This window comes from Erwinia sp. S43 (assembly GCF_016624745.1).
Classification (GTDB): Bacteria; Pseudomonadota; Gammaproteobacteria; order Enterobacterales; family Enterobacteriaceae; genus Erwinia; species Erwinia coffeiphila.
Genome location: NZ_JACVTX010000028.1, coordinates 1 through 57188, shown reverse-complemented (window position 1 = coordinate 57188; position 57188 = coordinate 1). Strand labels below are relative to the sequence as shown.

The window sequence follows — 57188 nt, the reverse complement described above, 5'->3', positions numbered from 1 at the left end:
GATCATGATCCCCTCCCGGCCATTCACCACAGAAAACGTCAGACGGACAAACCTCTGCGCCCTGCGATGGTTGAACTGCCCCTGTTATCGATATCGGCCCGATACGGCGGTCAGCCGGATGAGGCGATAAGAAAGCGCTGACTGGCGCCTCTTATCAGTGTAGGAGATCTGCACAAAATTTTTCCAGCACTCTGTACGACATCCGCGATAAACGGAGGAAAATTCATGTTGATCCTGTTCGCAAAGACCGCAGGCTGCCACAACATCCTTTAACAAATTTCGCTATACTAAATCGTATCCCGCATGTATCAGAACTTACGCGAAAAGGAGTATTCATCATGGCTTACAAACATATTCTGATTGCTGTTGACCTGTCGCCTGAGAGTAAACTGCTGGTTGATAAAGCAGTATCGATGGCTCGTCCTTATGATGCAAAAGTCTCATTGATCCACGTTGATGTGAATTATTCCGACCTCTACACCGGTTTGATCGACGTTAATCTGGGTGATATGCAGAAACGGATTTCGGAAGAAACCCACACCGCGCTGACCGAGCTGTCTAACAGCGCCGGTTATCCGATTGCTGAAACCCTTAGCGGTAGCGGCGATCTCGGCCAGGTGCTGGTTGATGCGATTAAGCAGTATCAGGTGGATTTAGTGGTCTGTGGCCACCATCAGGACTTCTGGAGCAAACTGATGTCTTCCGCCCGCCAGCTGATCAATACCGTGCACATTGATATGCTGATTGTGCCGCTGAACGACGAAGACGAAGACTAAGCTCGTTGTCTTGCACAGGCCGGGTTCGCCCGGCCTTTTTATTGCCGCCGTGCTTCAATCCAGTCCTGAACTTCCACCACGAACGTCTGCGGCGCCTTGCGGTACATCTTGAGCGCTAAATCCAGAATAGAGTGCTGCGCCAGCGACTCTTCCATGCGCTGCTGCGCCATCTCCATCACCGAACGCACCCCGCAAATCCCTGAGCAGGCCCACTCCGGCGGCGTTTCATCAAAAATGACCGTGCGCTGGCGGATCTCGCGGCAGGCAAACACCTGTTTTTCGCCGTCAATGGCGTTCACCACGTCGAGCAGCGTAATGTTGGCGGCAGGCAGCGCCAGCTGAAAACCGCCGCCCTTGCCTTCACTGCTGCGCACCAGCCCCGCTTTTGACAGGCGGGTAAAGATCTTGGCCAGATAGTCGTAGGGCACATTTTGCAGATCGGCAATCTCCCGCACGCTCATTTCACGCGCGTCCCCGCTGCTATCAACCATAAACATCAGGCTGTGAATGCCGTACTCAACGCCAGAACTATAGAAAGCCATGTACTTATCTCAACCCTGTTAACTCGCGCTAGTGTAGCGTTTTCAGCGCCAGCTTGCGCACAAATCACCTTTGCTTTTTCAAACTCCGACAAATATAATCCGAGTTAATAACCGTAACAAGAGTGACAGTAAAATGCGTAAACAGATTCTGATCGTCGGTGCAGGTTTCTCGGGTATGTGGTCAGCGCTAAGCGCCGCACGGCTGGCAGAAGGCAATGCCGATATCGACATCACCGTGATCGCCCCACAGCCGGAGCTGCGCGTGCGACCGCGTTTTTATGAAAGCGCCGTGCGTTCGCTGGTTGCCCCTTTGCAGCCGCTGTTCGACGTCACCGGGGTGAATTTCCTGCGCGGCACGGTCAGCCAGATCGATGCGGCGGCTCGCCGGGTTAGCTGGCGTGACGAATCCGGCACAGTGCAGCAGCAGCGCTATGACCGCCTGATTCTGGCCAGCGGCAGCCACGTTAATCGTTCACAGGTAGCGGGCGTAGCAGAGCACGCGTTCGACCTTGACCAGCTGGAAAGCGCCGAAGTCCTGGAGCAGCACCTTAACGGCCTGGCTCAGCGCCCGGACAGCCCAACACGCAACACCGTGGTGGTCTGCGGCGGTGGCTTTACCGGTATTGAGATGGCGACCGAACTTCCGGCACGCCTGCGGGAGATCCTCGGCACCCAGGCAAAAACCCGCGTGGTGGTCATTGAACGCGGCCCTCAGCCAGCCGCGCGATTCAGCGAGGAGCTTCGCAATGTGATTATCGAGGCTTCCACCGAGCTGGGCGTGGAGTGGAAGGTCAATGCGGAAGTGGAGCAGGTGACGGCGGAGGGCGTGACGCTGAAAGACGGGCAGACTATTGCTGCGCAGACCGTTATCTGGACAGTTGGCGTCCAGGCCAACGATCTGACGGCGCAGATTGACGCACCGCGCGATCGCCAGGGCCGCCTGCATGTTAACGCTCAGCTACAGGTCATAGGTTATGAAGAGATTTATGCCACCGGCGACGTGGCGTATGCCGCCACCGACGACAGCGGCAACCACGCGCTGATGACCTGCCAGCACGCGATTCAGCTCGGTAAATTTGCCGGTAACAACGCGGCGGCGAGCCTGCTGGATATCGCACCGCTGCCTTATCGTCAGGAAAACTACGTCACCTGCCTCGATCTGGGTGCGTGGGGCGCGGTCTACAGTGAAGGCTGGGATCAGCAGGTTAAGCTGACGCGGGCGGAAGCGAAAAAGCTGAAAGTGTCGATCGTCAGCGAACTGATCTATCCACCGGCCGCCGATAAGGCCACCGCGTTCAGGATCGCCGACCCGCTCGCGCCGTTTGTGTGATCGCAGCCTAACCACACGGGCTAAAGGCAAAAAAAAGCACAGCCCGGGTGCTAATCCCCAGGCTGTGCCCAACATTACGATCGCGCCGTTACGCTGTTAACGGCGCATAAATATCAAAGCGATGGCCTTTGGTTGTCACCGCGTTCGGCGTGGCCACATCGGCCAGCGGCGGCGCATAGTCCGGGCGCTTTACGACGATCCGTTTGGTCGCCAGCTGACGCGCCGGTTGCAGCAGCCCGTCGGCATCGAGGTCCGGCCCGACCAGCGACTGAAACACCCGCATCTCTTTCTTCACCAGCGCGCTTTTCTGCTTGTGTGGAAACATCGGGTCAAGGTACACCACCTGCGGGCGCGGCGTGATATCCGTCAGCGCCGTCAGGCTGGAGGCGTGCAGCAGCGTCAGCCGCTCGCGCAGCCACGGGCCAATCTCCACATCGGCATAGCCGCGTGCCAGGCCGTCATCCAGCAGTGCTGCCACTACCGGATTACGCTCCAGCATTCTCACGCGGCAGCCCACGGACGCCAGCACAAACGCATCACGCCCCAGCCCCGCCGTGGCATCGACCACATCCGGCAGATAGCTACTTTTAATGCCGACGGCTTTTGCCACCGCCTCACCGCGACCGCCGCCGAACTTGCGGCGATGCGCCATCGCACCACCGACGAAATCCACGAAAATGCCGCCGAGTTTCGGCTCGTCGCGCTTGCGCAGTTCAAGGTGCGTGGCGGTCATCACCAGCGCCATTACGGCACTGTCGTCATGCGTCAGCTGCCAGCGATCGGCCAGAATAGATAAGGCACCGTTTCCGGTGCCCGTTTCATCCAGTAAACAGATGTTCAAAACCGCTTATCCCTTGATGCCGTAGTGTTTCAGCATCGCGTCCAGCTGCGGCTCGCGGCCACGGAAGCGTTTAAACAGCTCCATTGGCTCTTCGGAACCGCCGCGCGTCAGGATGTTATCGAGGAACGACTGCCCGGTTTCGCGGTTGAAGATCCCTTCCTGTTCAAAGCGAGAGTACGCATCCGCCGCCAGTACATCCGCCCACAGATAGCTGTAGTAGCCTGCGGCATAGCCACCGGCAAAGACGTGGCTGAAGGCGTGCGGGAAGCGGCCCCACGATGGACCCGGCACTACGGCGACCAGCGCTTTCACTTCTTTCAGCGTTTCCAGGATCTGCGCACCTTTCGCCGGGTCGAACTCGGTATGCAGACGGAAGTCGAACAGGCCGAACTCCAGCTGGCGCAGGATAAACAGCGCGGCCTGGTAGTTTTTCGCGGCCAGCATTTTTTCCAGCAGTTCCTGCGGCAGCGGCTCACCGGTTTCATAATGACCGGAGATAAACGACAGCGCTTCCGGCTCCCAGCACCAGTTTTCCATAAACTGGCTCGGCAGCTCGACCGCATCCCACGGCACACCGCTGATGCCGGATACGCCCGGGGTTTCAATGCGGGTCAGCATATGGTGCAGGCCGTGACCGAACTCATGGAACAGGGTGGTCACTTCGTTGTGGGTGAACAGTGCAGGCTTGCCGCCGAGCGGGCGGTTGAAGTTACAGGTCAGATAGGCCACCGGCTTTTGCAGGCTGCCGTCGGCTTTGCGCATCTGGCCAACGCAGTCATCCATCCAGGCACCGCCGCGCTTGTGCTCACGCGCGTAAAGGTCCAGATAGAAGCTGCCGCGCAGCTCGCCGCTTTCGTCAAACAGGTCGAAGAAACGCACGTCGGGGTGATACACATCGACATCGTTGCGTTCACTGGCGGTGATGCCGTAAATGCGTTTCACCACTTCAAACAGGCCACTCAGCGCACGCTGCTCCGGGAAGTACGGGCGAAGCTGCTCGTCGCTGATCGAGTACAGGTGCTGTTTCTGCTTTTCACCGTAGTAAGTCAGATCCCACGGCTGCAGTTCGTCCACGCCGAACTCTTTTTTCGCAAAAGCGCGCAGCTCGGCCAGCTCCTGCTCCGCCTGCGGACGCGCACGTTTCGCCAGATCGGTCAGGAAGTCGATCACCTGCGCCGGGTTTTCCGCCATCTTGGTCGCCAGTGATTTATGCGCGAAGGAGTCAAAGCCCAGCAGCTGGGCCAGCTCGTGGCGCAGGGCCAGCTCTTCGGCCATCACTTCGCTGTTGTCCCACTTCCCGGCGTTTGGACCCTGGTCGGACGCACGAGTCGAGTAGGCGCGGTACAGTTCTTCACGCAGCGCCTGGTTGTCGCAGTAGGTCATCACCGGCAGATAGCTTGGGATGTCCAGTGTCAGCAGCCAGCCCTGCTGTTCTTTCGCTTCCGCCTGCGCTTTCGCGGCGGCCAGCGCGCTTTCCGGCATGCCGGACAGCTCGCTTTCATCGCTAATCAGCTTGCTCCAGCCCATGGTCGCATCCAGCACGTTGTTGCTGTAGGTCGAACCCAGCTCGGAGAGGCGTGCGGCGATTTCACCGTAGCGCTGCTGCTTCTCTTTCGACAGGCCGATACCGGACAGCTCGAAATCACGCAGTGCGTTATCGACCGCTTTTTTCTGTGCCAGATCGAGCGCGGCGTAGTGGCTGCCCTCTTTCAGATCGCGATATGCCTGATAAAGCCCTTCATGCTGGCCCGCCCAGGTGCTGTATTCCGACAGCAGCGGCAGAGTTTGTTCGTAGGCCTGGCGCAGCTCCGGGCTGTTTTTTACCGAATTCAGGTGGCTGACCGGGGAGAACAGGCGGCTTAAACGATCGTCGACTTCTGCCAGCGGCTGTACCAGGTTATCCCAGCTGTAAGGCGCACCTTGGGCAACAGCTTTCTCAACCGCCGCACGGCAATCATCCAGTGCCTGGGTCACGGCGGGAACCACATGTTCAGGCTTGATGGCGGAAAACGGAGGAAGAGTAAACGAAGAAAGTAACGGGTTGGTCATAGCGCAGTAGTCCTTTAATCGGTGTAAGGAGCGCGTTTTTACGCACGATTTCTTTAACATGAGGCTAAGTGTAGCGAAAATCAATGGTTGCCAGCGTAACATCTCCCCTTCATCGGCTATCGGAGCGGCTTCTCACCGCACGTTCGGCTTTGCTGGTGCCGGGTCGGCATTGCATACTCTTTCGCTTTGTTACGCCGTATTACTCATTTAAACAGGGAGTGAAATGATGTGGTTTTTGCTGGCGCTGTCTTTGCTGTTCTTGTCATTTAGTCTGCGCAGCTCACTGGTATTGTTATTTATTGCTCTGGCAATGGCGATTATCGATCAAACGCTGCTGCCGCCGGGCATTATTGCTCTTGGCATTATGTTCTGCATCGCCATTTGCTGGGGATATCGCCAGCGGCAAACGCCGTTTGCGCTACCGGGCGAGATCCTGCTGGTCGCTGGCGCAATCGCGCTGGGGCTGCATATGATCCCAGGCTTTAATAATCAAATCGCGGCTTCAGGCGTGCAGGCCGGGCCGCAGAGCCTACCGTTCACTTTCTATTTTAATCTTGATAAAGCGCTGATCCCCTTCCTGCTGCTGGGCTGCATGCCAACGCTTATCGCCCGTCCGTCACAGCAGCCGCAGAATCCGCTGTGGTGGCTGATATTGCTGCTGTCGATGCCTCTGCTGCTGTTGGTAGCAACCGTTATCGGCGCGCTGCGGGTGGAGCCTCATATTCCAACCTGGATTGGCTCGTTTATGCTCGCCAACCTGTTTTTCGTCTGTCTGGCGGAGGAAGCCCTGTTCCGTGGCTATATTCAGCAGCGCCTGAGCCAGTTCCTGGGCGATAAGCGCGCGCTGTTGATTGCCTCGGTATTATTTGGCCTGGCACACTTTTCTGGTGGACTGATGCTGGTATTTTTCGCCACGCTGACGGGCGTGATTTACGGCCTGGCCTGGCTGTGGAGCGGACGTCTTTGGGTGGCTACGCTGGTGCATTTTTCCTTTAATATGCTGCACCTGCTGTTCTTCACCTATCCTGTATGGCAACGCCTGCCGACCTGATATAATCGGCGCAATTCGTTCTCATGCTTTTTCCTGCATCCGTTGCTGTGCGCCGTTCTGTAGGGTAATCCGTGGGGTAATAATTGTAGAAAATTGATTCACCATCAATTAAAGCCGCATAAAATCAACAGGATAAATAATGCTCAGCTATCGCCACAGTTTTCACGCCGGCAACCACGCCGATGTACTTAAGCACACCGTACAAAGCCTGATTATCAGTTCGCTGAACGAGAAAGATAAACCCTATCTTTACCTCGACACCCACGCGGGCGCTGGTCGGTATCTGCTGAGCGGTGAGCATGCGGAGCGTACCGGCGAATATCTGGAAGGCATCGCCCGCATCTGGCAGCAGGACGATCTCCCTGCCGAGCTTGAGCCGTATATTAAAGCGGTCAAGGATCTGAATCCTAACGGCAAGCTGCGCTACTACCCGGGTTCTCCGCTGATTGCGCGCTACCTGCTGCGTGAATACGACAAGCTACAGCTGACCGAACTGCACTCCAGCGATTTCCCGCTGCTGCGCGGTGAGTTCCTGAAAGACAGCCGCGCGCGCACCGATCGTGCCGATGGCTATCAGCAGTTGAAAGCCAAGCTGCCGCCGCTGTCCCGCCGTGGTTTTGTGCTGATCGACCCACCTTACGAGCTGAAAAGCGACTATCAGGCCGTCGTGAAGGGTATCGAAGAGGGTTATAAGCGCTTCAGTACCGGCGTTTACGCGCTGTGGTATCCGGTGGTGTTGCGTCAGCAGATTAAGCGCATGTGTAAAGAGCTGGAAGCTACCGGCATTCGCCGTATTCTGCAGATCGAGCTGGGCGTGCGCCCGGACAGCGACCGTTTCGGCATGACTGCGTCGGGGATGATTGTGGTTAACCCGCCGTGGAAGCTGGAGCAGCAGATGAAGAATGTGCTGCCATGGCTGGAGAAAGTGCTGGTGCCGTCCGGGACCGGGCATTCTAAGGTTGAGTGGATCGTTCCGGAGTAATTTTTTGCGGGTTCGCTGCGTGGGTCGTGCGGGGAGTTCGGTATTCAGTGCGGATTCGCTGCTTGAGCCGTGCGGGAGCACGGTATTCAGTGCAGGTGGCTGCGTGAGTCGTGCGGGAGCACGGTATTCAGTGCAGGTGGCTGCGTGGGTCGTGCGGGAGCACGGCCTCTGCGGCGACGACGGGCGGTCCTCGCGCCGCGCTTTGCGCGGTGCCCTCGTCTCCGGCATCTGACCGACGGACCGTTTGAGAGCGGGCTTCCTGCCCGCGCTCAAACTGACGCCAGCGTCCCTGCTGTCGTCTCCTGGTCAGTTGCCTCCACCTCAGCGCTGCGGATTGCCACTTTGCCGCCGCAGAGGCCGTTCTCCTTCAGTTTTCGTGCTCGCTTTTCGTTAAGTCAGGGCTCGCTCTTCATTCGATAAGTCTGTTTTTCTTTCTCAACACTCAACTGCTAGCAGGTACGCAGGTACGCAGGTACGCAGGTACGCAGGTACGCAGGTACGCAGGTAAAATCACAGCTCCCCCTCCTTCTTCCTCGCAATCATAACAAAATGATTTATCTAACTTTTGTGTGGATTTACTTCAGGCAATCCGGTTTTTTATGTAAGGCACTTTGCTATATCCGCAGCGCTTAACGGAAAGAGAAAACCAGAACTTACCCGTAAAGCGAGGATAGAAAGCAATGCCGGACCAGGGACCTTAGCGGCCTATCTGCAACATTTAACGCCAGGCCGAATTATCCCTTGCAGGCAATACAGAAGTCACAGCGCTGACGGGGCATGGCCACGGCTGGCAATTCGCAGCGCTGAGCGGATAGAGAAAACCAGAGCTTATCCGCAAAACGAGGATGGACAGCAATACCGGGCCGGGGACCTTAGCGGCTTATCTACAACATTAAACGCCGGGCCGGATTATCCCTTGCAGGCAATACAGAAGTCACAGCGCTGACGGGGCGTGGCCACGGCTGGCAATTCGCAGCGCTGAGCGGAGAGAGGAAGCCAGGATGTGCCCGCAGGACGCGGGCACAAGGCTCGGCCGGCACAGGGACGTGACGTCCGAGCCGGTCCGACCGGCTGACGAACGAAGCGAAGGCACCACGCAACGCGTGGCGCGAGGACCGCCAGCCGTGGCCGCGCCCCGTCAGAGCAGGCACCAAAGCACCAGACTGCACAGCCCCCTTATAACGCAGGCACCCTGCTCCCTGACAACACAACCCCGATCTGTCAGACAACAAACACCGCAAAATCATGCGCCATCTCCGTCGCCGGAAACACCGCCCGACACTCATCCAACAGCCGCTCACAGTCCTGACGTAAATAACGCGAACTCAGATGGGTGATAATCAGCCGCTTCGCCCCGCTCTCCTTCGCCACCCTGGCCGCCTGCACCGTCGAGGAATGACCGCGACCGTTGGCTTTTTCTTCCATCGCCACTTCCAGCGTCGCCTCATGCACCATCAAATCAACACCCGCCGCCAGATCGGTTGCCGCCGCAGTGGGTGCCGTATCGCCAAAGATCGCCAGACTGCGCCCCTTGATGGAACTGCCCAGATAGTCCCAGCCATTCACCACCCGACCATCATCGAGCGTCACGCTGCGCCCCTGCTTTAAATCGTAATAGTAAGGGCCGGGCAGATAGCCGTCCGCTTTCAGCCGCCCCGCATCCAGCGCGCCGGGTTTGTCATGCTCATCAATCCGGTAGCCGTAACACTCCACCGGATGAGTCAGCGGAAACGCGGTAACGCGAAACTGCTCGTCGTTGCAGACCTCTCCGGCGGTAATCTCGACAATCTCCAGCGGGAAGGTGAGCCACGACCCGCTCAGCTGTAGCGAGGTTTCCACAAAGGTCTTAATCCCCACTGGACCGTAAAGCGTCATCGCCTCGGTAGCACCGTTCATCGACCTGCTGGTCAGCAACCCCGGCAGGCCGAAAATATGGTCGCCGTGCAGATGCGTAATAAAGATTTTCTCAATTTTCCCCGGCTTAATCGGCGTACGCAGGATCTGATGCTGGGTCCCTTCTCCACAGTCAAACAGCCAGCTGCCGCGATTGTATTCACTCAGGTTCAGCGAAATGCTGGTAACATTTCGCTCGCGGCTCGGGGTACCGGCACCGGTACCTAAAAACTGTAATTCCATACGCTTTCTACTCCGTCATAGCGTTGTTTCCTGCGGTGAGCAGGAGAAAAAGGGGCGAGTTTAGCACTGGTTATCCCCGTGCAGCTGCTCCCAGCTCAGATCGAAACGGGCCAGATACTTACGCAGGCGGTCGGCATCGTTGGGCTGCTTTTTCTGCTGGCGGGATACGGCAAACAGCCTGCGTCCGGCATCGGACAGCGACGATGACGTGCGGCAAATCGCCAGTACGCTTTCCAGCTGGGTACGATCAAAGAGATCCAGCTCAACCATCCCCTCCGGCAAACTGCCGCCCTCTACCTGATACCAACTGCGGCGCAGTCGGGCAATCTCCTCTTCCACCTGATCGATACCGATACGCCCTTCATCCGCCAGCGTCGCCATCCGCGTTACAGAAGCGCTTAACTCGCGAAAATTTCCCGGCCAGCGGGCTTCAGGCGAACAGGCAAACTGCAAAAAACGCTGCCTCGCTGGCGGCTCAAACCGCACCTGTGACTGGCTGTCACCAGCATAGCGCAGCAGTTCATATTCCAGATTAGGCTCGATGTCTTCACGCCGCTGTGCCAGACCCGGCAGCGTAAAGGTCCACATATTGATACGCGCGAAGAGATCTTCGCGGAAGCGCCCTTCCGCCACCCGCTGCCGCAGGTCGCGATGCGTACCGGCGATCAGCTGAAAATCGCTGCTCACCTCTTTATCACTGCCGAAGGGCAAAAAGCGCTTTTCTTCAATCGCCTTCAGCAGCATCGCCTGCTCATCCAGCCCCAGCTCGGCGATTTCATCAAGGAACAACATGCCACCGTCCGCTTCACGCAGCAGCCCGTTTCGCGCCTGCTGTGCGCCGGTGAAGGCACCTTTCACATGGCCGAACAACGTCGACATGGCATTATCACCGCGCAGAGTGGCGCAGTTAACGGCGACCAGCCTACCCTTGACCCGATGCCGCGACTGGCGTAGCTGCCAGATGCGCTCGGCCAGAAACGATTTGCCCGCCCCGGTGGGGCCGGTAAGCAGAATGGGAGCCGTGGAACGCAGCGCCACCCGTTCAATCTGTTCGATAAGCGCGTTGAAGGTGGTGTTTCGCGTGGCAATACCGCCCTTCAACAGCGAAACCGATGCGGCCTGTTCACGCATAAAACGGCTGGTCAGCGTGGCATAACGGCGCAGATCCAGATCGATAATCGAATAAGCCCCTGCCGGTTTGGGTTCCCCCTCGTTCTGGCCCGGTCCGGTTTGCAGCAGGCGAGCGGGCAGATAGCGCGCTTCCGTGAGCAGGAACCAGCAGATCTGCACCACGTGCGTCCCGGTCGTAATGTGGACCAGATACTCTTCATTTTCCGTATCAAACGTATAGCGGCTGGCAAACTCAAGCAGTGCGCCGTAAACCTCTTCAAAATCCCAGGGATCGCGGAGCACGATTTCGTTGAGCTGAACCTGCGTTGACGGTGACACCTGGGCGACATCTTCCACCACCTGCCCGGCCAGCTGCAGGCTGTTGTCGCCGTGCAGCAGCTCCAGTCGGTCAATGGCAAAACCCGGCTGCATACAAAGACCGACGGTGGGCCGCCATTTGTTCCAGCGGTTATGGCGTTTCCCGCGTTTATCCAGCGTGGTGCCCAGCATGCCAATCACAACCCGACGCTTCATGTTTATCCTTAAATATAAAAAGCGAGATAAAAAGATAATAATCTAACTTGCGGCATCAATATCGATCATCAAAAATATTTTTTTAAAAACCCTATATTTCATAAAGTTAAAAATAAATTCACGGCTAAACCCCGCAATGGCACGCTTCTGGCAATAGTGGTTCGTCACCCACTTTAAGCAAAAGGAATAACAGATGGCAAATGAATGGCAGCCGTTGCAGAACCCCGACGGCGCTGCGGTAAAAATGTGGACGCATGGCGTACCGGTCGATCCGAAAGCACAGCAGCAGCTGCTGAATACCGCCAAAATGCCGTTTATCTTTAAACATCTGGCAGTGATGCCGGACGTTCATGTCGGAAAAGGCTCCACGATTGGCAGCGTGATACCGACCAAAGGGGCGATTATCCCGGCAGCGGTCGGCGTGGATATTGGCTGCGGCATGATTGCCGTGCGTACCTCGCTAACGGCCGCCGATCTGCCGGATAATCTGCTCGGCATTCGCAGCGCAATTGAACGGGCGGTGCCTCACGGCCGCAGCAGCGGACGGTCGGGCCGGGATCGCGGGGCGTGGCAGAATCCACCTGGCGTTGTTGATAACCACTGGCAGGCGCTGGAACAGGGCTTCAAACGTATTACGGATAAGTACCCTGCACTGCTGAAAACCAATAACTACCAGCATCTCGGCACGCTCGGTACAGGTAATCACTTTATCGAGCTCTGCCTGGATGAAGCCGAGCGGGTATGGGTGATGCTGCACAGCGGGTCGCGCGGCGTTGGCAATGCCATCGGCAACCTGTTTATTACTCTGGCACAGCAGGATATGCGCCAGCACATCGCCAACCTGCCGGACCGCGATCTGGCCTATTTTGCCGAAGGCAGCGCGCATTTTGATGACTATATGCAGGCGGTGGAATGGGCACAGGACTACGCCCGCCACAACCGCATGGTGATGATGCAGCAGACGCTGGCGGCGCTGGCGCAGGCGGTAACCAAACCGTTTATCGCCGAGGAACAGGCGGTTAACTGCCACCACAACTATGTGCAGCGCGAACAGCATTTCGGCGAAGAGGTGCTGATCACGCGTAAAGGTGCTGTTTCCGCGCGCAAAGGCGAAATGGGGATTATTCCCGGCTCGATGGGGGCAAAAAGCTTTATCGTGCGCGGGCTGGGCAATGAAGAGAGCTTCTGCTCATGCAGCCACGGCGCCGGGCGCGTGATGAGCCGTACCGAGGCGAAAAACCGTTTCACCGTAGCCGACCAGCAGCGCGCAACGGCACACGTTGAGTGCCGTAAAGACAGTAACGTCATCGATGAAATCCCGATGGCCTACAAAGATATCGACGCGGTGATGGCCGCCCAGGCCTCGCTGGTAGAAATTGTCCACACCCTGCGCCAGGTGGTGTGCGTAAAAGGATAAGGAGTGAATGATGGAACAGACGATAAGCAGCGAAATGCGCAGCAGAATATTGGCAACGCTGGAAGAAACGGAAGCAAAGCACGGGGTGCGAATCCTGTACGCCTGCGAATCGGGCAGCCGTGGCTGGGGTTTTGCCTCACCGGACAGCGATTATGATGTGCGCTTCATCTATGTACATCAGCCGGAATGGTATCTGCGGGTAATGCCGCCGCGCGATGTGATCGAAATGCCGATAGATGACGAGCTGGATGTGTGCGGCTGGGAGTTACGTAAAACGCTTGGCCTGATGCAGGCCGCTAACCCCACGCTGATGGAGTGGCTGGACTCGCCGATCGTTTATCGCCAGCATACCGAAAGCAGCAGTGCGCTACAGGCGCTGGCCCGCGACTATTGTAGCGATCGACGTGCGCGCTACCATTACCTGTCGATGGCGAGAAAAAATTTTCGCGGCTATCTGCAAGGGGAGCAGATACGACTCAAGAAATATTTCTACGTGCTGCGTCCACTGCTCGCCGTGATGTGGATCGAAGCCGGTCTGGGAACCCCGCCTATGCGGTTCGACAAACTGGTCGCGGGCACGGTGACCGAGCCGAAACTGCTGGCCGAGATAGAATCGCTGCTGGTGATGAAACGCAGCGCGAATGAGGCGGAATATGGCCCGCGCCGCCCTTACCTGCACGCCTTTATCCGCAGCCAACTGGAGCAGCAGGATCGCCCACCGCTGGCCGACAGTGAAAGGCGCGATGCGACAAAGCTGGATCGGTTCCTGCGCGATACAGTCATGGCCCAGAGGTGAAATGGCAGAGGCATCGTTCGGCTCGGTGCCTCCGCCCTATCGCAATCATAGACGCAATCTTTGCGGCATTTGGCCGAGTGGCGTTACACTTATGCCCAGAAAAATAACTCACTTACTGAACTGGAAGATTCGATGACCAAACATTATGACTATCTCGCCATCGGCGGCGGCAGCGGCGGTATCGCCTCCATCAACCGTGCGGCCATGTACGGACAGAAATGTGCGCTGATCGAAGCGAAAGATCTTGGCGGCACCTGCGTGAACGTGGGTTGCGTACCGAAGAAAGTAATGTGGCATGCCGCACAGATTGCCGAAGCCATCCATCAATACGGCCCGGACTACGGCTTCGACACCACCGTTAACCAGCATAACTGGGACGTGTTGCTGAAGAACCGCAGCGCCTATATCGATCGTATCCACACCTCATACGATAACGTGCTGGGTAAAAACAACGTCGATGTGATCAAAGGCTTTGCGCGTTTTGTTGATGCGCACACCGTGGAAGTGAACGGCGAAAAGATTACCGCTGACCATATTCTGATTGCTACCGGCGGTCGCCCGGTTCAACCGAACATTCCGGGTGCCGAGTACGGCATCAACTCCGACGGCTTCTTTGAGTTACAGGCGCTGCCGAAACGCACTGCCGTCGTCGGCGCAGGCTATATTGCGGTTGAAATTGCCGGCGTGCTGAACGCACTGGGTTCTGAAACCCACCTGTTCGTTCGTAAGCACGCGCCGCTGCGTACCTTCGATCCGCTGATCGTCGATACGCTGCTGGAAGTGATCAACACCGAAGGCCCGACGCTGCACACCGAATCTATTCCAAAAGCGGTGGTGAAGAATGCTGACGGTAGCCTGACCCTGCTGCTGGAAAATGGCAAAGAGCAGACCGTTGATTGCCTGATCTGGGCGATTGGCCGCGAGCCGATGACCGACAATCTGAACCTGGACGTCACCGGCGTTGCGCTGAACGACAAAGGCTATATCAACGTTGATAAGTTCCAGAATACCAACGTGAAAGGCATCTACGCAGTGGGCGATAACACCGGTGCGGTAGAGCTGACTCCGGTGGCGGTTGCCGCCGGTCGCCGCCTGTCCGAGCGCCTGTTCAACAACAAACCGGACGAGCATCTGGACTACAGCAACGTGCCAACCGTCGTGTTCAGCCACCCGCCGATCGGCACCGTAGGCCTGACCGAGCCGGAAGCGCGCGAGAAGTTTGGCGATGACCAGGTCAAAGTGTACAAATCGGCCTTCACGGCGATGTACACCGCCGTCACTCAGCACCGCCAGCCTTGCCGGATGAAGCTGGTTTGCGTCGGTGCCGATGAGAAGATTGTCGGCATTCACGGCATCGGCTACGGCATGGACGAAATGTTACAGGGCTTTGCGGTAGCACTGAAAATGGGGGCCACCAAGAAAGACTTCGATAACACCGTTGCGATCCACCCGACCGGCGCGGAAGAATTTGTGACTATGCGTTAAGCACTGTTCTGATATTAAAAAAACACCTGCAGGTCGTTCTGCAGGTGTTTCTTAGCGAGTTTGAAATTAATAGTGTAGAATCTATAACCCATTGATTATAAACCATTAACAATGATAGAAGTTTAAGAAAACGGCCATTCGAAGAATGTATAAAAACACGGAAATAAAAATACCTCCTTATTTCACACTATCATTATTCTAAAATTAAACTTCCCTGATGCATGACGCTGAAAAACTAAAAAAAATTAAAATAATTGTTATACTAAACCCGCCAGAACAGTAACACACTTCACCAAAAAAGATAATCTGTACAAAAGGACAGTCTTTCGACTGTACTTTCTACCTGTACCTGTGAAAAATGATGGATAACAAGAATAAAAATAACCACAAGTAAAAAATCTTTATTATATAATAGCGTTCATAAATCTCTTGCTATCAAGGCTAAAAATACCCGATGAAAAGCGATAAAGACATTGAGTTATTTATAAAGAATTATGTTGAAGATGCATTGGGTGATTTTAGTGAGTTGACGTGGGCTTATGTTGTTCTGTCAAAGAGTAATATGTCATTAAATTTTTACGTAACAAACTATCCGGATGAATGGGTCATGTTTTATAAGGAAAAAAGATTATACTTCACCGATCCGGTTGTTATCACTGCACGCACCAGATTAACGCCTTTTGAGTGGGATAAAAGTCTGATAATTAACTCCGGATATCATTACACCGGGTTGTTTGATCAGGCTGAAGAATTTAATTTGATTAAAGGAAATACTTTTGTTGTTCATGACTTTAATAATAACCTCGCGACGTTAACTTTCATTACCAGTCGGGGAAGTAAACCTGAGATAGTTAATAAATTAACTCAAAAAAGGGGAGATATTTCATTGCTTCTCGCATCCATACATGAAACATATCTTGCTCTTACCTATCCACCAACGGAAAACATGAATAAAATAGATAAGAAAACCGTTTTCACAAAGAGAGAAAATGAAGTTCTTTACTGGTACAGCATGGGTAAAACCTATCAGGAAACCAGTATTATTCTGGGGATCAAATTACGCACGGTCAAATTTCACATGTCGAACATTGTCAAAAAAATGGGTGTAACAAATGCACGACATGCCGTACGTTTTGGGATAGAGCATGGCTTGATAAAGCCCGAAATATAAAAATCAGTGACAGCAACATTTAGTCACCGCTATTGGAGCTAAAAACTCAGCAGGGGTTCAATCCAGCCCCGACCTGGCATGGCTGCGCTATGTTGCACTATGCTGCAATGCCAGAATCAGTGAGGCATTATCTCTGAAAAAGATATTTACTGCCCGTAATACGCATTCGCCCCGTGCTTACGCAGGAAGTGTTTATCCAGCAGCGTCTGCTGCATACTGTCAACGCCGGGCTGTAGCTGACGGGTGAACAGATTCATATAAGCGATCTCTTCCAGCACTACGGCATTATGCACGGCGTTATCCGCATCGGTGCCCCAGGCAAAGGGACCGTGGCCGTTGACCAGCACCGCAGGGATATCCTTCGCGCTAATCCCCTGCTGATTTACCGTTTCCACAATGACATTCCCGGTTTCGTGCTCATACTGACCGTTAATTTCCTCATCGCGCATCAGCCGGGTGCAGGGGATCGTGCCATAGAAATAATCGGCGTGAGTGGTGCCCAGCGCCTTCAGCGGCTGACCGGCCTGCGCCCAGATCGTCGCGTGGCGCGAGTGGGTGTGCACCACACCACCGATATGTTCAAAGGCACGATACAGCACCAGATGCGTCGCGGTATCGGAAGACGGTTTTTTATCCCCCTCCACCACTTTACCGGTTTGCAGATCGACCACCACCATATCCTCCGGCTGCATATCTTTATAATCCACGCCGGAAGGTTTAATCACTACCAGACCGCGTTCACGATCGATTCCGCTGACGTTTCCCCAGGTAAAGGTAACCAGCTTGTGGGCGGGTAATAATAGGTTTGCTTCAAATACCTGTTGTTTTAATTTCTGCAGCATATTTAACCTCGCGTAATAAATAATTTATTTGCAGATAACAACCAAGGCTCTGCAAATATCTATTTCATCAATTAATAAGGGAATGGATGGGTTATTACGTTACGTCTAATACTTTGCTGCGAAAAGCCTGTGAGAATGGCAAAAGTCGCCAAACAAATACAAACGGTCGCATTCGGTCATAAATGGGCATTTACAACTAGACCGTTTATGTTGATTTAAAGCTGTTGATGATTTTTTATCTGCAATAACGCCCATTTTTACGTGATGAAAATCACATTAAAATGCATAATGCACATCACAATCATCACTTAATAGTGATTTTTATCACATTAAGACATATGGAAAAACTAGCTAACGGGTTTCTTGAAATCAGTCACTTTAAAAAAAACTGAAAAGTATGAATATTAGGCCATGTGATAAGCAATGGAATCGGGCTATTTATGTTACAGGCTGAGCGTTACAAGATGATTTGTAGCTATGTGCAACAAAATGGCTCCGCGCTGGTTGCTGAACTGTCGACTATGTGCAGCGTTTCGCAGGAAACCATCCGCAGAGATTTAAATCTGCTGGAACGTAACAAGAAACTGATCCGCAGCTTTGGCGGCGCAGTGTCGCTTGATGACTATGACGACCGCACCCGCCCCGTGCAGGACGCTTTCTATAAAGCGGATACTATCGATCGGGCAGAATCGCTACGCAAAAGAACGGAAGAACACCCCGATATTAAGATGAAACTGGCCAAGGCTGCGCTGCAGTTTATTCAGCCCGGCGACTGCATCCTGCTGGATAACAGCAGCACCTGCTGGTTCCTCGCACGACAGATCCCGGATATTGATATCACCGTCGTAACCAACTCGGTCAAAATCATCCAGGCGCTGGCCTGCCGCGATAAGGTACGTATCATCGGCTGCGGCGGTGAATACTCGGAGCGCCACGACGATTTCCACGGCCCGGTGGCAGAAAGCGCGATTCGTAACTTTCAGATCAATACCTTCTTTTTTTCCTGCCAGGGGCTGAATCTGGAAAATGGCATCCGCGACGGCAGTGAAATTAACGCCCGCTTAAAGCAGGTAATGCTACAGGTTTCCGGCAAAAAAATTCTGCTGGCCGACTCCAGCAAATTCGATCAGTTCGCGTTTTGTAAGATTTGCATGCTCGATGACATTGATATTTTAATCACCAATAAAGTGGCTGAAGAAAGAAACTGGGGAGACAGCCCTGAATTTAGTGTAATTGAAGTCGACAAGTAATTTTTTAGCGAAGATAAAATCCGCCCGTTCTGGCGCAATAAGCCAGAACGATTTTATTACCGTCAATACCAGTGAAAGTTGCAATAAATAACCGGAACCGAAATACACCATCACCATTGTTTTATTCAATGGCTAAAGCGGATTAATGCATGCTTTGCGTTATCCGTTGCCGCTCATTTTATTTAACAACGCGTGGTGTAATGGCGAAGGGGATACAAACCGAATAATGCACTATTCGGCAACCATGATAATTAAAATAACCTTCTGAGGATCTAATAATGAAAAAATTACTCTTACCCTGTGTAATCGCCTCACTGATCGCTTCATTTTCCACCCTGGCTGATGACGCAGCGGTCCCTCAAAAAGCCAACAAACCTTTTACTATGGGCGTGGTGGTGAAAGTGGGGGGAATTCCCTGGTTTAACGTGATGGAACAGGGGATTAAAGAAGAAGGTAAAGCCCTGGGCGTGAACGCCTGGCAGGTGGGGCCAACCACCGCCGACCCGGCCGAGCAGGTGCGCGCCATTGAAGATTTGATCGCCAAGAAAGTGGATGTCATTGGCGTAGTGCCAAACGATGCCAAAGTGCTGGAGCCGGTGCTGAAACGCGCGCAGGAAGCGGGCATCAAGGTGATTACCCACGAATCACCGGCGCAGGCCAATGCGGACTGGGACTTTGAACTGCTCGATACCCAAACTATGGGCGCTAACCATATGAAAGATATGGCCGCCTGCATGGGTGAAGAAGGCAAATATGCCATGTTCGTGGGTAGCCTGACCGTTCCGCTGGTAAACGACTGGGCCAACGCGGCCATCGCCTATCAGAAAGAACACTACCCGAAAATGCAGCTGGTTGAAGACCGTTTTGGCGTTGCCGAATCGGTAGATGACTCCATGCGCACCGCCAATGACCTGATGTCCAAACACAAAGATCTGAAAGGCATTATGTCCTTCGGTTCGCAGGGCCCAATCGGCGCAGGCCGCGCGATCGACAAGCGTAAGAAAAACAATGATATCTGCGTCTTTGGTACGTTTACCCCGGGCCAGGGCATCAAGCTGCTGGAGAAAGGCGCGATCGATGGCGGCTATATCTCTAACCCAATGACCGCCGGCAAGGTCTTTGTACAGGTGGCGACCGCGATGATGAACGGTGAACCGATCAAAGACGGCGTCAAACTGGGCGACATGGGCGAAATCAAAATCAAAGGCAACACCATCCTCAGCGATAACCCGGAAAAACTGGATGTGGAAAACACCAAACGTCTGGTGAAACTGGGCCTCTGACCCTGAGCCGTATCGCCGGAGCCATTGCGCTCCGGCTTTATTCACGTCTAACACCAGGGCAAGAACGATGCTTAATAATAACAATGTCGATAATGCCGCCGCGCTGATCACGCTGAACGCGCTGTCAAAAAGCTTTGGCGGCCATCAGGCATTAAAAAACATCACGCTGACCTTAAACCAGGGCGAAGTCCACTGCCTGGCCGGGGCCAACGGCTGCGGTAAAAGTACGCTGATTAAAACCATCAGCGGCGTCTACGCGCCCGATGCCGGTAGCGAAATCATCATCGACGACAAAACCCATGCACGCCTGACGCCCGATCGCGCCAGGGCTTTAGGCATTCAGGTGATTTATCAGGACCTGTCGCTGTTCCCGAATCTGACCGTCGCCGAGAACATTGCCTTCGAATACAACCTTAAGGGCTATTTCGGCTGGTTTAAGCAGAAAAAACTGAAAGAAAAAGCACAGCAGATCCTCAACGAGCTGGCGTTCAATATCGATCCGGATGCGCTGGTGCAGCATCTTCCCATAGCCCAACGCCAGCAGATCGCCATCTGCCGCGCGCTGGTTGCGGACGCCCGGCTGGTGATTATGGACGAGCCAACCGCTTCACTGACGCGCACCGAAGTGAACCAGCTGCTGCGCACGGTGAACTACCTGCGGGATAAAAACATCACCGTGGTCTTCGTCAGCCACCGTCTGGATGAAGTGAAAGAGATTTCCGACCGTATTACCGTGATCCGCGACGGCGAGAAGATCGGCACCTGGGACGCCGCCGCGCTCTCTACCGGCAAAATCACCGAGCTGATGACAGGATTAGTTATTGAGCACCAGCAGAAGTTGCCAAACGCCGAGCTGGGTAAGGTGGTGCTGGAGCTGAATCACCTCAGCCGCAAAGGGCAGTTTGACGATATCTCCTTACAGCTGCATCGCGGCGAAGTACTGGGCCTGTGCGGCCTGCTGGGCTCCGGCCGCACCGAACTGGCACTGAGCCTGTTTGGTATCACCCACCCCGATAGCGGTGAGATCCTGCTGGACGGTAAAAAGGTCCGGATCAAAGACAACACTCAGGCACGGGAAATGGGCATTGCCTATGTTTCAGAAGACCGTCTGACGCTGGGTGCCATTCTGCCGCAGTCGGTTGCCGACAACATGGTGATTTCCATTCTCGATGAGATCAAAACGCCGTGGCACATGATCGATGAACAGCGTAAAGACGCGCTGGTGCAGGAGTGGATCAAAGATCTGGATATCAAGGTGACCAACCCGGATAACCCGCTTTCAACCCTTTCCGGCGGCAACCAGCAAAAGGTGGTGCTGGCGAAATGGATACTCACCCGACCAAAAGTGTTGATTCTTGATGCGCCCACCGTCGGCGTAGACATCGGTGCCAAAGACAGTATCTACAAGCTGATCCATCGCCTGTCCGGCGTGGGTATTTCGGTGCTGTTAATTACCGATGAAGCCCCGGAAGCCTATTACAACTGCGATCGCGTGCTGCATATGAAGCAGGGAAAAATCGTTAACGAGTTAATTCCTTCAACGCTGAGCGAACATCAACTCGCGGAGGCCATCAATGGCTAACATTTTTAAAATGCCACGTTCGGTCGAAGGCTGGCTGGGCTGGGTTATCGCAATAATGCTGGTGCTGTTTTCCACCTTAAGCAGCGAGTTTTTGTCGATCCAGAACCTGCTGGATTTGACCGAAAGCTATGCCGTAACCGGGATTTTCGCGCTGGGTTTATTTGTGGTGCTGGTGACCGGCGGCATTGATATTTCCTTCGCCGCCGTGGCTTCTGTCGCACAGTATTTTATTGCCTCGCTGTTGCTCAACGATGTGATTGCCAGCCCGCTGCTGTGTATCGTGCTGGCGATTGTCTGCGGTGTGGTCTTCGGACTGATTAACGCCGTGCTGATCTACTACCTCAATATCGTCTCGATCATTATCACCATCAGTATGCAGTCGCTGCTGTTCGGCATGCTGATGTGGATTACCAACGGCCACAGCATTTACGACCTGCCCGACTGGTGGATCAGCCAGCGTACTATCCTGCCCTTCGAATACGGCGGCGAAAGCTATCAGGTGGGCCTGCCGGTGGTGGTGATGCTGGGCATGGCGCTGCTGACCTGGCTGCTGCTGAATAAAACCCATATCGGTCGGCAGCTCTACGCCGTCGGCGGCAGCAACGAATCCGCTCGTCGTATCGGCATCCGCGTCTCCGTTATCTATCTGTTTGCCTACGGCTATTTAGGCGCGGCGGCGGCGATTGGCGGCATGCTGCAGGCGTACCGCATGAGCGAAGTGGTGCCTAACGCGCTGGTCGGCGGCGAGCTGGATGTGCTGGCGGCGGCAGTGCTCGGCGGTGCCAGCCTCTCCGGCGGCAGAGGTTCGGTGATTGGCACGCTGATGGGCGTATTCCTGATCGGCATTCTGAAAAACGGCCTGAACCTGATCGGCGTTTCCAGCTATTTCGTCAACATCGTGATTGGCGTCGTTATCGTCGCCGCGATCTGCGTCACCCACTACAAGAAACGCAAAGAAACCGATGTCGGCTTCGTCTGACGGAGACAGTTTAATGAACAAGAGATCGTTTTTACCTCTGGACGGCACCAGCACCGGGCTGCTCGGTATCTGCCTGATTGCCACGGTGGCCTTTTCACTGGCGATGCCGGGCCGCTTTCTAACCGAAAACACGTTTCTGAGCATTGCGTTTCAGCTGCCGGAACTCGGCCTGCTGACCTTTGCGATGTTTGTACCGATGCTGAGCGGTGGCCTGAATCTGTCGATTATCGGCACGGCCAACCTCACCAGCCTGTTTATGGCCTGGCTGCTGATCCACTACGTTCCGGTTGATGCCAGCGTTGGCGTGCAGCTGATGTGGCTGGTGCTGGCGCTGCTGGGTGCAGCAGTGATTGCGGTGCTGATTGGCGTACTGACCGGGCTGATGATTTCCCGCGTGGGTGCGCACCCGATTCTGGTGACCCTCGGTAGCATGACCATTATCAGCGGCATTGGGGTGTACCTGACCAAAGGCGCGGCGCTGAGCGGCATGCCGCCAATCGTGCGCAGTATGGGATCGGAAGTGGTCTGGGGAGTCCCGGTTCCGCTGATTATCTTTATCGTCGCCACCGTATTTTTAGCCCTGCTACTGGGCAGAACGCGCCTCGGCAAAAATATCTATATGTGCGGCAGCAACATCAACGCCACCTGGTTCAGCGGCATCCGCACCGACCGCATCATGATGGCGATTTACGCCACTTCCAGCCTGCTGTGCGTTCTGGCGGGGCTGATCATGATGGCCCGCTTTAACTCGGCGCGCATGGGCTATGGCGACTCGTATCTGCTGCTGACGGTGCTGGCGATTGTGCTGGGCGGGACCGACCCGTTCGGCGGCGTGGGCAAAGTGATCCACGTCTTCTGCGCGCTGCTGGTGCTGCAGGTGATCGCCACCGGGCTGAGCCTGGCGGGGGTCAGCCTGCACTTCAATCTGGCGGTATGGGGCATCACGCTGATTTTCGCCCTGGCGTTCAAATTCTTTAAAAACAAATGGCAGGCGCAGCGGGCGATGAAGCTGAACCGGAAAAAGCACCAGCAGCTGCTGGCAACACGTGGGGAAAGATAATGCGTAAGCATCCATTAGGGATTTACGAGAAGGCGCTGCCGAAAGGGACCAGTTGGGTGGAGAAGCTGGCCGTGGCGAAATCCTGCGGGTTTGATTTCGTCGAGATGTCGGTGGATGAAAGCGATGAACGCCTGGCACGACTGGACTGGACGCAGGCAGAGCGCATGGAGATCATCCAGGCGATTCAGCAGACCGGCGTGCGCATCCCTACTCTGTGCCTGTCGGCACACCGCCGCTTCCCGTTCGGCAGCCGCGACGCGCAGACCCGCCAGCAGGCGTATGCCATTATGGAAAAAGCGGTGCGGCTGGCGCAGGATCTGGGCATCCGTACCATTCAGCTGGCCGGCTACGATGTCTATTACGAACCGCAGGACGACGACACTATCGCCCGCTTTGACGACTCCGTGGCCTGGGCCGTTGAGCTGGCCGCCGGGGCGCAGGTGATGTGCGCGGTGGAAATTATGGACACGCCGTTTATGAACTCCATCAGCAAGTGGCAGGCGCTGAATGCGAAAATTAACTCACCGTGGTTCACCGTCTATCCCGATATCGGCAACCTCAGCGCCTGGGGAAATGAGGTGGACAGCGAGCTGACCGGCGGTATCGATCGCATTGCGGCTATCCACCTGAAAGATACGCTGCCGGTCACGCCGGACTCGCCGGGCCAGTTCCGCGATGTGCCGTTTGGTGAGGGCTGCGTTGATTTCGTCCAGTTCTTTAAAACCCTGCGCCGCCTGAACTATCGCGGCACCTTCCTGATTGAAATGTGGACGGAAAAAGCCGACGAGCCGCTGCTGGAAATCATTCGCGCCCGTCAGTGGATTGAAGACAAAATGGCCGCAGCAGGCTGGGGTGAAACCCGTAGCGCGCTGCTCAGCCCGGAGGCAGTATGAGCCACTACTTTATGGGCGTTGATTTAGGCGGGACGGTAACCAAAGCGGGGATTTACACCGCCGACGGCCAGGAGATCAAAGTCGTTGAGCTGGCGGTCCCGCTGCTCAGTGAACAGATGGGGTTCTGCGAGCGCGATATGGCCGAGCTGTGGTCCGCCACTAGCCAGGTGATTCGCCAGGTGCTGAACGACAGCGGTATTGCGGCAGAGGCGATTCACGGCGTGAGCTTTTCCGCCCACGGTAAGGGTCTGTACCTGGTGGATAAGCAGGGCCAGCCGGTACGTAACGGCATCGTCTCCTCCGACTCACGCGCGCAGCCGCTGGTCAGCCGCTGGAAAAGTGAAGGCCGCGACGCCGAAGCATACAGCCGCAGCCTGCAACAGCTATGGCCGTCGCATCCGGCGGCGCTGCTCGGCTGGCTGAAGGAGCATGAGCCGGACAGCTATCAGCGCGCGGGCTATATTCTGATGGTCCACGACTATATCCGCTACTGCCTGACTGGCGAGTTCGCCTGCGAAGAAACCAATATCTCCGGCAGCAATTTGTTTAACCAGCAGCAGGGGGCATTCGACCCGACGCTGTTTAACATCTTCGGCATTGCCGAGATGACAGAGAAAGCGCCGCCGGTGATCGGTTCCGCCGAATGCGCCGGATACGTCACCGAACAGGCCGCCGCGCTGTGCGGTTTAAAAGCCGGAACGCCGGTGTTCGGCGGGCTGTTTGACGTTGTCGGCGCGGCGCTGGCCTCGGGCGTGCACGACAGTTCCTGCCTCAGCGCCGTGGCGGGCACCTGGAGCATCGCCACCCGCGTTTTCGACCGTATTGAACCCTCTGACTATCCCTACGTGTGGGGGAAATACTGCATTCCCGGCACTTTCTTTGTTCATGAAGGCAGCCCGACCTCGGCCAGCAACCTCGCCTGGTTTGTGCAGCAGTTCTTCCCGGATCTGCCGGACAGCTATCACCAGCTTAACCAGTGGGCGAAAAACGGCTACGAGAAGGATCTCAACATCCTGTTTTATCCGTGGCTGTACGGCTCCAACTTCCACGACAGCCTGCACGGCGGCTTCCTTGGCTTAAGCGGCCACCACAGCCGGGAAGATATGGTCTACGCCATTTATCAGGGCATCGTCTTCTCGCATCTGCTGCATCAGGACCGTGTGCAGGACCTCAGCGCGGGCAGCGATATCATCCGCTTTACCGGTGGGCCAACGCACTCGGATATCTGGATGCAGATGTTCTGCGACGCCAGCAACCTGCCGCTGGAAATCGTCGACGTGAAGCAGTCCGGCTGCCGCGCTGCCGCGATCTGTGCCGCGGTGGGCGCGGGTGAATACCCTGATTTCCAGACGGCAATGAAGCACTGCCAGCCGCCCACCCTTCGCCTGGAGCCAAACCCGGCTAAACACGCGATGCTGAGAAAACGCTTTGCGCGCTTTAAGCAGATTGCCGGGGCGTTAAGTGAAGTGAAATAAACACAATCTCCCACCCCGGTCCGAGTGGCCGGGGTATCAGACGCTATGATGCTTTGCCAGCGGTGAAATACCGTATCAAATATGACTTGCCTTCAGCCTCACGAGACAGGGATGAGTTATCCCCTTTTTTCTTAAATACGCTCATTCCTCGCACAATCCGCTGTCATTTTTTCACCCCGCTTCCTATTGTGTAATGCCGGGCCACACGCCTCACAACAACGCCTTCAGGAGCTTTCAATCATGAGCGATCCCCTGATAAAAAATAACAATCGGGATATTAACGGCGGCGAAAACACGTTAATTCAGCAAAGACGCCAGCAGGCGAATATCAGCAACGATCTTCCTGTCAGCGCGCTGGCGCTCTCCGGCGGCGGCATCCGCAGCGCTACCTTCTGCCTCGGCCTGGTAAGAGCGCTGGCGGCGAATAAGGTGCTGCGCCGGTTTGATTTTCTTTCCACGGTATCCGGCGGTGGTTATTTCGGCGGCATGCTCGGCCGGCTGTATAACGAAGATCAGAAAGCCGAAGCGGTGGAAGCCGGTCTGGCAGAAAAACGCTCATTCTTACTCTGGTGGCTGCGAAATAATGGCCGCTACCTTGCTCCGGCAGGATTTCGCGATGTCTCACAGGCGATGGCCTACACCCTACGCGGCCTGCTGGCCTCGCACTTTGAGGCCGCGACGGTGATACTGTTCCTTGCGGCGCTGATGTTCTTTCCCGGCCTGCTGCTCACCAGTTTCAGCCCGGCCAGCGATGCGGCTCCGGCATGGCTCGGCCTGATGCTGATCCCGCTTGCCTGTGCCCTGTGGCAAATTTGTGCCTGGTGGATCATCCGGCCTGCCGGTGGAAAGGGCGATAGCACGGCAAAAGGCCGCTATCAGGATTACTACTCCACGATTTCCGTGCCCCTGGTTACCCTGGCACTGCTGCTGGCCTGGTATTTCAGCCCGTATATGGTTTATCGTGATAAGTCGATATGGCTGGGTCCGGTCGTCCTGCTGTTCTCCTGCCTGCCGCTGGCCACTAAGCTGGTGCAGGATTTCTGTGCATTAAAAATCACCACACTTTCTGTTCCTGAGCAGCGGCTTATTCGCACCAAAAAACTGGCCGTGGCGCTGCTCGCTGCACTCGCCTGCCTGTTTTTCTATGGTGCCACCGAATTCTGCTACTGGATAAAAGTCCGGGCGAACTTTCTCATCTTCCTGACCGTGCTGGCCCTGCTGCCACCCGCTATTTCGCTGCTGCGCCATGCGATAAAAGCCCCCGCCAGAAACCCGATAAAGAAAAAGCCGGTGGCAAGCATAATCAATCAGATCGGCTACCTGTTTTTACTGGCACTGTTCCTGACCTGGTCAACCCTGCTACTGATCCTGCTCACCGAGCTGTATATCCCGGAAAAATCGTCCGGCTACCCGGCGCTGCTGATGGATGCTTTTTTCCTGGCGCTGATGGCGGTCTATTTCTGGCTGACCCGCAAGCGGGTTGATGTCCTGAATCTGTCATCGATGCACAACTTATATCGCGCAAGGCTGGAACGCGCTTATATCTCAGTGGGTAACTATTTTCGCCCCAACAGGCCGGAAACCGCCGATGCGCGATTTCCGTTAACCCTGCTCTCCTCCTATGAAAGGGATCGGGTAGGGGAAAATCAAAAGTGGCGCATTACCGACGTGCAGCCCGGTGATGACGTGCTGCTGCGCGACTATCATCCTCATCGCTACGGCGGGCCGCTGCACCTGATTAACTGCTGTATCAACCAGACCGTCGATGACCGTACCGGTAACTTTAACGCCGACCGTAAAGGCATGGCGCTGACGCTCAGCCCGCTGGGCATTGAAACCGGCACGCATCTGCCGCTGGCAACGGACTGGCAGGAGGAACATTTATCGAAATGGCTGGCGATCTCCGGCGCGGCGCTGGGTACGGGGATGGGTTCGAACACCCGCACGGGCACGGCCGCCCTGCTGTTTACTTCGGCAATTCGCCTGGGCTACTGGAATGAAAATCTGTTTGCCCGCAAGCATCAGCGTATTGCCACGACGGCAGAAAAGCAGGATCGGCATAAGCGGGAAATTAAGCCGGAGAAATTCCCTCATCTCAGGGCGCTGCTCGGTGAAATGCTGGCCTTTTTCCCCGGCATGAACAGCAGCCTGTGGTACGTATCGGACGGCGGTCATTTTGATAATACCGGCGTGTATGCCCTGCTGAAACGCCGGGTGCCGCTGATTGTGCTGGCCGACTGCGGCGCAGACCCGGACTACGGCTATGAAGATATCGAAAACCTGGTCAGGAAGGCGCACATCGATTACGCCACCCGCATTGAGTTTCTTGATGGTGATGCGGTTGAGCCCACGATGTCGGCACTGTTCACCACGCCCGACTTGCTGAACAAAAGAGAGAATCCGGCTCCGTTTATGCTGGCGCGTATCGTCTACCCAGACCAGGAAGATTACGCCGCGCTGATCGTAGTGAAACCGCACCTGATTGAAAACCTCGGGCTGGACACCGAACGCTATGCCGACAGGCAACCCGCATTCCCACAGCAGCCCACCAGCGATCAGTTCTTCGATGAAAACCAGTGGGAAGCCTGCCATGAACTTGGCTGGAAGATGGGGAAGCGGCTGAATGGGGAAATTCTGGATAAGGCCCTGGGCTGGGTAAATACGGCACACAGGGATATCGGCAGATAATCCGCTCCCGGCCGGGGCTTTACCCAGGCCGGGAGCCGGAGCCGTTAACCGGCACGGCGGGCGACGGCGGTCAGGCCCAGCCGTCAGGCCGGAACGTACACTTCGTGAATGCCGTTGAAGTTTTGTAGCCGCTCGCGCCACCACATCGCTGCATTGCCGGTAGCGCTGGACTTCCACGCCAGAAACGCCTGGTCGCGGCGGGTTTCGCTATCCAGCTGGCGCTCAACCAGCGCGCCGCTTTCCAGATGCGGTGCGGCCAGATAGCGCGGCAGATAGCCGCAGCCGAGCCCCGCCACCTGCGCCTGTACCTTATCGCTGAAGCTGTGCACGCTGAGGATCGGCTGATCGTCGAGAATCCTCAGATCCATCCCCTCAGCGTGGCGTGAGCTATCGCGCACGACCACCGCACGATACTGGCGGATCTGATCGCGCAGCAGCGGTTCAGGCAGCGCGGCCAGCGGATGCTCCGGCGCAATGGCAAAGACATATTCCAGCCAGCCAATCGGCACGCACTCAACGCCCGCATGGCGCGCGGGCTGCTGCACGGCACCAAACACAATATCGGCATCGCCGTAGCTCAGCGCTTCCCAACATCCGGCCAGCACGTCGTGGCGGAACATCAGCCGCGTGTGCTGGTGCTGCTGGTAAAACTCATCAATCAGCCCGGAGAGCAGTGAAAACGGCACCGAGGCATCCAGACTGATGGTCAGCTTGCTCTCCCAGCCGCTTTCCACGTACTGCGCCTGCTGCTCAAGTTCGCCAACCGCCCGTAATAAAACGCGTCCTTTCTCCAGCATCAGCCTGCCGGTTGGCGTGAATGTCGCACGATGGCCGGAGCGATCCAGCAGCGTGATATTCAGGTCACTCTCCATTTTTTGCACGGTATAGCTCAGCGCGGAGGCCGTTTTAAACAGCCTGGCCGCCGCTGCGGCAAAGGTGCCGTGCCGGTCCAGCGCATCCAGAATCAGCAGCGCTTCAAGGTTTAATCGCATGGTGTTCCCCAAACCCAAAAATTGTTTAACAACAACCTAAATTCTTTCCGTTATCAACCAAAGCTCGCCTCTCGTATTGTTTAAACACGCAAGACGAACTGCAAACCAACAACTTAACGAGGATTAAAAAATGTCTAAACTTGACCTGCTGGACCCACAGAACTCCACCCTGATTTTCATCGACCACCAGCCACAAATGTCTTTCGGCGTCGCCAATATCGATCGCCAGCAGCTTAAAAATAACACCGTTGCTTTAGCCAAAGCAGGCAAAATTTTTAACGTGCCGACTATTTATACCTCGGTTGAAACCGAAAGCTTCAGCGGCTACATCTGGCCGGAGCTGCTGGCGGTTCACCCGGAGTCTACGCCGATTGAACGCACCTCAATGAACTCCTGGGAAGATGAAGCTTTCGTCAAAGCGGTGAAAGCCACCGGCCGCAAAAAGCTGATTATCTCCGCCCTGTGGACCGAAGTGTGCCTGACTTTCCCGGCGCTGATGGCGCTGAAAGAAGGCTTCGAAGTCTACGTGGTGACCGACACCTCCGGCGGCACCAGCGTGGATGCCCACGAGCGCTCCATCGACCGCATGGTGCAGGCCGGTGCGGTGCCGGTGACCTGGCAGCAGGTGCTGCTGGAGTACCAGCGCGACTGGTCACGTAAAGAGACCTACGACGCGGTGATGGACCTGGTACGCGAGCACAGCGGTGCCTACGGCATGGGCGTAGATTACGCCTACACCATGGTCCACAAAGCCCCGGCCCGCAAAGCCTGATCCCCCGGCCCCCGGCTCGCATCCGGGGGCGTTTAGGAGAGTAACATGGATTATCCACATCAGCCTGAGCACGTAACCCTGGTCATCACCCACCGTCTGCTGGCGGGTAAGCAGCCGGAGTATGAACAGTGGCTGGAAAAAGTGATGCCGCAAGCGGCATTATTCGACGGCCACCTCGGCGTTAACATTTTAAGACCGGTTCACGGGGAACAAACGTATACGGTGCTGATCAGGTTTGACACGCTGGATAATCTTTATCGCTGGATTAACTCGACCCAGCGCCACGCGCTGATCGCCGAACTACCGGCCATGCTGTGCGGTCCGGAACATATTGAACTGCGGCCGGGCGCGGCATTCTGGTTTACCCCGCCAACCCCGGAGCGCAAAGCGCCGAAAAAGTGGAAGCAGTTTCTCATCACCCTGGCGGTGATCTATCCCTCCACCAATCTGGTGCCGTGGTTTTGGGGAACGGTACTGCCCGCGGCCAAAGGCACGCTGTGGGGACATTTTCTTAACGACGCATCCGTTGTCGCCCTGGTGGTGTTTATGTGGATGCCGGTGGTAACACGTTTATTAGCTAACTGGCTCGCACCGCGCGGGAAACAGAACCTGGAGAGTAATGATGAATAGTGCTTCATTGATCCTGACCAACGGCAATTTCCACACCGTCGATCGTGAAAACCCGCTGGCGACCGCCGTGGCCATCAAAGACGGCAAATTCCTCGCCGTCGGTAGCGAAGCGGAAGTGATGCAGTTTGCCGGTCACGACACCAAAGTTGTCGATCTGAAGGGCCACACCGGGATTCCGGGCCTGAACGACTCGCACCTGCACCTGATCCGCGGCGGCCTGAACTACAACCTCGAACTGCGCTGGGAAGGCGTGCCGTCGCTGGCCGACGCGCTGCGGATGCTGAAAGAGCAGGCGCTGCGCACCCCGAACCCACAGTGGGTGCGTGTAGTGGGCGGCTGGAACGAATTCCAATTTGCCGAGCGCCGCATGCCGACACTGGACGAGATCAATGAAGCAGCACCGGACACCCCGGTATTTATTCTGCACCTTTACGACCGTGCCCTGCTGAACCGCGCCGCCCTGCGCGTGGTGGGCTATACCCGCGATACGCCGAACCCGCCGGGGGGCGAGATCCAGCGCGACAGCAACGGCAATCCGACCGGCATGCTGATTGCCCGCCCGAATGCGATGCTGCTGTATTCAACGCTGGCAAAAGGGCCGAAGCTGCCGCTGGACCAGCAGGTGAACTCCACCCGCCAGTTTATGCGTGAGTTGAACCGTCTGGGCCTGACCAGCGCCATTGATGCGGGCGGCGGCTTCCAGAACTACCCGGACGATTACGAAGTGATCTCCGAGCTGCACGCGAAAAAGCAGCTGACGGTGCGTATCGCCTATAACCTGTTTACCCAGCGCCCCGGCCACGAGCTGGAAGATTTCGAGAAGTGGACCGATATGCTGAAACCGGGCCAGGGCACCGACTTCTATCGCCACAACGGTGCTGGTGAAATGCTGGTGTTCTCCGCCGCCGACTTCGAGGATTTCCTTGAGCCGCGTCCGGACCTGGCACCGGGGATGGAAGATGAGCTGGAGCGCGTGGTGCGCCACCTGGTTGAGCACCGCTGGCCGTTCCGCCTGCACGCCACCTACAACGAATCCATCAGCCGCATGCTGGACGTGTTCGAGAAGGTGAACCGCGATATTCCGTTTAACGGCCTGCACTGGTTCTTTGACCATGCGGAAACCATTACCGAAGCCAACATCGATCGCGTTAAGGCGCTCGGCGGCGGTATCGCCGTGCAGCACCGTATGGCGTTCCAGGGCGAATACTTCGCCGATCGCTACGGTAAAGAAGCGGTGAAACACACGCCGCCGGTAGCCAAAATGCTCAACGCCGGCGTGCCGGTAGGTCTGGGCACCGACGCGACCCGCGTCGCCAGCTACAATCCGTGGACCGCGCTTTACTGGCTGGTTTCCGGCCGTACCGTGGGCGGCATGGCGATGTACGACGACAGTGCCCGCCTGGATCGTGAAACCGCGCTGATGCTGTGGACCCAGGGCAGCTCCTGGTTCTCCAGCGAGCAGGGCAAAAAAGGCCAGATCAAAGTCGGCCAGCTGGCGGACCTCGCCATTCTGTCGCAGGACTACTTCAGCGTGACGGAAGAGGCGATTAAAGGGATTGAATCTGTGCTGACCGTGGTCGATGGCGAAATCGTTTATGCCGCTGGCGGCTTCACCCCGCTGTCACCGCCGCCGGTGCCGGTGTTGCCGGAGTGGTCACCCGTGGTCACCGTACCCGGCCACTACCGCAGTGCGCCGCCGCAGGCCAACGGCCGTGCCGCCTTCGCCTCGCAGCCGCACCAGTGCAGCGGTCCCTGCGGTGTGCACAGCCACTCGCACGACGTGGCGCGCCGCTCAACGGTGCCTGTCTCGGATGACAATGCCTTCTGGGGTGCGCTGGGCTGTTCCTGCTTTGCGTTCTGATAGCGTCATCTGAACCGTCTCCAGCTGCTGCACGCCCCTTCGCTGTAATCCTTCAGGCATAAAAAAAGCCGGGCTAAGCGTCTGCTTAACCCGGCTCGATCGTTTTACGGAAAGTTACGGCAGCGCGTAAGCGATCACGTCATCGCCACGGTTGTCGTTGGTTCCGGTACGGGTTGCGCCACCCGCAACCACCACGATGTACTGCTTACCGTCTTCACCGATATAGGTCATCGGTGCGCCCTGTCCGCCAACCGGCAGACGACCACGCCACAGCTCTTTACCGGTGTTGTTATCCAGTGCGCGCACGTAGTAGTCCAGAGAACCGTGGAAGAAGGTCAGGCCGCCTTTGGTCACCAGCGGACCACCCATGGTTGGCATACCCAGAGGGATATCCAGACCCGGCGCGACGCCGTGGATTGGCGCATCCTTGATGGTGCCCATTGGAACCTGCCAGCGGGTTTTACCGGTCGCCAGATCGATAGCGGTCATCGAACCGAACGGCGGCTTGAAGCACGGTACGCCCAGCGGAGAGATAAACATGCCGCGCTCAACGCCCCATGGGGTGCCCAGCTGCTCGGAGTATTCCCCTTCGGTCGTTGCCTGCAGGCCACGAGCATCGGCATCTTCACGCTTGATAAACTGGCCCCACTGCGCCATACGGATATCGTTAACGATCAGCGTACCGGTAGAAACGTCAATCGCACCGCCGCCCCAGTTAAAGCCACCGTAGTAGCCCGGGTAGATCAGCGTACGTTTTTTATCGGACAGCGGGGTGAATTCGCCTTCCCAACGCATCTCTTTAAACTGCACGCGGCAGTAGAGCTGGTCGAAGATTGATGCGCCCCACATATCGGACTCTTTCAGCGCCTTGGTGCCCACGGAAATCGCCGAGTACGGCTGGGTTTCGGCCACTTTCATGCCCGGCATCGCGTCGGTCGACACTTTGCGCTGTTCCACTTCCACCACCGGCTTACCGGTACGGCGATCCAGTACAAACACCTGGCCACGTTTAGTCAGCTGGATCAGTACCGGCGTAACGGTGCCGTCTTTGCCCGGCATATCGTACAGAATCGGCTGGGAAGAAACGTCGTAGTCGAACTGGTCCTGATTCGCAGTGCGGAAGTGCCACACTTCTTTACCGGTTTTCAGCTCAACGGCCACCACGGAGTCGTTGTACTCGTCAGAGTAAGGATGGCGGTTGCCGGTCCAGAAGTCCGGAGTCTGGTTGCCGGTAGGGAAGTAGGCAATGCCCAGCTTCGCATCGTAGGCCGCCGTGCCCCAGAAGTTCGGAGTTTCAATCGGATAGATTTCGCCTTCAGGCAGCGGGGTGCTGTCTTTCGCACCGCGTGACGCATCCCATGCCCACAGCAGTTTACCGCTGCGTGAGTCATAGCCGCGCACCACGCCGGAGGCTTCGCCGGTGGTCAGGTTGTCGTTCAGCTTACCGCCCACCATCACCACGCCATCGGCAGCCAGCGGCGCAGAGGTCAGGTAGTAAGAACCGTGCGCGGTTGGGCCCAGGCCGTTCAGCAGGTTAACGAAACCTTTGTCGCCGAAGCTCTCATCCAGCTTGCCGGTTTCGGCATCCAGCGAGAAGATACGGCCATCGTTGGTGGTGCTGATAATGCGCTTGTTACCGGCAATCGCTGGCTGGGTGCCGTCCTGCGGCGCCTCGCTCAGCTCGGTGTAAGCCACGCCACGGCAGCGTTTCCAGTTCTTGTTACCGGAAGTCTCTTCGATTTTCGGATCGAAGCGCCACTTCTCTTTACCCGTCACCGGGTCCAGCGCAATCACCTTATTCAGCGGCGTACACACATACATGGTGTTGCCGACTTTCAGCGGAGTGGTCTGGTATTCGGCACCGTTAATCGCCAGATCGCCGGTGTGATAGGTCCACGCCACTTTCAGATCTTTCACGTTAGTGGTGTTGATCTGGTCAAACTGTGCGAAGCGCTGCCCACCGGTGTTACGGCCGTAGGCGGTCCAGTCGTTGCCGCTGTCATCGGCCGCTTTCTCATCCAGCACCGGCACTTTATCGGCGGTGGCTTCCACTTCAGGATGCGGGCGGAACATACCGGCAAAGATAGCGATGATACCGATCGCCAGCACCGCAGAAACACCGGCGGCCAGCTTGCAGGAAATCACGCGGCCCAGGTCGGCTTTACGCAGGGTTGGCGCACTCAGCGTCACCAGCAGCGCCACCACCAGGAAGGTGACCGTACGCGGCACCAGCTGCCAGAAGTCGGTACCGACTTCGCTGAATGCCCAGATCAGGCTGACGATCAGCAGTGCCCAGGCAACATACAACGCCCAGCCTTTCTGGCGGATCAGGCCAAGACCGCTGGCGGCCATCGCCAGACCGGCAGGCAGATAGAACCAGGAACCGCCCAGGGAGATCAGGTACGCGCCGCCCGCAGCCAGGCCTAAGCCCAACAGCAGCAATGCTGCCCCGATGATAGTAACCACAATATTTCTACTGTTATTCATGATGAGATATTTTCCATTAAGAAAAAGTCATTCAGGAAGATAGGTAAAATAACTTTTGCCCAGCACAATGTAGTGTTCTTTCTAATTATCTGATTTTAGATACTTAATTCCCGGATTTCGTCCCCCCTCTGCACCCCTTCTGCGGCATATTCTCTGAACGCAGGCAACACTCATCCCTAACCCATTACATTTGTTGTGGGTTTGAACCTGTCTGGTTAATTTATTTAAAAATATGATGCGGCAATGTTTGTTGTTTGTGACTTAGATCAAATGTTACCGGAGTTTGCTACCGTTGGCAAAACTTTGCCAACGGTAGCAACGATAATTGTTCTCAATTTATCCAGCGAAGAAACGACGCAGCTAACACAATCACCAGCGCGTGCTGTCTCCGTGGTGAGGATTTGTTTATTCTGTGGCTCGTAATCTGAGGGCCACGAAGATAAAACGATGAAAAACAAAGTGAGAGAGAAGCAGCAGCAGAAAGCGACCGCCAGCGACGTTGCCGAACTGGTGGGCGTATCAAAATGGACGGTTCTGCGCGCCTTCAAAAACGGCGCATCTATCTCACCGAAAGTGCGGGAACAGGTACTGGAAGCCGCTAACCGACTGGGATTCCGCCCCAACCTGCTGGCCAGAGGACTGAAGCAGCGTAAAACCAATATTATCGGCGTGGTCACCGATGAATTTAACAACCCGCATACCCTCAAAATGCTCAGTGAAGTCAGCCACCAGCTGAACGAACGCGGCTATATGATGCTGCTGCTGAACACCGATTCGCAGGAGAACTATCGTTCGGTGCTGGAAATGGCCGGACAGCTGCAGGTGGATGGCCTGCTGTTTCTCGCCACCATCCTCAGCGATGAACTGATCCTCACCGCCGAAAGCGTGCATCAGGTGCCGTCGGTTCACGTCTGTCGCAATACCGATACGGCTGATGTGGAAGTCGTCAATATTGACGGTTTCGCAGCAGGCGGGGAGATGGGGCAGCTGCTGCTGGATCAGGGCTATCAACGCTTTGGTTATATGGAAGGCCGCAACACGGAAACCACCCATTTACTGCGTATGGAAGGCTATCAGTCGGTGCTACAGGCGGCGGGGAAAAAGCTGGATATCCTGTTGAAATGTAACCACTACGACCGCGAAATCGCGTATCGCGCCATGAGTGATTACTTACGGGTAACGCCTGCTGAGTCGCGGATTGATGCGCTGTTTTGCGAGAACGACGTGCTGGCTTTCGGGGCAATGCAGGCGATTCGGGATTATGATGCCGACCTGCACATCGGCATTGTCGGCTTTGATGACGTGGAAGAAGCGCGAACCACCACCTGGAATCTGACCACCTGGGCGCAGCGCTCCGACCTGCAAATTGCCGAAGCGCTCAACCGGCTACTGGGTTCTCCGGCTGACGAGCAGGGTCCGTGGCGATATGGCGAGCTGCGTATCCGCCAGTCCCATCTTAACCCTGCCGCCGACCCCATCAGTGAAGCGAAATAAAGTGATGCACCTTCGGTTTATCCTCCCCCTGATGGAAGCGGGTCACGCTGCTCTGTAAATCGGCATCGGCATTCGATACCCGCTGGTGCTGGCGCAGATGCTCGTGCCAGGACTCCACCAGGAACCACTCCATCAGCGTGCCGCTATCGTGGCTGTGTTCCGCAATCCCCCAGGCATAGGCTCCGTCACGGCGGCGCGTCAGCGACAGCTTCTTAATTTCCGCCAGGAACGCCGGACGATCTTCCACCGCGACCTGGTACTCAATCTGAATCATCACCGGGCCGCGATCGGTAGTCACTTCACCACTCAGCTCGGGTGCATCCCAGTGCCCGGAAGGTTGCAGATCCGCTTCACCCGCTGGAAGTTTCAGGCGCAGACAGAGCAGTGCGGAAATCAGCAGCAGCAGCGCGGCAACAATCAGCGTCGGCACCAGGCCAATCTGCTGGCCCACCAGGCCCCAGACCAGGCTGCCCGCTGCCATCGCCCCGTTGAAAATCATCAGGTAGACCGCCAGTCCACGGCCTCGTACCCAGTCCGGCAGTACCGCCTGCGCCACGCCGTTCAGCGAGGTCAGCGCGGTGATCCAGCTGATACCCAGCAGGATCATCAGCGGCAGCGCCAGCGCTTTCACCGGCAGCAGAGCAATCACCACCATCACCAGCGCAGAGAGCACGGCGGAAAACAGCATCAGTCCGTCAACGTTCATCCGCTGGCGCAGCGCAGGCATAATCAGCGCGCCGACGATAGCACCAGTACCCACCGCGCCGAGCATAATGCCGTAGAATCCGGCGCTGCCCTGCAGCAGGTTACGCGCCACCAGCGGCAGCATCGCCCAGATTGCGCTGGCAAAGAAGAAGTAGATAGCCGCCCGTAACAATACGCGGTGCAGTTCGCGGCTGGCCTTCACGTATCGAATCCCCGCCCGGAACGCGCCGAGGAAATGTTCGGACAGCTCGTTCTGTGCCTTATGCGGACGCTTCCACCAGATCAGCGCGGCAATAACAAACACGTAGCTCATCACGTCGGCACCGTAGGCCGCCCAGGCACCCAGCGCCGCCAGCAGCAGACCACCGGCAGCCGGACCAACCGCACGGGCAATGTTGATCCCCAGCGAGTTGAGCGCTACGGCGTTTTTCAGCTGCGGACGCGGCACCAGCTCCGGCACAATTGCCTGCCAGGCTGGCCCCATCAGCGCGGCGCCAATCCCGCCGATAAAGGTTAACGCCACCAGATATTCCACGGTCAGCATATTGTTATGCGACAAAATCAGCAGCGTTCCGCTGACGCTGGCCAGCAGCAGCTGCACGAAAATCAGCAGGCGACGGCGGTCCAGGATATCCGACAGCACCCCGGCAGGGATCGCCAGCAGGAAGATCGGCAAGGTCGCGGCGGTCTGCATCAGGGCAACGGCCGCCGGGTTGGAAGACAGCCCGGTCACCAGCCAGGAGCTGGCGACATCGCGCATAAAGCTCCCGGTATTGCCGAGGATGGTTGCCGCCCAGATGGCGGCGAACAGCCCCTGTTTCAGCGGAGCGAAGGCCCCTGATTGCGTACTGGTGGTCATTTGCTGTTCCTCAAATCATTGCAGGCGACGTAAACCAGCGCACCCGCCAGTCCGAGATGTTCAAAAAATCCGTTCATGACCATGCCGCGCTCCGCTACCGGCACCTGCCAGAACGCGTTAGCCATAAAGGTCGCGGCAACGGTAAACAGGGCCAGGGCCAGTGCGCCCAGCCAGCGCAGGCGGCCGCTCAGGATCATCAGTGATGCCCCCAGTTCCAGTACAATCACCGCAGCGGCCATCGGTGCCGCCGGTGACAGACCAAAATGCTGCATCTCGGCTATCGCGCCGGGGAAGTCCAGCAGCTTGACCAGGCCGCCCTGAATATAGGCGGAACAGAGGGCTAACAGCGCCAGCCAGCGAACGGCCGGGAACGGCACGCGGGACGTTAAAGCAGGAATAAGGGCATTACGCATGATTCTCTCCTGCCGGAGCCGCCTTCAGGTCGGCTCCGGCATCGGGTTAATGGATCAGGCCTTGCGGGCCGGGGCTTTGTGAACCAGGGTGTAGGCGTAATCCACGCCCATGCCGTAGGCACCGCTGTGCTCGCGTACCAGGTCCATCACCGCGTCGTAGGTCTCTTTACGTGACCAGTCGCGCTGGTACTCCAGCAGCACCTGCTGCCAGGTCACCGGCACCGCACCGGCCTGCACCATACGGTCGATGGAGCGCTCGTGGGCATCCACGCTGGTGCCGCCGGAGGTGTCGGTCACCACGTAGACTTCGAAGCCTTCTTTCAGTGCCATCAGCGCCGGGAAGGTCAGGCACACTTCGGTCCACAGGGCGGAGATAATCAGCTTTTTGCGGCCGGTGGCTTTCACCGCCTTCACGAAAGCTTCATCTTCCCAGGAGTTCATTGAGGTACGCTCAATCGGCGTGGATTCAGGGTGAACCGCTAACAGTTCAGGCCAGATGTAGCCGCTGAAGCTTTCGGTCTCAACGGAGGTGTAGATGGTCGGCACGTTAAAAATCTTGCCCGCTTTGGCTAAAGCGACGGTGTTATTTTTAAGCTGCTGGCGATCGATGTTGGCAACACCGAAGGACATCTGCGGCTGATGGTCGATGAAAATCAGGGTGGAGTTCTGTGGGTCCAGCAGGTCGAATTTAGACATTTTCAATTCCTCTTAATGTTTAGTTTTTCAATTTTGTGAGTGATGTTGTGCTGCTGGAAATAAGATTACGGCAGGAGATAAAAAGCGGATAGCGGAAAGAATTTAGCAACTCGTTAAGTTTTTTTTGACAGGTTTTTAGCCATTATATAGAAGAGATTACCTATACATATCATCAAGATAAGTTGATAAGAATTTTCTAACAAGTTATCAAAATCTCTGCGTTATCTATCATTCGACAAGGCATCTAAGATTAATTCCAACAAGACGTAATTAACCTAATTAACGATTCGAGGAAATAACCATGAGCACATTCAATACGCAAGACGGCACTCAAATCTATTACAAAGACTGGGGTACAGGTAAGCCGGTACTGTTCAGCCACGGCTGGCCGCTGGATGCCGACATGTGGGACAGCCAGATGAATTTCCTCGCCGAGCGCGGCTACCGCGTGATTGCTTTTGACCGCCGTGGTTTTGGCCGTTCAGAGCAGCCGTGGGAAGGCTACAACTACGATACGTTCGCTTCCGACATCAACGACCTGATCCAGCACCTTGACCTGACCGACGTGACCCTGGTGGGCTTCTCGATGGGCGGCGGCGACGTGTCCCGCTACATCGGCCGCTACGGCAGCGAGCGCATCAACGCCCTGGTACTGCTCGGTGCCGTTACGCCAATCTTCGGCCAGGCGGCAGATCACCCGGAAGGGGTTGAGCAGTCGGTGTTCGCCGGTATCCGCGACGGCCTGCGTAAAGACCGCGCTCAGTTTATCAGCGACTTCAGCACGCCGTTCTTCGGCACCAACGCAGGCCAAACCGTGTCTGAAGGCGTACTGACCCAGACGCTGAATATCGCCCTGCTGGCTTCGCTGAAAGGGACCATTGACTGTGTGACCGCCTTCTCGGAAACCGATTTCCGCGGCGATATGGCGAAGATTGACGTGCCAACGCTGGTTATCCACGGCAGTAACGACCAGATCGTACCGTTTGAAGCCACCGGTAAACTGGCGGCGGAGATGATTAAAGGCTCAACGCTGAAAGTGTATGACAATGCCCCACACGGCTTCGCGGTCACGCATCAGGACCAGCTGAACCAGGATCTGTTGGCCTTCCTGCAGCGCTAATTTTACTTCTCATTAAAGGGGGCGATTATTGCAATCGCCCCCTTTTTTATTACTCAGGTTTTTCCAAAGCAAAAATCACCCGCGTGCCGCCAGCCACACCGCGTAGGCTTCATCCCAGATTGCGGCCGGGGTGCCCACCTTACCCAGACCAAAGCCGTGGCCGCCCTTGGAAATGCGGATCATCTGTACCGAAACGCCCATCCGGCGGCAGGTATCGTGCATGATCACGCTGTTTTCCGGGTTAGAGGTGGTGTCGTCTTCCGCCTGCGCCATAAACAGCGGCGGATAGGCGCGGGTCACGTAGTTTTGTACCGACCAGCTGGCCTCTTCGGCGGGAGAAGGATGATTGCCCACCAGCGACAGGTGGGTATTGGTATGAGTGTAAGGCGCTTCGAGAGTGATCACCGGATAAATCAGCCCCACGCTGTCGACCTTCGGCACCAGTTCGTCCAGCGCATCCTGCGGCTGATAGGAATCGTATTCGGGCCGGGCGGCGGCCATGCCGAACAGATGTCCTCCGGCGGAGAACCCGAGCAGATGTACGCTGCGCTCCATTGAGCGCACCAGACGGATCGCCCGCTGAGCATCCTGCAACGAAACGAGGTTACCGTCCTGCCAGTGTTCACCGGGAAGACGATAGCTGAGTACATAGGCAGTAAAGCCCTTCGACGTCAGCCAGCGCGCCACCGGCCAGCCTTCGCGCCCCATGCCGATCCAGCGATATCCCCCACCGGCAGCAATCAGCACAGCTTTTCCATTCGGCACTTCCGGCTGAAAACGCTGGATGCCGGGGCTGACGATATTCGACCACGAACCGTTAGGCGAGATGCGCAGCGCCCCTTTAGGGCCTCCACCGCCCGGCGGATCGTCCGGCCACAGAGGAAAAAAGTCCTGACGTGCGAACAGGTTATCGGTGCTCATGGCAAGGACAAACGCGCCGGAGCCAAGCAGCAGGCGGCGGCGACTAATCATCGTACATATCCAACATTCTCAGCAGGAAACAGGGAGGTTATCGTTGAGCGCCAGGACGGCGGATCTCAGTGGCGAAATAGTATTCACAAGCGTGGCAAATTGCTACAGGCGTCACACTTTTTTCATCACTAAATGTGGGATTACTCAGACGGAAACAGACAATAGCGGGTCCTGTTGATTCAGGACCCGGCGGGAAGGTTACTTCACGTTCTTTTTGGTGAACTCTTCGTAGTTTTCTTTGGTGATCACCTGATACGGAATCCACATAAATTTGTCTTTATTAGTACCGTCAATCACCTGCTTCGCCATGGTCACCGCGCCAACACCCTGGCCTGCCGCATCCTGGAACACGGTTAACGCCAGCTTGCCGTTTTTAATAAACTGCAGGGCATCCGGGGTGCCGTCGATGCCGGCGACCAGAATATCTTTTTTACCACTCTGGCCGAGGGCCATAATCGCGCCGATAGCCATCTCATCGTTGTTGGCGGCAATCGCATCAATCTTATCGCCGGAGAGCAGCCAGCCGGAGGTCACATCCACCGCTTCGTTACGCATCCACTGGGCGGACTGCTTCTCGATCACTTTCATATCTTTATATTTGGCGATCACTTCTTCCGTCGCTTTGGTACGCTGACGGGCTTCCTCCGCCGACAGCGCCCCCATCAGAATGGCGACGTTACCTTTGTAATTCATCTTTTTCGCCAGCGCTTCCATCTCCATCTGGCCGCCCAGCAGCGAGTCGGAGCCCACGTAGGCCATCTTGCCGGTCAGCTCAACTTCCGGCTTACGGTTAACAAAGATCAGCGGGATATTGGCTTTTGTGGCCGCATCCATCATGCGTTTAACGCCCTGAGTATCCACCGGGTTCAGAATAATCGCGTCAACGCCCTGATTAATAAAGTTCTCAACCTGCTGAACCTGGACCGCCACATCGCCCTTGGCATCTTCAAACTGCCCCTGAATGTTCTCTTTCTTCATCTCATTAGCCATCTGGGTACGCAGAATGGAGACAAAGTTAAGATCGAAGTTAGCCAGCGCAACGCCAATGCGCAGGTCTTTCGCCTGGGAAGCCGGAGCCAGCGCCATAGCGCAAACGAGCAGTGCGATTTTTTTCGTGTTCATAGCATGATTCCTGTAGGTATAGGTAAGTTATTATTTTTTAACTACAAAACATCGGGTGAACGTCTTACTTCTTGGAAAAAAAATTGCGGCCAGGGCTGGCCGCATCGGTACTGCATTACTCAAAGTGCGCTTTAAAGCTTGCCAGAGCTGTTTCAGTGTCCCCTGACGCCCAGCCTTCCAGCGCAATTACCCCCCGGTAATTCATGGCGCGCAGCGCTTTCGCCACCGCGCGATAGTTGATCTCTCCGGTGCCCGGCTCGCAGCGGCCCGGTACATCCGCCACCTGAATTTCACCGATCGCATTACCGCTGCGCTGTACCAGCTCAATCAGGTTGCCCTCGCCGATCTGCGCGTGGTAGAGGTCCAGATTCATCTTCAAATACGGGCTGTTGACCGCTTCCACCAGCGCCAGGGTATCCGCCGCTTTGGCGAACGGCGTACGCGGATGATCGACGGCGGTATTAAGGTTTTCCAGGGTGAACACCCGCCCGGCTTTCTCGCCCAGCGCCGCCAGCTTCTCCAGCGTTCTCACCGCTTTCACCCACATCTCACCGGTGACGATATCCACCGGCTTGACCGGCAGGCCCTTGTTATCCAGCCCAGTGCCGTGCAGATTCAGCGACGGGCAGTTCAGCCGCTCGGCCACCGCCAGCGACTCGGCGGCGCTGCTCAGCAGGTTTTCAATTTCCGCATCGTCGGTCAGGTTGCCGGTCAGATAACCGGTCATCGAGGTGAAACGTGCACCGGTGGCCGCCAGCGCATCGATATCTTTATTTTCCCAGTGCCAGATCTCCACGCCGAAACCCAGCTGGTGAATACGCTGCACGCGTTCAATAAACGGCAGATCGAGGAAAACCATTTCGGCACTGACGGACAGGCTGTAATCGGACATGGTGACGATCCTTATAATTTAACCGGGAGGTTTTGCTGTACGGAGGCGATACAGGCCAGCGCAATCGCCAGCGCGTTCCGCGCATCTTCACCGGTGGCACGCGGGGTTTCGCCGGTGGCAGCGCAGCGTACAAACTCAGTGAGTTCAGCAATGTAGGCGTCGGCCAGCAGATCGGTGTCCTGGCGCGACGTATCAATCGAGATACCTTCCGCCGTGTAGCGCACCGCGTTGTTGACGTTGATATTGCCGATTTGCAGCATGCCGTTGCTGCCGAACACTTCGCCGCGCACGTCATAGCCGTACACCGCCTGGAAGTTAGCTTCGGCAATGGCGATCGCGCCGTTATCAAAGCGGATGGTGACCACGGAGGTATCCAGCAGGCCTTTGTCCTTGAAGTCCGGGCGCACCAGCGCGTCGGCAATGGCATAGACTTCCACCGGCTTCGCGCCCGGGTTGCAGTGCAGCAGGGTGTCGAAATCGTGGATCAGCGTTTCCAGATAAATCGTCCACGGTGGGATTGGCGTAGGATCGCGCAGCGGGGCCGGGTCGCGGGTCAGCGAGCGCAGCAGCTGTGGCGTACCGATTTTACCGGCCTTGATTTCCGCCAGCGCGGCGGCAAATCCGCTGGCAAAGCGGCGGTTGAAGCCCACCTGCAACACCACACCGGCCTCGCGGGCGGCGGCAATGGCGCGATCGGCTTCTTCGAGGGTTACGGCCATCGGTTTTTCGCAGAAGACGTGCTTACCGGCGCGCGCGGCGGCGACCACCAGTTCAGCATGAGTACGCGCCGGGGAAACGATGACGACCGCGTCAATATCCGGGCTGTCGAGCATCGCCTGCGGTTCGCTGTAGAAGTGCTCAACGCCGAGTTTCTCCGCCAGGCGCTGGGCCGCGCCCGGGACCGGATCGGCCACCGCCGCCAGTACTGCACCCGGTACACGCTGAGCCAGAGAGGTCGCGTGGAAGCTCCCCATCCGTCCCGCGCCAATCAGACCTACGCGTATAATTTTTTTTGTTGCAGACATCTTGTTCCCCTTCAGGTTACTGGCAGACATTCGTTGTGTCTTTGTCATAAGCAAAGGCTATGCCAGCCTGACAATCCCCTGACGGCGCGCTTTTCTCTGCCCGCTGCGATCACAAAATGGACATAAAAAAAACATGTCAACTTAACATGTCGATAAAATGGACACTCGATAAGCGGAGGGAAGAGCATGAATCATCAACCCGTTCTGAGGGCAGCCATTGGCGCAGAGTGCGACGGTAAGCTGAGCCTGCCGGAAAACAGCCAGGAAGCCCGGCGCTGGGATGCGCTGCTTGAGCAGGCACGCCGTGATTTTGATGCCGGTAAAGAGCCGGATTTCGTGCGCCCCGACATTCTGAACTCGTGGAAATACAGCCGCGATGCCGGTATCGATCCGGCTTTTTTTGCCTACACCTTCCCACCGCAGGATGAGGTGAAGCAGATTCTGGCGGATAACGCCGTGCTGATTGAGGTGGCGAGAGGGATTATGGAAAATCTGCTGGCCTATAATCCCGACGGCCATATCAATCTCACCGACGCCAACGGCATCACCCTCTCCTACTGCGGGCTGGATATCACCCCGGTGGGCAGCATCCTGCGTGAATCCGAGATGGGGACCAACTGCACCGCGCGCTGCCTGAAGCAGCAGCGGGTGGTCTATCTGCTCAGCGGTGAAAACTGGAAGTTTGCTCTGCGCAGCCGCCACTATCCCTGTGCCGCCGCGCCAATCCGCGATGCCGAAGGGCGGATGATTGGCGTACTGACGCTGACCGCTACCCAGGATAACTTCCACTATCACACCCTCGGCACCGTGCAGGCGGCGGCGGAAGCGGTGGGCCAGCAGCTGATCCTGCGCGCCCTGCTGGCGGAGCAGAAGTCGATCCTGGAAACATTGAATGAAGGGGTGATCGTGCTGGATCGCAGCGGGACGATCAAAACCATCAACCGCTACGCGCGGCAGATCTTCCACGGCTTCGCCCGCACCGGCCATCAGGTGGATGCGGTGCTGAATCCGCAAAACGCGCGGCTGGCGACCATGACCTTCTGCAACGACCGCGAAGTGGTGTTTGTACCGTCAGAAAATCAGCACGTCTCCTGCCTGGTGTCGGTGATGCTCGCGCCGACCGGCGGCAAGATTATCGCCCTGCGGGAAAACCAGCGTATTCGCGCCATTACTCGCCGGGTGATGGGCGTTAACGCCAGCTATACCTTCGACATGCTGTGCGGCAGCGCACCCACGCTGATGGCGGCGATGGAAAAAGCGCGCAGCTGCTGCCGCAGTGACAGTACGGTGCTGCTGACCGGCGAGAGCGGCACCGGCAAAGAGCTGTTTGCCCAGGCGATCCACAATGAAAGCCTGCGCAGCGGCGAAGCGTTTATCGCCGTGAACTGTGGAGCGCTGCCGCGCGATCTGGTACAGAGCGAACTGTTTGGCTACGCCGACGGTGCCTTTACCGGATCGCGGCGCGGCGGCGCGGCGGGGAAATTTGAGCTGGCCGACGGCGGCACGTTGTTCCTTGATGAGATTGGCGATATGCCGCTGGAGGCGCAAACCAGCCTGCTGCGCGTATTGCAGGAGAGTGAAGTGGTGCGCATCGGCGCGTCGCAGGCGGTGAAGGTGAACGTGCGGATTATCGCCGCGACAAACTGTAATCTGCTGAAGGCGGTGGAAACCGGCGCGTTTCGCCGTGACCTGTACTACCGGCTGAACGTCATCTCGATCCCCATTCCGGCACTGCGCGAGCGAAGCAGCGATATTCCGGCACTCACCGAATGGTTCCGGGAAAAGGTCTGCACCCAGCTGAAAAAAGTGAACGTGCAGTTTACGCCACGGGCGATTGAGGCGCTGTGCCAGTATCCGTGGCCGGGCAACGTGCGCGAGCTGGAAAACATCGTCGAGCGGGTGATCAATACCCATAACGGGCTGCATATTGACGCCGTCGATCTACCGGAAGAGGTGATCCAGGCGGGCCGCTCACAGCCGGAGTTGGCGGTTTCACGGGGCACCACCACCCACGCCGTGCGGCTGGATGAAAATGAGCGGGTGCATATTATTGCCACGCTGAATTCGCTCAACGGCAATCTGCGGCAGGCCGCACAGCAGATGGGGCTGTCGCGCGCCGGGCTGTATAACAAACTGAAGAAGTACGCGATAAGCGTGGATGAGTTCCGCCGGTAGCGCAGTGCTACCGGCGAGAGTCTGAGAAAATCAGATTAAGGTTTTGTCTTTATCTTTGCGCGACATGCTGTCGAGGTAGCCCATCACAAAGGCGGACAGCACGAAGGTCAGGTGAATAATCACGTACCACAGCAGCTTGTTGTCGGGTACGTTGCGCGCGTCCATAAAGATCCGCAGCAGGTGGATTGAGGAGATAGCCACAATCGACGCCGCCACTTTGTTCTTCAGCGAGCCGGAGTCCATTTTACCCAGCCAGCTCAGCTTTTCGCGGTGCTCATCCAGATCCAGCTTGGAAACGAAGTTTTCATAGCCGGAGAGCATCACCATCACCAGCAGCCCGCCGACCAGGGTCATGTCGATCATCGACAGCAGCATCAGCACCATGTCGTTTTCGGTCATCTCGATCACGTGCGGCAGCAGGTGGAAGACTTCCTGGAAAAACTTAATGCCCAGCGCCAGCAATCCCAGCGACAGCCCAAGGTAGATTGGAGCCAACAGCCAACGTGAGGTGTAAATCAGATTTTCAACGAAACGTTCCATAGCATCCAGTTCAGAGTTCAACACGGCGCACAGTATAACTGATGGTCGATGAACTTTAGCAGGCGCGGAGGACCGGATTCGGAACAATTTAAACGACTTTACGTTGCGGGAAGGTCATCCCGCAGCGAAGGCAGCCGGCCACCGGGTGGCGAAAGGCGTTAGTGATACTGGCGGTACTGCACGCGGTAGTCGCGCGGAGTGACGTTGAAGTGCTTTTTAAACACCCGCTGGAAGCACTGCTGGGAGGAGAAACCCAGATCCATCGAAATAGTCATAATGCTTTTGGTGGAATTAATCAGGCACTGTGCGGCCTGATCCAGGCGGCGGCTGCGGATAAAACTCGCCAGCGTAATGCCTTTTTTCTCTTTGAACGCCCGCTGTAAATGCCACTTGGAGTAGCCTGATTTGGCCGCCACGGCTTCGATATTCAGCCCTTCTTCCAGATGTTCATCAATCCAGTCTACGATGACGTCTACGATTTCATTTTTCATTTCTACACACTCCACAACGGCAGCGAATTACCCGCATCTGCTTCTGCCATTCATTTTTACGATGGAATTATCTTTTTGATTTATATAATGAAACAGGTGATATGCAAAAATTAACGGAACATATCAATAAAAAGTAGAAAGGATGTTATTAGCAAGTTTAAAATAGCTCAAATAGATAATTTGAATCTGCTGATATAGACAGGAACTATATAACCCTATGATGGATCTTAATCTGGTTCGGGTTTTCATCGCCATTTATGAAACCCGCAGCGTCAGCGGTGCTGCCGATCGGCTGTTCATCACGCAGCCTTCTGCTAGCTATGCGCTAGCCCGGCTGCGGTCTGCGACGGATAACGAGCTGTTTAAACGCAGCCGAAAAGGGATGCTACCGACGCCGGTTGCCAGCCATCTGTATAAGGTTTTTAAGCAGTCGCTCAGCGGGATTGAAACCGCCGTGGCGGATACCCGCAGCTTCTCTCCGGAAACATCTTTTCACAAATTTAGCCTCGCACTCTCCGACCTCGGCGAACAGCTGCTGCTGCCAAGGCTGGTTAAACATCTGCGAGAGCTGGCACCGAATGTGCAGCTGGAAGTGCTGCCGATCGAGATGATGCGCATTGATGAATGGCTACTGACCGGGAAAGTGGATGCCACGCTGTGCAGCCGCAACGAAAGCATTTCACCGATTGCCCAGCGCGACAGAATTATGGATGAGCGCTACGTCTGCCTGGTGAATAGCCAGCATCCGCGCATCGGCGGTGAGCTGACGCTGCATGACTATCTGGCCGAGCAGCACATTATCGTGTCGACCATCAGCGGGCATCATATGGTGGAGGCGCAGATTAAGGAGTATGGCTTTGAGCGGCGCATCGCGCTGGAGGTGCCGCACTTTACCGCGCTGGGCGAGATTATCGCCAGCAGCGAGCTGCTGGTGACCATTCCGCTAAGCGCGGCGAAAATCTATGCCGCGCGCGGCAACGGGCGCATTGTCGAACTGCCGTTCCAGCTGCCGAATCTGGAGGTTTATCTCTACGGCCATACCGAGATCGGCGACATCACCGCCAAGACCTGGTTCTATAACACGCTGAAAGAAGCCTGCCCGGTACTGATGGAGAACTGACCCGGCAATCAGCCTTTGCGGCGCGGGCCACGGCTCCAGTAGGCCATAAAGCTGATGCAGTCCTGAGCCAGGCCGCGCTCGCCGATCAGGTAGCGGCGCAGGTGCTTCACCGCGCTCGATTCAGCCGCCACCCAGCCGTGGAAGCGCGCGTCGTCGTGGTCGGCGCGGTCCCATACCAGCTGCCCTTCGGCCTCTTCGCGCAGATCTTCTCGCGCCAGCGCACTGTCCGGCAGGCGCACGTGCTCACGCACCGCGCTCAGCAATGCCTCACCGTAGCTGGCTCCGCTGGCGTCACGCGGCAGCCAGTGAATATCGGCAAAGGCGTACTGGCTGAGATCGACGCAGTCGCCACGCTCGGGTACTTCCAGGAACACCTGTAGCTGCGGCGGGTTCTGCCAGCGGGAGAGCTGCTCAAGAATCGCCTTCGCCGCCGGTAGCGCGGTTTCATCCGCCACCACCAGCCCCTGCTTCACCTGCTCGTGCGGATTCCATTCGTAGCCGCCGCTGTCCTGACCGTATTCGCGGTTCGGCGCGGCGATTTGCATCGCGTCGCCCGGCTGCGCGTTCAGCGCCCAGGCCGATGCCGGGCCTTCGGTGCCGTGCATCACGAATTCCACTTCCATCTCCGGCACCTCGGCGTCGGCGTTAACGTGGCGAATGGTATAGGTGCGCATGATCGGGCGATCTTCCACCGCCAGCTTGCCCATGTTCTCCCACCACGTCAGGCCGTTATCGACCGGCTCAAAGTGTTTGCCGCTTGGCGGTGGCAGCAGCAGCTTGATGCGCTGGTCCGGCGCATCCATCTTCATCTGGCGCACTTCCTCACCGCTAAACACGCAGCACAGCATCGAAGGAGACAGTACCTGCTTGCGCGCCAGTACGACATTGAATAAGCGATAACTCTGAGCAGCCATAGATCCACCTTGTTAACCGAAAGCCGTGCGCGCGTGCCGCACATAAGGGCAGCAAGAATAGCAAAGGCAAATGATAATGAGAATGCGTATTACCCCAATCCGTATCCTGCTGCATTTATCCGCGTGTGCCACCCGGGCGGAAGGCGTTGATCTCCGTCGCGAAAGCGTTCAACGTAAGGTTTTTCTTTATCGTGGAGTCTATCGATGTCGTTAAGCCTTCTGACGCAGCTGGCCGATATCCCGGCCAGTCAGTGGGATGCCCTGGCCCCCAACGACCAGCCCTTTATGCGCCACGCTTTCCTCAGCGCGCTGGAAGAGAGCGGCTCGGTTGGCGGGCGCAGCGGCTGGCAGCCGCAGCATGTGCTGTGGCGCGAGGGTGACCGCGTACTGGCGGCAATGCCGGGCTACGGCAAACGACACTCCATGGGCGAATACGTCTTCGATCACGCCTGGGCGAATGCCAGCCAGCGGGCGGGCATTCCCTACTATCCAAAGTGGCTGTCGGCGGTGCCGTTCAGCCCGGTGGGCGGCGCGCGGCTGCTGGGCGAAGCAGAGGCAGCCGAGCGGCTGCTACAGGCGCTGCCGGAATTTCTCGCCACCCATGGTTTTTACAGCGGCCATATCAACTTTAACGATGCTGCGCTCGGCGATCGGCTGGCGGAGGACGGCCGCTGGCTGCCGCGCCTCGGCTGCCAGTATCACTGGCACAATCGCGGCTACCGCGACTTCCAGGATTTTCTCGACGCGCTGACCTCGCGCAAGCGTAAACAGCTGCGCAAAGAGCGCGAAGGCGTACGCCAGCAGGACATTGAATTTTGCTGGTATCAGGGGCACGAACTGAGCGAAGCGCAGTGGGACTTTGTTTACACCTGCTACGCCAACACCTACTTCGTTCGCGGCCGCCAGCCCTATCTCACCCGCACGTTCTTCAGTCTGCTGGCAGAGTACATGCCGGAAGCGCTGCGCATCACCATCGCCAGCCAGCATAGCCAGCCGGTGGCTATGGCGCTAAGCCTGGTCGACGGCAGCACTTTCTACGGCCGCTACTGGGGCTGCCTGGCGGAGTTCAACCACCTGCACTTTGAAACCTGTTTCTATCAGGGGATGGAATATGCGATCGATAACGGACTACAGCGCTTTGACGCCGGGGCGCAGGGGGAGCACAAGCTGATACGCGGTTTTGAACCGGTACTGACGGAATCCTGGCACCTGCTGCGCCACGGCGGCCTGCATGACGCCGTGGCGGATTTTCTGCAGCAGGAGCGCGACGGCGTGCGCGCCTGGGCTGAGGAAGCCCGCGACGCGCTGCCGTACCGGCTTAACGCCGGATAGCGCTACTGTTCACCGACGAAGCCGCCGGTCTGATGCCGCCACAGCCGCGCATACAGGCCGTCCTTCGCCAGCAGTTCGGCATGGCTGCCGATCTCGACAATCCGCCCCTGTTCCAGCACCACCAGCCGGTCCATGCGGGCAATGGTCGACAGGCGGTGGGCGATGGCGATCACCGTTTTGCCGCCCATCAGCCCTTCCAGGCTTTCCTGAATCGCCGCTTCCACTTCGGAATCCAGCGCCGAGGTGGCCTCATCCATAATCAAAATCGGCGCATCCTTCAGCAGCACACGGGCGATGGCGATACGCTGGCGCTGACCGCCGGAAAGCTTCACGCCGCGTTCGCCGACGTGTGCATCCAGTCCGGTGCGGCCCTGGAGATCCGACAGCAGCGGAATAAACTCATCGGCCTTCGCCCGATGGATCGCTTGCAGCATCTCCTCTTCGCTGGCACCAGGGCGGCCATACAGCAGGTTTTCGCGGATTGAACGGTGCAGCAGCGAGGTATCCTGAGTGATCATCCCAATCTGCGCGCGCAGGCTCTCCTGGCTGACGTCGGCAATGTTCTGGCCGTCGATCAGAATCCGCCCGCCGTTGAGGTCGTAGAGCCGCAGCAGCAGGTTAACCAGCGTCGACTTCCCGGCACCCGACGGGCCAATCAGGCCAATTTTCTCGCCGGGACGAATGTCCAGCTGCAGGCCGTCAATCACCCGCCGCTCACCACCGTAGTTAAAGGTAATGCCGTCAAACTGGATTTCGCCACGGCTGACATCCAGCGCCGCCGCATCGGGTTTATCACTCACGCTCAGCGGCTGGGAGATGGTTTTCAAGCCGTCCTGCACCATGCCGATGTTTTCGAAGATGCCGTTCACCACCCACATGATCCAGCCGGACATATTCACGATGCGGATCACCAGCCCGGTAGCGAGCGCGATCGCGCCGACGCTGATCAGCGACTGGCCCCACAGCCACAGCGACAGCCCGGTGGTGCTGACGATCAGCAGGCCGTTGAGCGTGGTGACCACCACATCCATCCCGGTCACCATTCGCCCCTGGCTGCGGGTTTTCTGCGTCTGATCGTCCAGCGCTTCCCGCGCATAGCTGCGTTCCAGATCGCCGTGGGCAAACAGCTTGAGAGTGGCGATATTGGTGTAGCCATCCACAATAAAGCCCATCAGCCGCGAGCGTGAATCCGATGACGCCACCGAACGCGCTTTGATCCTCGGCACAAAATACTTCAGGCAAAGCACGTAACCGATAATCCACAGAATCAGCGGAATGGTCAGCCGCCAGTCGGCTTCGGCAAACAGCACCAGCGTGGTCACCGCGTAGATCACCACGTGCCACAGCGCGTCGACCATCTGCACCGCAGAATCGCGCAGCGCACTGCCGGTCTGCATAATTCGCTGGGCGATGCGCCCGGCAAAGTCGTTCTGGAAAAAGTTCAGGCTCTGGCGCAGCACGTAGTTATGATGCTGCCAGCGGATCATATTGGTCATGCCGGGGTTAATGGTCTGATGCACCAGCAGATCGTGCAGGCCGATAAACAGCGGACGAAACAGCATTGCCACCGCAGCCATCCACAGCAGTTCGCCGTAGTGATCCTGAAAGAAGCTGGCGGCCGGGGTACTGTTCACCAGATCGATAATCCGGCTGAGATAGCGAAACAGCGAAACTTCGATCAAAGACGCAATCAGGCCAATCACCAACAGCAGCGCAAAGACCGGCCACACCTGGCGAAGATAGAACAGATAGAAGGGCCACACGCTGTCGGGCGGCGTGGTGCCCCGGGCTTCCCTGAAGGTATCGATCATCCTTTCAACACGGTGATAAAACATAAGACAGGCTCAGTTGACCAACAGAACCCTGAAGCTTAGTGCATCAGGCCGGTCATCAGGCGTCAGTCAGTGCCTTTGTATCGTAAATAATCCACCGATGCGGCGGCCGGACGGCGAAATGCAGATTCCTGGATGCACAACGGCCGCAAAGGCTGCTTTAATAACGCCAGCGCCTGCGGCCCGGAAAATCCTCCCGCAGGCATATCTGCCCCTCGGAATCAGGAAAAGCATGTGGAACGTCTGGACTGCGATCGGATGTTTGTAGCGGTAATGGAACTGGGCAGCTTTGCTGCGGCGGCCGCGCGGCTGGGCACCAGCAGCGGGCAGGCATCCAAGCTGGTCGCCAGGCTGGAAAGCGAGCTGGGCGTACAGCTGCTCAAGCGCAGCACCCGCGCTCTGTCGCCGACCGAAGTCGGGCTGGCCTACTTCGACCGCATTAAAAACCTGCTGGAAGAGTGGGACGCGCTGGATGCCTCGGTGCGCCATGCGGCGGGGAAACCGACCGGGCGCATCAAACTCAGCGCGCCAATTACCTTTGGTGCCAGCCAGCTGGCCCCGGTGCTGATCGCCTTTGCCCGCGAATACCCGGAAATCGAGCTGGACGTTAACTTCTCCGATCGGCTGGTCAACATAGTGGATGAAGGCTTTGACGTGGCGATCCGCATCGGCAGGCTGAGCGACAGCCGCCTGATCGCCCGCCACCTCAGCGATATGCGGGTGGTGATTGCCGCCAGCGATGAGTACCTGAGCGCGCACGGCACGCCGACCCGCTATCAGCAGCTGGCCGATCACAACTGCATTATCGACACCAATTTTCGCGATCCCTTCAACTGGCCGTTCAGCGTAGACGGCGAAGCGGTTACCCTGCCGGTGCGCGGCCGCCTGCACTTTTCCAATGCCGAAGCCAGCCTGACCGCCGCGCTGAGCGGGCTGGGCATTGCCCGGCTGCCGACCTTTATTGCCGGTCCGGCATTGCGCGCGGGCACCATCCGCCCCCTGTTGCGCCACAGCGAAATCTCGCCGCTTGGCCTGTACGCGGTGTATCCCCCGGCGCGCCATCTGGCGCACAAAGTCCGGGCGCTGATCGACTTCCTGGTCAGCCACTACGCCGGTGAGCCGGAATGGGATCGCGGCTGGTGATTACTTCCAAAATGGAAGTAATGTTTGCGTTTCTGGCGGGATAATCAGCCACAGGGAATCAGTGTAAAGTACGTTCCATCAACCCCCGATGGCATACTGAATAAGGTAAATAACATGACTGATACCCGCACCGCTCCCTGGGCCGCGCTCATTCTGCGTCTTTCTCTCGGCATCCTGTTCCTGGCCCACGCCGGTCTGAAACTGTTTGTCTTTACGCCCGCAGGCACCGCAAAATTCTTCGCCTCGCTGGGTCTGCCCGGCGGCCTGGCCTACGTGACTATCGTCTGGGAAATTCTCGGTGCGGTGGCGCTGATTGTCGGCTACCGTCCACGCATCGCTGCAATTGTGCTGATCCCGGTGCTGCTGGGTGCGATTTTCACCGTACACGGTCCGGCGGGCTTCTGGTTCACTAACCCGAACGGCGGCTGGGAATATCCGGTATTCTGGGCCATCAGCCTGGTGGTACTGGCGCTGATCGGTGACGGCAAGTACGCGCTGAAAGCCTCCCTGCCTGATTCACGTCTGCGTTAAGGAAGTTACTATGCTGGTAAACGGTAAATGGACGGCGGACTGGCACCCGGTGCAGGCCACCGATGAGAAAGGCGGCTTCGTTCGCCAGATCTCAAGCTTCCGCCACTGGGTGACGCCCGATGGCGCACCCGGCCCCACCGGTGACGGCGGGTTTGCCGCCGAAGCGGATCGCTATCACCTGTACGTGGCGCTGATCTGTCCGTGGGCATCACGCACGCTGATCGCCCGCAGCCTGAAAGGCCTGCAGGATGTGGTCAGCGTCTCGGTGGTGGAGCCGAAGCTGACCGATGAAGGCTGGCGCTTCGGCGACTATCCCGGTTCCGACCGTGATACGCTGAATCACGCCGAGTATCTGCATCAGCTCTATACTCGCGCCGACGACAGCTTTACCGGCCGTGCAACGGTGCCGGTGCTGTGGGATAAAAAAACCGCTACCATCGTCAGCAACGAATCCGCCGACATTCTGCGGATGTTTAACAGCGGTTTCGGCAGCCTGGCCAGCGACAGCATCGACCTCTGTCCGCTGGCGCTGCGGGACGAGATCGACGCCCTGAACGCGGAAATCTATCCCCGGCTGAACAACGGCGTGTACCGCGCCGGGTTTGCCACGACCGAGGTCAGCTACCGCGAAGCCTTTAACGATGTTTTCGGCATGCTGGATACGCTGGAGATGCGCCTGAGCCAGCGCGGCCCGTGGCTGTTTGGCGAGTCGCTGACCGAGGCCGATATCCGCCTGTTCGTGACCCTGATCCGCTTTGACGTTGCCTATCACGGCATCTTTAAGTGCAATCAGCGGCAGCTGCGTGATTACCCGGCGCTAAACGGCTTCCTGCTGGGCATGCTGGCGCTGCCGGGCGTTCGCGAAACGGTGAGTATCGACCATATTAAGCAGGGCTATTACTCGATTAAGAGCCTGAACCCGAACGGAATTGTGCCTGCCGGTCCCGATATGACCGCGTACGGTTTGTAATCTGCATCAGGAGAAATGTCATGACAGGTCTGGTTATTTTACTGCACGGCGTGGGCAGCAACGGCAACGATCTGGCCGGGCTGGGTCGCCACTGGGCACCGAGCCTGCCGGGCGTGAGTTTCGCCAGCCCTGACGCGCCGTTCCATTTTGAGCACGGCGCGGGCTATCAGTGGTTCAGCCTGGCCGGTATTACGCCAGCTAACCGCCCGGCGCGCGTGGCCGCAGCGCGGGAGGCATTTGACCGCGAGCTGACGGCGATCCTTGAACAGCATCAGATGACCGATAAGCTCGACAAGGTGGTGCTGGTCGGCTTCTCGCAGGGGTCGATTATGGCGCTGGATACGCTGGTGTCCGGCCGCTGGCCGGTCGCCGGGATTGTGGCCTTTTCCGGCCGCCTGGCCTCACCGCAGCCGTTGACTCCTGCACTGAATACTCCGGTGCTGCTGATCCACGGTATGGCCGACGGCGTGATCCCGGTGGCGGAAAGCGAAGTGGCGGCGGAGACGCTGCGCGATCTGGGCGTCAGCGCCCGCAGCGACTTTGAGCCGGGGACCGGGCATACCATCTCGGCACGCGGTGCGCAGCTTGCGGCGGAGTTTATTGCCGGGCTTTTGAATTTAAGCTGAACAGAAACCTTATCCTGATGCCAACAGTGGATAGCGTTGTTCCGTTCTGAGCCTCACTCTCTTAATACTCACAAAAAACCGACCTCATCCGTCGGTTTTTTTCGTCTTGGGGTTATATTCAAAGACCTGGCTGGCTCATAAAACGAAAGGATAAGGTTTTGAGAACGCAAAAAAGATGCATGGGATACGTCGCCATCGTGGTCGACGACTACGATCGGGCGATTGATTACTACACCAACAAGCTCGGCTTCACGCTGGTTGAAGACACGCCGCAGCCGGGCAAACGCTGGGTGGTGGTTACGCCAAACCCGGAGAGCGACTGTAATCTGTTGCTGGCGCGCGCCTCTAACGACCGGCAGGAATCTTTTATCGGCAACCAGTGCGGCGGGCGGGTATTCCTGTTCCTGCAAACGGACGATTTCTGGCGTGATTACCACGCAATGAAAGCGGCCGGCGTCCACTTCTGCGAAGAACCCCGGCAGGAAGAGTACGGCACCGTGGTGGTGTTTGAGGATCTCTACGGCAACCGCTGGGATCTGTACCAAAACCTGCAATAAGTCTTATCGCCGGGCTAAATCCTTCCAGCCCGGCGTGATTATCCCTTAGTACTGCGGCCTGACGCCTGATGCCTGATGCCTGATGCCTGATGCCTGATGCTTGATGCCTGCCGCCCGGTATCACGCTGACCTTCTGACATGTCCATCGCCTGACCCTTTCCTGACGACAGCCACTCCTCCTTTTTCACTGACTGAACAAGGACTGACCCATATCATCTGTTTATCGAAAAGTTAGCACGATCATGGTTACCGCACTTATTGTTAATCAACTTATAGTAACTAGAGTTACTATCTATTCATCGGAGGCAAACAACCTCCTCACCATACAAATGAAGGAATACGACCATGAAAACTATCAAAACACTGTCTGTTGCTGCCGTTGCTGCTCTGTCACTGATGTCATTCGGTAGCTTTGCTCAGAGCATTACTGCCACCTCCTCTACCCTTGACGGCGCTGAAGCGAAAATCGCCGCTCAGGCTCAGCAGGCGGGTGCAGGCTACAAAATCACCAGCGCACGCGTTGAAAACGGCGCATACGTTTCTGCGGAATTGATCAAATAAAAATGGTCGCATAAGGATATGCCAGAAGAGGGCGCCCGCCGGGGGGGCGCGGGGGGGGTTTTGGGGGGGGGTTTTTTTTTAAAG

50 protein-coding genes (1 of these 50 running past the window's edge) are annotated in these 57188 nt (G+C 57.0%); 30 read left to right on the top strand and 20 right to left on the bottom strand.

All coding sequences use genetic code 11. The annotated features are described in order from the left end of the window. On the bottom strand, positions 1-6 hold the 5' portion of the coding sequence (uspB, locus tag IBT47_RS22810) for a universal stress protein UspB (protein WP_200547192.1). Its footprint begins 330 nt before the window's first position; only the first 6 of its 336 coding nucleotides appear in the window; the start codon lies at positions 4-6; its stop codon lies beyond the left edge, outside the window. Between the two features lie 332 nt (positions 7-338). Between uspB and uspA the strand changes: the two genes are divergently transcribed. After that, complete coding sequence (gene uspA / locus IBT47_RS22805; protein WP_105595727.1) at positions 339-776, top strand: universal stress protein UspA; 438 nt, start codon at positions 339-341, stop codon at positions 774-776. Positions 777-814: 38 nt separating this feature from the next. Here uspA and IBT47_RS22800 read toward each other — a convergent pair whose 3' ends face one another. Continuing rightward, complete coding sequence (locus IBT47_RS22800) at positions 815-1318, bottom strand: Rrf2 family transcriptional regulator (protein WP_200563184.1); 504 nt, start codon at positions 1316-1318, stop codon at positions 815-817. Between the two features lie 133 nt (positions 1319-1451). On the opposite strand from IBT47_RS22800, the gene IBT47_RS22795 reads away from it, so the two are divergent. Beyond that, on the top strand, positions 1452-2648 hold the full coding sequence (locus IBT47_RS22795) for an NAD(P)/FAD-dependent oxidoreductase (protein ID WP_200563182.1): 1197 nt from the start codon (positions 1452-1454) through the stop codon (positions 2646-2648). Between the two features lie 88 nt (positions 2649-2736). Here the strand turns inward: IBT47_RS22795 and rsmJ are convergent, their stop codons facing one another. Together rsmJ and prlC are read right to left on the bottom strand one after the other, a co-directional pair. Next, positions 2737-3489: a 16S rRNA (guanine(1516)-N(2))-methyltransferase RsmJ gene (gene rsmJ / locus IBT47_RS22790; protein ID WP_200563181.1), complete on the bottom strand. Its 753-nt coding sequence runs from the start codon at positions 3487-3489 to the stop codon at positions 2737-2739. A 6-nt stretch (positions 3490-3495) separates the two neighbouring features. After that, complete coding sequence (gene prlC / locus IBT47_RS22785) at positions 3496-5538, bottom strand: oligopeptidase A (protein WP_200563179.1); 2043 nt, start codon at positions 5536-5538, stop codon at positions 3496-3498. 226 nt (positions 5539-5764) lie between these two features. Between prlC and IBT47_RS22780 the strand changes: the two genes are divergently transcribed. Then, on the top strand, positions 5765-6589 hold the full coding sequence (locus IBT47_RS22780; protein WP_200563216.1) for a CPBP family intramembrane glutamic endopeptidase: 825 nt from the start codon (positions 5765-5767) through the stop codon (positions 6587-6589). 139 nt (positions 6590-6728) lie between these two features. Continuing rightward, complete coding sequence (locus IBT47_RS22775; protein ID WP_105595722.1) at positions 6729-7571, top strand: 23S rRNA (adenine(2030)-N(6))-methyltransferase RlmJ; 843 nt, start codon at positions 6729-6731, stop codon at positions 7569-7571. 1221 nt (positions 7572-8792) lie between these two features. Here the strand turns inward: IBT47_RS22775 and rnz are convergent. Both rnz and rtcR read right to left on the bottom strand, forming a co-directional pair. Continuing rightward, complete coding sequence (gene rnz / locus IBT47_RS22770) at positions 8793-9707, bottom strand: ribonuclease Z (RefSeq protein WP_200563177.1); 915 nt, start codon at positions 9705-9707, stop codon at positions 8793-8795. A gap of 60 nt (positions 9708-9767) precedes the next feature. Further along, the gene (gene rtcR, locus IBT47_RS22765; protein ID WP_200563176.1) at positions 9768-11351 is read right to left on the bottom strand and encodes an RNA repair transcriptional activator RtcR; all 1584 of its coding nucleotides are present in this window, start codon (positions 11349-11351) and stop codon (positions 9768-9770) included. Between the two features lie 193 nt (positions 11352-11544). Here rtcR and IBT47_RS22760 point away from each other — a divergent pair, with 193 nt between their 5' ends. The 4 genes from IBT47_RS22760 (at position 11545) to IBT47_RS22745 (ending at position 16220) form a co-directional block, all read left to right on the top strand. After that, on the top strand, positions 11545-12768 hold the full coding sequence (locus tag IBT47_RS22760) for an RtcB family protein (RefSeq protein WP_200563175.1): 1224 nt from the start codon (positions 11545-11547) through the stop codon (positions 12766-12768). A gap of 7 nt (positions 12769-12775) precedes the next feature. Further along, positions 12776-13564 carry a nucleotidyltransferase domain-containing protein gene (locus IBT47_RS22755; protein WP_200563174.1) on the top strand — a complete coding sequence of 263 codons (789 nt, stop codon included), beginning with the start codon at positions 12776-12778 and terminating at the stop codon, positions 13562-13564. A 132-nt stretch (positions 13565-13696) separates the two neighbouring features. Continuing rightward, on the top strand, positions 13697-15049 hold the full coding sequence (gorA, locus tag IBT47_RS22750; RefSeq protein WP_200563173.1) for a glutathione-disulfide reductase: 1353 nt from the start codon (positions 13697-13699) through the stop codon (positions 15047-15049). A 454-nt stretch (positions 15050-15503) separates the two neighbouring features. Beyond that, on the top strand, positions 15504-16220 hold the full coding sequence (locus IBT47_RS22745; RefSeq protein ID WP_200563172.1) for a LuxR family transcriptional regulator: 717 nt from the start codon (positions 15504-15506) through the stop codon (positions 16218-16220). 146 nt (positions 16221-16366) lie between these two features. On the opposite strand, the gene araD is transcribed toward IBT47_RS22745, so the two are convergent. Further along, a complete protein-coding gene (gene araD / locus IBT47_RS22740) occupies positions 16367-17062 on the bottom strand; it encodes an L-ribulose-5-phosphate 4-epimerase (RefSeq protein WP_105595714.1) in 696 nt (231 codons plus the stop codon). 440 nt (positions 17063-17502) lie between these two features. Here araD and IBT47_RS22735 point away from each other — a divergent pair, with 440 nt between their 5' ends. The 8 genes from IBT47_RS22735 (at position 17503) to IBT47_RS22700 (ending at position 28272) form a co-directional block, all read left to right on the top strand. Continuing rightward, a complete protein-coding gene (locus IBT47_RS22735) occupies positions 17503-18312 on the top strand; it encodes a DeoR/GlpR family DNA-binding transcription regulator (protein WP_105595713.1) in 810 nt (269 codons plus the stop codon). Between the two features lie 278 nt (positions 18313-18590). Next, the gene (locus tag IBT47_RS22730) at positions 18591-19595 is read left to right on the top strand and encodes a substrate-binding domain-containing protein (RefSeq protein ID WP_105595712.1); all 1005 of its coding nucleotides are present in this window, start codon (positions 18591-18593) and stop codon (positions 19593-19595) included. 67 nt (positions 19596-19662) lie between these two features. Beyond that, positions 19663-21177 (top strand): sugar ABC transporter ATP-binding protein, encoded by a 1515-nt coding sequence (locus IBT47_RS22725; RefSeq protein WP_105595711.1) that lies wholly within the window; start codon positions 19663-19665, stop codon positions 21175-21177. Beyond that, a complete protein-coding gene (locus IBT47_RS22720) occupies positions 21170-22156 on the top strand; it encodes an ABC transporter permease (protein WP_200563171.1) in 987 nt (328 codons plus the stop codon). Before IBT47_RS22725 ends, IBT47_RS22720 begins: the two co-directional genes overlap by 8 nt. Before the next feature lie 13 nt (positions 22157-22169). Next, positions 22170-23216, top strand: a complete 1047-nt coding sequence (locus IBT47_RS22715) for an ABC transporter permease (RefSeq protein WP_200563170.1) — start codon at positions 22170-22172, stop codon at positions 23214-23216. Continuing rightward, on the top strand, positions 23216-24109 hold the full coding sequence (locus tag IBT47_RS22710; RefSeq protein ID WP_200563169.1) for an L-ribulose-5-phosphate 3-epimerase: 894 nt from the start codon (positions 23216-23218) through the stop codon (positions 24107-24109). Before IBT47_RS22715 ends, IBT47_RS22710 begins: the two co-directional genes overlap by 1 nt. After that, the gene (locus tag IBT47_RS22705; RefSeq protein WP_200563168.1) at positions 24106-25584 is read left to right on the top strand and encodes an FGGY-family carbohydrate kinase; all 1479 of its coding nucleotides are present in this window, start codon (positions 24106-24108) and stop codon (positions 25582-25584) included. Before IBT47_RS22710 ends, IBT47_RS22705 begins: the two co-directional genes overlap by 4 nt. Positions 25585-25824: 240 nt before the next feature. Then, a complete protein-coding gene (locus IBT47_RS22700) occupies positions 25825-28272 on the top strand; it encodes a patatin-like phospholipase family protein (protein WP_200563167.1) in 2448 nt (815 codons plus the stop codon). Between the two features lie 83 nt (positions 28273-28355). Here IBT47_RS22700 and IBT47_RS22695 read toward each other — a convergent pair whose 3' ends face one another. Next, positions 28356-29264, bottom strand: coding sequence for a LysR family transcriptional regulator (locus IBT47_RS22695; RefSeq protein ID WP_105595721.1), 909 nt, complete (start codon positions 29262-29264; stop codon positions 28356-28358). A 130-nt stretch (positions 29265-29394) separates the two neighbouring features. On the opposite strand from IBT47_RS22695, the gene IBT47_RS22690 reads away from it, so the two are divergent. From IBT47_RS22690 to IBT47_RS22680, 3 genes are read left to right on the top strand one after another with little or no spacing between them, the layout of a single operon-like run. Continuing rightward, a complete protein-coding gene (locus IBT47_RS22690; protein ID WP_105595705.1) occupies positions 29395-30036 on the top strand; it encodes a hydrolase in 642 nt (213 codons plus the stop codon). Positions 30037-30081: 45 nt separating this feature from the next. After that, positions 30082-30666: an antibiotic biosynthesis monooxygenase gene (locus IBT47_RS22685; RefSeq protein ID WP_105595704.1), complete on the top strand. Its 585-nt coding sequence runs from the start codon at positions 30082-30084 to the stop codon at positions 30664-30666. After that, on the top strand, positions 30656-32527 hold the full coding sequence (locus IBT47_RS22680) for an amidohydrolase (protein WP_370569939.1): 1872 nt from the start codon (positions 30656-30658) through the stop codon (positions 32525-32527). Before IBT47_RS22685 ends, IBT47_RS22680 begins: the two co-directional genes overlap by 11 nt. Positions 32528-32641: 114 nt before the next feature. On the opposite strand, the gene IBT47_RS22675 is transcribed toward IBT47_RS22680, so the two are convergent. Beyond that, positions 32642-35014, bottom strand: coding sequence for a membrane-bound PQQ-dependent dehydrogenase, glucose/quinate/shikimate family (locus tag IBT47_RS22675; RefSeq protein WP_200563166.1), 2373 nt, complete (start codon positions 35012-35014; stop codon positions 32642-32644). 447 nt (positions 35015-35461) lie between these two features. Here IBT47_RS22675 and IBT47_RS22670 point away from each other — a divergent pair, with 447 nt between their 5' ends. Then, the gene (locus IBT47_RS22670) at positions 35462-36508 is read left to right on the top strand and encodes a LacI family DNA-binding transcriptional regulator (RefSeq protein WP_200563165.1); all 1047 of its coding nucleotides are present in this window, start codon (positions 35462-35464) and stop codon (positions 36506-36508) included. Here the strand turns inward: IBT47_RS22670 and IBT47_RS22665 are convergent. The 3 genes from IBT47_RS22665 to IBT47_RS22655 are packed head-to-tail and all read right to left on the bottom strand — an operon-like array spanning position 36492 to position 39181. Further along, positions 36492-38072, bottom strand: a complete 1581-nt coding sequence (locus IBT47_RS22665; protein WP_200563163.1) for an MFS transporter — start codon at positions 38070-38072, stop codon at positions 36492-36494. The two genes, IBT47_RS22670 and IBT47_RS22665, sit on opposite strands and share 17 nt — an antisense overlap. After that, positions 38069-38485 (bottom strand): DoxX family protein, encoded by a 417-nt coding sequence (locus IBT47_RS22660; protein WP_105593566.1) that lies wholly within the window; start codon positions 38483-38485, stop codon positions 38069-38071. Before IBT47_RS22660 ends, IBT47_RS22665 begins: the two co-directional genes overlap by 4 nt. 54 nt (positions 38486-38539) lie before the next feature. Then, complete coding sequence (locus IBT47_RS22655) at positions 38540-39181, bottom strand: hydrolase (RefSeq protein WP_105593567.1); 642 nt, start codon at positions 39179-39181, stop codon at positions 38540-38542. Between the two features lie 301 nt (positions 39182-39482). On the opposite strand from IBT47_RS22655, the gene IBT47_RS22650 reads away from it, so the two are divergent. After that, positions 39483-40301, top strand: coding sequence for an alpha/beta fold hydrolase (locus IBT47_RS22650; RefSeq protein WP_200563161.1), 819 nt, complete (start codon positions 39483-39485; stop codon positions 40299-40301). 75 nt (positions 40302-40376) lie between these two features. Here IBT47_RS22650 and IBT47_RS22645 read toward each other — a convergent pair whose 3' ends face one another. The 4 genes from IBT47_RS22645 to IBT47_RS22630 form a co-directional block, all read right to left on the bottom strand. Next, positions 40377-41273: an alpha/beta hydrolase gene (locus IBT47_RS22645; protein ID WP_105593569.1), complete on the bottom strand. Its 897-nt coding sequence runs from the start codon at positions 41271-41273 to the stop codon at positions 40377-40379. A 198-nt stretch (positions 41274-41471) separates the two neighbouring features. Next, a complete protein-coding gene (locus IBT47_RS22640; protein ID WP_105593570.1) occupies positions 41472-42395 on the bottom strand; it encodes a substrate-binding domain-containing protein in 924 nt (307 codons plus the stop codon). Between the two features lie 115 nt (positions 42396-42510). Next, positions 42511-43287 (bottom strand): TIM barrel protein, encoded by a 777-nt coding sequence (locus IBT47_RS22635; RefSeq protein WP_200547221.1) that lies wholly within the window; start codon positions 43285-43287, stop codon positions 42511-42513. 11 nt (positions 43288-43298) lie between these two features. Further along, positions 43299-44312: a Gfo/Idh/MocA family oxidoreductase gene (locus IBT47_RS22630; protein ID WP_200563160.1), complete on the bottom strand. Its 1014-nt coding sequence runs from the start codon at positions 44310-44312 to the stop codon at positions 43299-43301. Between the two features lie 186 nt (positions 44313-44498). On the opposite strand from IBT47_RS22630, the gene IBT47_RS22625 reads away from it, so the two are divergent. Next, positions 44499-46487, top strand: a complete 1989-nt coding sequence (locus tag IBT47_RS22625; RefSeq protein ID WP_200563159.1) for a sigma-54-dependent Fis family transcriptional regulator — start codon at positions 44499-44501, stop codon at positions 46485-46487. Positions 46488-46517: 30 nt separating this feature from the next. Here IBT47_RS22625 and IBT47_RS22620 read toward each other — a convergent pair whose 3' ends face one another. Continuing rightward, positions 46518-47027, bottom strand: coding sequence for a TIGR00645 family protein (locus tag IBT47_RS22620; protein ID WP_105593574.1), 510 nt, complete (start codon positions 47025-47027; stop codon positions 46518-46520). Positions 47028-47185: 158 nt separating this feature from the next. Further along, complete coding sequence (locus tag IBT47_RS22615; protein ID WP_200563158.1) at positions 47186-47518, bottom strand: helix-turn-helix domain-containing protein; 333 nt, start codon at positions 47516-47518, stop codon at positions 47186-47188. A gap of 217 nt (positions 47519-47735) precedes the next feature. On the opposite strand from IBT47_RS22615, the gene IBT47_RS22610 reads away from it, so the two are divergent. Continuing rightward, entirely contained in the window at positions 47736-48638 is a 903-nt protein-coding gene (locus IBT47_RS22610) for a LysR family transcriptional regulator (RefSeq protein ID WP_200563157.1), read from the top strand. A gap of 8 nt (positions 48639-48646) precedes the next feature. On the opposite strand, the gene IBT47_RS22605 is transcribed toward IBT47_RS22610, so the two are convergent. Beyond that, positions 48647-49552 (bottom strand): siderophore-interacting protein, encoded by a 906-nt coding sequence (locus IBT47_RS22605; RefSeq protein WP_200563156.1) that lies wholly within the window; start codon positions 49550-49552, stop codon positions 48647-48649. A 204-nt stretch (positions 49553-49756) separates the two neighbouring features. On the opposite strand from IBT47_RS22605, the gene IBT47_RS22600 reads away from it, so the two are divergent. Then, positions 49757-50884 (top strand): GNAT family N-acetyltransferase, encoded by a 1128-nt coding sequence (locus IBT47_RS22600; RefSeq protein ID WP_200563155.1) that lies wholly within the window; start codon positions 49757-49759, stop codon positions 50882-50884. A 2-nt stretch (positions 50885-50886) separates the two neighbouring features. Here IBT47_RS22600 and IBT47_RS22595 read toward each other — a convergent pair whose 3' ends face one another. Further along, on the bottom strand, positions 50887-52719 hold the full coding sequence (locus IBT47_RS22595) for an ABC transporter ATP-binding protein (RefSeq protein ID WP_200563154.1): 1833 nt from the start codon (positions 52717-52719) through the stop codon (positions 50887-50889). Positions 52720-52950: 231 nt separating this feature from the next. Here IBT47_RS22595 and IBT47_RS22590 point away from each other — a divergent pair, with 231 nt between their 5' ends. From IBT47_RS22590 to IBT47_RS22565, 6 genes are all read left to right on the top strand, one after another. Beyond that, on the top strand, positions 52951-53859 hold the full coding sequence (locus IBT47_RS22590; protein WP_200563153.1) for a LysR family transcriptional regulator: 909 nt from the start codon (positions 52951-52953) through the stop codon (positions 53857-53859). 114 nt (positions 53860-53973) lie between these two features. Next, positions 53974-54390: a DoxX family protein gene (locus tag IBT47_RS22585; RefSeq protein WP_105593581.1), complete on the top strand. Its 417-nt coding sequence runs from the start codon at positions 53974-53976 to the stop codon at positions 54388-54390. 10 nt (positions 54391-54400) lie between these two features. Further along, a complete protein-coding gene (locus IBT47_RS22580; RefSeq protein ID WP_105593582.1) occupies positions 54401-55360 on the top strand; it encodes a glutathione S-transferase family protein in 960 nt (319 codons plus the stop codon). A 20-nt stretch (positions 55361-55380) separates the two neighbouring features. Beyond that, positions 55381-55986: an alpha/beta hydrolase gene (locus IBT47_RS22575; RefSeq protein ID WP_200563152.1), complete on the top strand. Its 606-nt coding sequence runs from the start codon at positions 55381-55383 to the stop codon at positions 55984-55986. A gap of 158 nt (positions 55987-56144) precedes the next feature. Further along, complete coding sequence (locus IBT47_RS22570; RefSeq protein WP_105593584.1) at positions 56145-56543, top strand: VOC family protein; 399 nt, start codon at positions 56145-56147, stop codon at positions 56541-56543. A 345-nt stretch (positions 56544-56888) separates the two neighbouring features. Then, positions 56889-57104: a YdgH/BhsA/McbA-like domain containing protein gene (locus IBT47_RS22565; protein ID WP_105593585.1), complete on the top strand. Its 216-nt coding sequence runs from the start codon at positions 56889-56891 to the stop codon at positions 57102-57104. Positions 57105-57188: the final 84 nt, after the last annotated feature.

What these genes read in the sequence shown, in the direction of transcription:
- uspA (WP_105595727.1), top strand. Translation starts at nt 339, where the DNA reads ATGGCTTACAAACATATTCTGATTGCTGTTGACCTGTCGCCTGAGAGT.
- IBT47_RS22800 (WP_200563184.1), bottom strand. Translation starts at nt 1,318, where the DNA reads ATGGCTTTCTATAGTTCTGGCGTTGAGTACGGCATTCACAGCCTGATG.
- IBT47_RS22795 (WP_200563182.1), top strand. Translation starts at nt 1,452, where the DNA reads ATGCGTAAACAGATTCTGATCGTCGGTGCAGGTTTCTCGGGTATGTGG.
- prlC (WP_200563179.1), bottom strand. Translation starts at nt 5,538, where the DNA reads ATGACCAACCCGTTACTTTCTTCGTTTACTCTTCCTCCGTTTTCCGCC.
- IBT47_RS22780 (WP_200563216.1), top strand. Translation starts at nt 5,765, where the DNA reads ATGTGGTTTTTGCTGGCGCTGTCTTTGCTGTTCTTGTCATTTAGTCTG.
- IBT47_RS22775 (WP_105595722.1), top strand. Translation starts at nt 6,729, where the DNA reads ATGCTCAGCTATCGCCACAGTTTTCACGCCGGCAACCACGCCGATGTA.
- rnz (WP_200563177.1), bottom strand. Translation starts at nt 9,707, where the DNA reads ATGGAATTACAGTTTTTAGGTACCGGTGCCGGTACCCCGAGCCGCGAG.
- rtcR (WP_200563176.1), bottom strand. Translation starts at nt 11,351, where the DNA reads ATGAAGCGTCGGGTTGTGATTGGCATGCTGGGCACCACGCTGGATAAA.
- IBT47_RS22760 (WP_200563175.1), top strand. Translation starts at nt 11,545, where the DNA reads ATGGCAAATGAATGGCAGCCGTTGCAGAACCCCGACGGCGCTGCGGTA.
- IBT47_RS22755 (WP_200563174.1), top strand. Translation starts at nt 12,776, where the DNA reads ATGATGGAACAGACGATAAGCAGCGAAATGCGCAGCAGAATATTGGCA.
- gorA (WP_200563173.1), top strand. Translation starts at nt 13,697, where the DNA reads ATGACCAAACATTATGACTATCTCGCCATCGGCGGCGGCAGCGGCGGT.
- IBT47_RS22745 (WP_200563172.1), top strand. Translation starts at nt 15,504, where the DNA reads ATGAAAAGCGATAAAGACATTGAGTTATTTATAAAGAATTATGTTGAA.
- araD (WP_105595714.1), bottom strand. Translation starts at nt 17,062, where the DNA reads ATGCTGCAGAAATTAAAACAACAGGTATTTGAAGCAAACCTATTATTA.
- IBT47_RS22735 (WP_105595713.1), top strand. Translation starts at nt 17,503, where the DNA reads ATGTTACAGGCTGAGCGTTACAAGATGATTTGTAGCTATGTGCAACAA.
- IBT47_RS22730 (WP_105595712.1), top strand. Translation starts at nt 18,591, where the DNA reads ATGAAAAAATTACTCTTACCCTGTGTAATCGCCTCACTGATCGCTTCA.
- IBT47_RS22725 (WP_105595711.1), top strand. Translation starts at nt 19,663, where the DNA reads ATGCTTAATAATAACAATGTCGATAATGCCGCCGCGCTGATCACGCTG.
- IBT47_RS22720 (WP_200563171.1), top strand. Translation starts at nt 21,170, where the DNA reads ATGGCTAACATTTTTAAAATGCCACGTTCGGTCGAAGGCTGGCTGGGC.
- IBT47_RS22715 (WP_200563170.1), top strand. Translation starts at nt 22,170, where the DNA reads ATGAACAAGAGATCGTTTTTACCTCTGGACGGCACCAGCACCGGGCTG.
- IBT47_RS22710 (WP_200563169.1), top strand. Translation starts at nt 23,216, where the DNA reads ATGCGTAAGCATCCATTAGGGATTTACGAGAAGGCGCTGCCGAAAGGG.
- IBT47_RS22705 (WP_200563168.1), top strand. Translation starts at nt 24,106, where the DNA reads ATGAGCCACTACTTTATGGGCGTTGATTTAGGCGGGACGGTAACCAAA.
- IBT47_RS22700 (WP_200563167.1), top strand. Translation starts at nt 25,825, where the DNA reads ATGAGCGATCCCCTGATAAAAAATAACAATCGGGATATTAACGGCGGC.
- IBT47_RS22695 (WP_105595721.1), bottom strand. Translation starts at nt 29,264, where the DNA reads ATGCGATTAAACCTTGAAGCGCTGCTGATTCTGGATGCGCTGGACCGG.
- IBT47_RS22690 (WP_105595705.1), top strand. Translation starts at nt 29,395, where the DNA reads ATGTCTAAACTTGACCTGCTGGACCCACAGAACTCCACCCTGATTTTC.
- IBT47_RS22685 (WP_105595704.1), top strand. Translation starts at nt 30,082, where the DNA reads ATGGATTATCCACATCAGCCTGAGCACGTAACCCTGGTCATCACCCAC.
- IBT47_RS22680 (WP_370569939.1), top strand. Translation starts at nt 30,656, where the DNA reads ATGATGAATAGTGCTTCATTGATCCTGACCAACGGCAATTTCCACACC.
- IBT47_RS22675 (WP_200563166.1), bottom strand. Translation starts at nt 35,014, where the DNA reads ATGAATAACAGTAGAAATATTGTGGTTACTATCATCGGGGCAGCATTG.
- IBT47_RS22670 (WP_200563165.1), top strand. Translation starts at nt 35,462, where the DNA reads ATGAAAAACAAAGTGAGAGAGAAGCAGCAGCAGAAAGCGACCGCCAGC.
- IBT47_RS22665 (WP_200563163.1), bottom strand. Translation starts at nt 38,072, where the DNA reads ATGACCACCAGTACGCAATCAGGGGCCTTCGCTCCGCTGAAACAGGGG.
- IBT47_RS22660 (WP_105593566.1), bottom strand. Translation starts at nt 38,485, where the DNA reads ATGCGTAATGCCCTTATTCCTGCTTTAACGTCCCGCGTGCCGTTCCCG.
- IBT47_RS22655 (WP_105593567.1), bottom strand. Translation starts at nt 39,181, where the DNA reads ATGTCTAAATTCGACCTGCTGGACCCACAGAACTCCACCCTGATTTTC.
- IBT47_RS22650 (WP_200563161.1), top strand. Translation starts at nt 39,483, where the DNA reads ATGAGCACATTCAATACGCAAGACGGCACTCAAATCTATTACAAAGAC.
- IBT47_RS22645 (WP_105593569.1), bottom strand. Translation starts at nt 41,273, where the DNA reads ATGATTAGTCGCCGCCGCCTGCTGCTTGGCTCCGGCGCGTTTGTCCTT.
- IBT47_RS22640 (WP_105593570.1), bottom strand. Translation starts at nt 42,395, where the DNA reads ATGAACACGAAAAAAATCGCACTGCTCGTTTGCGCTATGGCGCTGGCT.
- IBT47_RS22635 (WP_200547221.1), bottom strand. Translation starts at nt 43,287, where the DNA reads ATGTCCGATTACAGCCTGTCCGTCAGTGCCGAAATGGTTTTCCTCGAT.
- IBT47_RS22630 (WP_200563160.1), bottom strand. Translation starts at nt 44,312, where the DNA reads ATGTCTGCAACAAAAAAAATTATACGCGTAGGTCTGATTGGCGCGGGA.
- IBT47_RS22625 (WP_200563159.1), top strand. Translation starts at nt 44,499, where the DNA reads ATGAATCATCAACCCGTTCTGAGGGCAGCCATTGGCGCAGAGTGCGAC.
- IBT47_RS22620 (WP_105593574.1), bottom strand. Translation starts at nt 47,027, where the DNA reads ATGGAACGTTTCGTTGAAAATCTGATTTACACCTCACGTTGGCTGTTG.
- IBT47_RS22615 (WP_200563158.1), bottom strand. Translation starts at nt 47,518, where the DNA reads ATGAAAAATGAAATCGTAGACGTCATCGTAGACTGGATTGATGAACAT.
- IBT47_RS22610 (WP_200563157.1), top strand. Translation starts at nt 47,736, where the DNA reads ATGATGGATCTTAATCTGGTTCGGGTTTTCATCGCCATTTATGAAACC.
- IBT47_RS22605 (WP_200563156.1), bottom strand. Translation starts at nt 49,552, where the DNA reads ATGGCTGCTCAGAGTTATCGCTTATTCAATGTCGTACTGGCGCGCAAG.
- IBT47_RS22600 (WP_200563155.1), top strand. Translation starts at nt 49,757, where the DNA reads ATGTCGTTAAGCCTTCTGACGCAGCTGGCCGATATCCCGGCCAGTCAG.
- IBT47_RS22595 (WP_200563154.1), bottom strand. Translation starts at nt 52,719, where the DNA reads ATGTTTTATCACCGTGTTGAAAGGATGATCGATACCTTCAGGGAAGCC.
- IBT47_RS22585 (WP_105593581.1), top strand. Translation starts at nt 53,974, where the DNA reads ATGACTGATACCCGCACCGCTCCCTGGGCCGCGCTCATTCTGCGTCTT.
- IBT47_RS22580 (WP_105593582.1), top strand. Translation starts at nt 54,401, where the DNA reads ATGCTGGTAAACGGTAAATGGACGGCGGACTGGCACCCGGTGCAGGCC.
- IBT47_RS22575 (WP_200563152.1), top strand. Translation starts at nt 55,381, where the DNA reads ATGACAGGTCTGGTTATTTTACTGCACGGCGTGGGCAGCAACGGCAAC.
- IBT47_RS22565 (WP_105593585.1), top strand. Translation starts at nt 56,889, where the DNA reads ATGAAAACTATCAAAACACTGTCTGTTGCTGCCGTTGCTGCTCTGTCA.